General features: G+C 64.6%; 52 protein-coding genes and 1 tRNA gene (1 of these 53 cut by a window edge). 38 read left to right on the plus strand and 15 right to left on the minus strand.

The annotated features are described in order from the left end of the window. Positions 1 to 585, plus strand: a 585-nt coding sequence (locus BKM74_RS18815) for a hypothetical protein (protein ID WP_176342600.1), incomplete at its 5' end; no start/stop codon positions are given. A 719-nt stretch (positions 586 to 1,304) separates the two neighbouring features. Further along, positions 1,305 to 2,714: an ABC transporter ATP-binding protein gene (locus BKM74_RS17310; RefSeq protein WP_086466970.1), complete on the plus strand. Its 1,410-nt coding sequence runs from the start codon at positions 1,305 to 1,307 to the stop codon at positions 2,712 to 2,714. A gap of 5 nt (positions 2,715 to 2,719) precedes the next feature. Here BKM74_RS17310 and BKM74_RS17315 read toward each other — a convergent pair. Then, a tRNA-Leu gene (locus tag BKM74_RS17315) sits at positions 2,720 to 2,804 on the minus strand. A 75-nt stretch (positions 2,805 to 2,879) separates the two neighbouring features. Here BKM74_RS17315 and BKM74_RS17320 point away from each other — a divergent pair. The 3 genes from BKM74_RS17320 to BKM74_RS17330 are packed head-to-tail and all read left to right on the plus strand — an operon-like array spanning position 2,880 to position 4,587. After that, positions 2,880 to 3,491 (plus strand): YqaA family protein, encoded by a 612-nt coding sequence (locus BKM74_RS17320; protein WP_086466971.1) that lies wholly within the window; start codon positions 2,880 to 2,882, stop codon positions 3,489 to 3,491. Positions 3,492 to 3,508: 17 nt separating this feature from the next. Further along, a complete protein-coding gene (locus BKM74_RS17325; RefSeq protein WP_086467017.1) occupies positions 3,509 to 4,015 on the plus strand; it encodes a disulfide bond formation protein B in 507 nt (168 codons plus the stop codon). Next, the gene (locus BKM74_RS17330) at positions 4,012 to 4,587 is read left to right on the plus strand and encodes a demethoxyubiquinone hydroxylase family protein (protein ID WP_086466972.1); all 576 of its coding nucleotides are present in this window, start codon (positions 4,012 to 4,014) and stop codon (positions 4,585 to 4,587) included. Before BKM74_RS17325 ends, BKM74_RS17330 begins: the two co-directional genes overlap by 4 nt. A 3-nt stretch (positions 4,588 to 4,590) precedes the next feature. On the opposite strand, the gene BKM74_RS17335 is transcribed toward BKM74_RS17330, so the two are convergent. From BKM74_RS17335 to BKM74_RS17345, 3 genes are read right to left on the minus strand one after another with little or no spacing between them, the layout of a single operon-like run. Then, positions 4,591 to 5,220, minus strand: a complete 630-nt coding sequence (locus BKM74_RS17335; protein ID WP_086466973.1) for an FMN-binding negative transcriptional regulator — start codon at positions 5,218 to 5,220, stop codon at positions 4,591 to 4,593. 29 nt (positions 5,221 to 5,249) lie between these two features. Further along, entirely contained in the window at positions 5,250 to 6,173 is a 924-nt protein-coding gene (locus BKM74_RS17340) for a cobalamin-binding protein (RefSeq protein ID WP_086466974.1), read from the minus strand. A 10-nt stretch (positions 6,174 to 6,183) separates the two neighbouring features. Next, positions 6,184 to 6,843, minus strand: coding sequence for a LysE family translocator (locus BKM74_RS17345; RefSeq protein WP_086466975.1), 660 nt, complete (start codon positions 6,841 to 6,843; stop codon positions 6,184 to 6,186). 265 nt (positions 6,844 to 7,108) lie between these two features. Between BKM74_RS17345 and BKM74_RS17350 the strand changes: the two genes are divergently transcribed. After that, a complete protein-coding gene (locus tag BKM74_RS17350) occupies positions 7,109 to 7,786 on the plus strand; it encodes a sulfite oxidase-like oxidoreductase (protein ID WP_086466976.1) in 678 nt (225 codons plus the stop codon). Continuing rightward, a complete protein-coding gene (locus tag BKM74_RS17355) occupies positions 7,779 to 8,354 on the plus strand; it encodes a glutathione peroxidase (RefSeq protein WP_086466977.1) in 576 nt (191 codons plus the stop codon). Before BKM74_RS17350 ends, BKM74_RS17355 begins: the two co-directional genes overlap by 8 nt. A gap of 1 nt (position 8,355) precedes the next feature. On the opposite strand, the gene BKM74_RS17360 is transcribed toward BKM74_RS17355, so the two are convergent. Continuing rightward, positions 8,356 to 10,065 carry an adenylate/guanylate cyclase domain-containing protein gene (locus BKM74_RS17360; RefSeq protein ID WP_086466978.1) on the minus strand — a complete coding sequence of 570 codons (1,710 nt, stop codon included), beginning with the start codon at positions 10,063 to 10,065 and terminating at the stop codon, positions 8,356 to 8,358. A 204-nt stretch (positions 10,066 to 10,269) separates the two neighbouring features. Between BKM74_RS17360 and BKM74_RS17365 the strand changes: the two genes are divergently transcribed. From BKM74_RS17365 to BKM74_RS17420, 12 genes are all read left to right on the plus strand, one after another. Next, a complete protein-coding gene (locus BKM74_RS17365) occupies positions 10,270 to 11,208 on the plus strand; it encodes an ABC transporter ATP-binding protein (protein ID WP_086466979.1) in 939 nt (312 codons plus the stop codon). A gap of 4 nt (positions 11,209 to 11,212) precedes the next feature. Beyond that, positions 11,213 to 11,944, plus strand: coding sequence for an ABC transporter permease (locus BKM74_RS17370; protein WP_086466980.1), 732 nt, complete (start codon positions 11,213 to 11,215; stop codon positions 11,942 to 11,944). A 3-nt stretch (positions 11,945 to 11,947) separates the two neighbouring features. After that, positions 11,948 to 13,897, plus strand: a complete 1,950-nt coding sequence (locus BKM74_RS17375) for a Gldg family protein (RefSeq protein ID WP_086466981.1) — start codon at positions 11,948 to 11,950, stop codon at positions 13,895 to 13,897. After that, positions 13,894 to 14,928, plus strand: a complete 1,035-nt coding sequence (locus BKM74_RS17380) for a DUF4340 domain-containing protein (RefSeq protein ID WP_086466982.1) — start codon at positions 13,894 to 13,896, stop codon at positions 14,926 to 14,928. Before BKM74_RS17375 ends, BKM74_RS17380 begins: the two co-directional genes overlap by 4 nt. Continuing rightward, on the plus strand, positions 14,925 to 15,590 hold the full coding sequence (locus BKM74_RS17385) for a glutathione S-transferase family protein (RefSeq protein ID WP_086466983.1): 666 nt from the start codon (positions 14,925 to 14,927) through the stop codon (positions 15,588 to 15,590). The genes BKM74_RS17380 and BKM74_RS17385 overlap by 4 nt, the downstream gene beginning before the upstream one ends. Positions 15,591 to 15,711: 121 nt before the next feature. Then, positions 15,712 to 16,485, plus strand: a complete 774-nt coding sequence (locus BKM74_RS17390; RefSeq protein WP_086466984.1) for a hypothetical protein — start codon at positions 15,712 to 15,714, stop codon at positions 16,483 to 16,485. Positions 16,486 to 16,588: 103 nt separating this feature from the next. Next, positions 16,589 to 17,692, plus strand: coding sequence for an efflux RND transporter periplasmic adaptor subunit (locus BKM74_RS17395; protein ID WP_086466985.1), 1,104 nt, complete (start codon positions 16,589 to 16,591; stop codon positions 17,690 to 17,692). Between the two features lie 12 nt (positions 17,693 to 17,704). Then, positions 17,705 to 20,788, plus strand: a complete 3,084-nt coding sequence (locus BKM74_RS17400; protein WP_086466986.1) for an efflux RND transporter permease subunit — start codon at positions 17,705 to 17,707, stop codon at positions 20,786 to 20,788. 118 nt (positions 20,789 to 20,906) lie between these two features. Beyond that, positions 20,907 to 22,037, plus strand: coding sequence for an ABC transporter permease (locus BKM74_RS17405; protein ID WP_086466987.1), 1,131 nt, complete (start codon positions 20,907 to 20,909; stop codon positions 22,035 to 22,037). Then, positions 22,021 to 22,788, plus strand: coding sequence for an ABC transporter ATP-binding protein (locus BKM74_RS17410; protein ID WP_086466988.1), 768 nt, complete (start codon positions 22,021 to 22,023; stop codon positions 22,786 to 22,788). Before BKM74_RS17405 ends, BKM74_RS17410 begins: the two co-directional genes overlap by 17 nt. A 12-nt stretch (positions 22,789 to 22,800) precedes the next feature. Next, positions 22,801 to 23,787 (plus strand): MlaD family protein, encoded by a 987-nt coding sequence (locus tag BKM74_RS17415; protein WP_086466989.1) that lies wholly within the window; start codon positions 22,801 to 22,803, stop codon positions 23,785 to 23,787. A 20-nt stretch (positions 23,788 to 23,807) separates the two neighbouring features. Beyond that, entirely contained in the window at positions 23,808 to 24,407 is a 600-nt protein-coding gene (locus tag BKM74_RS17420; protein WP_176342601.1) for an ABC-type transport auxiliary lipoprotein family protein, read from the plus strand. 69 nt (positions 24,408 to 24,476) lie between these two features. On the opposite strand, the gene BKM74_RS17425 is transcribed toward BKM74_RS17420, so the two are convergent. After that, a complete protein-coding gene (locus tag BKM74_RS17425; protein ID WP_086466991.1) occupies positions 24,477 to 26,528 on the minus strand; it encodes a TRAP transporter large permease subunit in 2,052 nt (683 codons plus the stop codon). A 307-nt stretch (positions 26,529 to 26,835) separates the two neighbouring features. On the opposite strand from BKM74_RS17425, the gene dctP reads away from it, so the two are divergent. From dctP to BKM74_RS17440, 3 genes are all read left to right on the plus strand, one after another. Then, positions 26,836 to 27,879: a TRAP transporter substrate-binding protein DctP gene (dctP, locus tag BKM74_RS17430; RefSeq protein ID WP_176342602.1), complete on the plus strand. Its 1,044-nt coding sequence runs from the start codon at positions 26,836 to 26,838 to the stop codon at positions 27,877 to 27,879. Between the two features lie 84 nt (positions 27,880 to 27,963). After that, positions 27,964 to 28,344 carry a carboxymuconolactone decarboxylase family protein gene (locus tag BKM74_RS17435; protein WP_086466993.1) on the plus strand — a complete coding sequence of 127 codons (381 nt, stop codon included), beginning with the start codon at positions 27,964 to 27,966 and terminating at the stop codon, positions 28,342 to 28,344. 34 nt (positions 28,345 to 28,378) lie between these two features. Continuing rightward, positions 28,379 to 29,746 carry an MmgE/PrpD family protein gene (locus BKM74_RS17440; protein ID WP_086466994.1) on the plus strand — a complete coding sequence of 456 codons (1,368 nt, stop codon included), beginning with the start codon at positions 28,379 to 28,381 and terminating at the stop codon, positions 29,744 to 29,746. A 6-nt stretch (positions 29,747 to 29,752) separates the two neighbouring features. On the opposite strand, the gene BKM74_RS17445 is transcribed toward BKM74_RS17440, so the two are convergent. Both BKM74_RS17445 and BKM74_RS17450 read right to left on the minus strand, forming a co-directional pair. Continuing rightward, the gene (locus tag BKM74_RS17445; RefSeq protein ID WP_086467018.1) at positions 29,753 to 30,532 is read right to left on the minus strand and encodes an SDR family oxidoreductase; all 780 of its coding nucleotides are present in this window, start codon (positions 30,530 to 30,532) and stop codon (positions 29,753 to 29,755) included. Between the two features lie 128 nt (positions 30,533 to 30,660). Further along, a complete protein-coding gene (locus BKM74_RS17450) occupies positions 30,661 to 31,644 on the minus strand; it encodes a LacI family DNA-binding transcriptional regulator (RefSeq protein ID WP_176342603.1) in 984 nt (327 codons plus the stop codon). A 179-nt stretch (positions 31,645 to 31,823) separates the two neighbouring features. Here BKM74_RS17450 and BKM74_RS17455 point away from each other — a divergent pair, with 179 nt between their 5' ends. The 4 genes from BKM74_RS17455 (at position 31,824) to BKM74_RS17470 (ending at position 35,806) form a co-directional block, all read left to right on the plus strand. Further along, positions 31,824 to 32,789, plus strand: coding sequence for an NAD(P)-dependent oxidoreductase (locus BKM74_RS17455; RefSeq protein ID WP_407668715.1), 966 nt, complete (start codon positions 31,824 to 31,826; stop codon positions 32,787 to 32,789). Then, positions 32,786 to 33,577 carry an N-acyl homoserine lactonase family protein gene (locus tag BKM74_RS17460; RefSeq protein WP_086466997.1) on the plus strand — a complete coding sequence of 264 codons (792 nt, stop codon included), beginning with the start codon at positions 32,786 to 32,788 and terminating at the stop codon, positions 33,575 to 33,577. The genes BKM74_RS17455 and BKM74_RS17460 overlap by 4 nt, the downstream gene beginning before the upstream one ends. Positions 33,578 to 33,818: 241 nt before the next feature. Then, a complete protein-coding gene (locus BKM74_RS17465; RefSeq protein WP_086466998.1) occupies positions 33,819 to 34,967 on the plus strand; it encodes a mandelate racemase/muconate lactonizing enzyme family protein in 1,149 nt (382 codons plus the stop codon). A gap of 26 nt (positions 34,968 to 34,993) precedes the next feature. Further along, the gene (locus BKM74_RS17470; RefSeq protein ID WP_086466999.1) at positions 34,994 to 35,806 is read left to right on the plus strand and encodes an NAD-dependent epimerase/dehydratase family protein; all 813 of its coding nucleotides are present in this window, start codon (positions 34,994 to 34,996) and stop codon (positions 35,804 to 35,806) included. A 5-nt stretch (positions 35,807 to 35,811) separates the two neighbouring features. Here the strand turns inward: BKM74_RS17470 and BKM74_RS17475 are convergent, their stop codons facing one another. After that, the gene (locus BKM74_RS17475) at positions 35,812 to 36,846 is read right to left on the minus strand and encodes a LacI family DNA-binding transcriptional regulator (protein WP_086467000.1); all 1,035 of its coding nucleotides are present in this window, start codon (positions 36,844 to 36,846) and stop codon (positions 35,812 to 35,814) included. 380 nt (positions 36,847 to 37,226) lie between these two features. Between BKM74_RS17475 and BKM74_RS17480 the strand changes: the two genes are divergently transcribed. From BKM74_RS17480 to BKM74_RS17500, 5 genes are read left to right on the plus strand one after another with little or no spacing between them, the layout of a single operon-like run. Next, entirely contained in the window at positions 37,227 to 38,537 is a 1,311-nt protein-coding gene (locus BKM74_RS17480; RefSeq protein ID WP_245825989.1) for an ABC transporter substrate-binding protein, read from the plus strand. Between the two features lie 28 nt (positions 38,538 to 38,565). After that, the gene (locus BKM74_RS17485) at positions 38,566 to 39,510 is read left to right on the plus strand and encodes a carbohydrate ABC transporter permease (protein ID WP_245825990.1); all 945 of its coding nucleotides are present in this window, start codon (positions 38,566 to 38,568) and stop codon (positions 39,508 to 39,510) included. Continuing rightward, positions 39,507 to 40,367, plus strand: a complete 861-nt coding sequence (locus tag BKM74_RS17490) for a carbohydrate ABC transporter permease (protein WP_086467003.1) — start codon at positions 39,507 to 39,509, stop codon at positions 40,365 to 40,367. The genes BKM74_RS17485 and BKM74_RS17490 overlap by 4 nt, the downstream gene beginning before the upstream one ends. A 38-nt stretch (positions 40,368 to 40,405) precedes the next feature. Further along, on the plus strand, positions 40,406 to 41,551 hold the full coding sequence (locus tag BKM74_RS17495; RefSeq protein WP_086467004.1) for an ABC transporter ATP-binding protein: 1,146 nt from the start codon (positions 40,406 to 40,408) through the stop codon (positions 41,549 to 41,551). A 12-nt stretch (positions 41,552 to 41,563) separates the two neighbouring features. Next, positions 41,564 to 42,016: a MaoC/PaaZ C-terminal domain-containing protein gene (locus tag BKM74_RS17500; RefSeq protein WP_086467005.1), complete on the plus strand. Its 453-nt coding sequence runs from the start codon at positions 41,564 to 41,566 to the stop codon at positions 42,014 to 42,016. A gap of 152 nt (positions 42,017 to 42,168) precedes the next feature. Here the strand turns inward: BKM74_RS17500 and BKM74_RS17505 are convergent, their stop codons facing one another. Both BKM74_RS17505 and BKM74_RS17510 read right to left on the minus strand, forming a co-directional pair. Next, positions 42,169 to 42,948, minus strand: a complete 780-nt coding sequence (locus tag BKM74_RS17505; protein WP_245825991.1) for an enoyl-CoA hydratase-related protein — start codon at positions 42,946 to 42,948, stop codon at positions 42,169 to 42,171. A 3-nt stretch (positions 42,949 to 42,951) separates the two neighbouring features. Beyond that, a complete protein-coding gene (locus BKM74_RS17510) occupies positions 42,952 to 43,704 on the minus strand; it encodes an SDR family oxidoreductase (RefSeq protein ID WP_086467006.1) in 753 nt (250 codons plus the stop codon). An 89-nt stretch (positions 43,705 to 43,793) separates the two neighbouring features. Between BKM74_RS17510 and BKM74_RS17515 the strand changes: the two genes are divergently transcribed. From BKM74_RS17515 to BKM74_RS17525, 3 genes are read left to right on the plus strand one after another with little or no spacing between them, the layout of a single operon-like run. Next, entirely contained in the window at positions 43,794 to 45,002 is a 1,209-nt protein-coding gene (locus BKM74_RS17515; protein ID WP_176342604.1) for a CaiB/BaiF CoA transferase family protein, read from the plus strand. A gap of 14 nt (positions 45,003 to 45,016) precedes the next feature. After that, positions 45,017 to 46,216: a CaiB/BaiF CoA transferase family protein gene (locus BKM74_RS17520; protein ID WP_086467007.1), complete on the plus strand. Its 1,200-nt coding sequence runs from the start codon at positions 45,017 to 45,019 to the stop codon at positions 46,214 to 46,216. Positions 46,217 to 46,228: 12 nt separating this feature from the next. Further along, on the plus strand, positions 46,229 to 47,014 hold the full coding sequence (locus BKM74_RS17525) for an alpha/beta fold hydrolase (RefSeq protein ID WP_086467008.1): 786 nt from the start codon (positions 46,229 to 46,231) through the stop codon (positions 47,012 to 47,014). Positions 47,015 to 47,042: 28 nt separating this feature from the next. On the opposite strand, the gene BKM74_RS17530 is transcribed toward BKM74_RS17525, so the two are convergent. From BKM74_RS17530 to BKM74_RS17545, 4 genes are all read right to left on the minus strand, one after another. Continuing rightward, a complete protein-coding gene (locus BKM74_RS17530) occupies positions 47,043 to 49,727 on the minus strand; it encodes a sodium:solute symporter family transporter (protein ID WP_086467009.1) in 2,685 nt (894 codons plus the stop codon). Next, the gene (locus BKM74_RS17535; protein ID WP_140056119.1) at positions 49,728 to 49,976 is read right to left on the minus strand and encodes a hypothetical protein; all 249 of its coding nucleotides are present in this window, start codon (positions 49,974 to 49,976) and stop codon (positions 49,728 to 49,730) included. It abuts the gene before it with no gap. Between the two features lie 5 nt (positions 49,977 to 49,981). Beyond that, positions 49,982 to 50,356, minus strand: coding sequence for a response regulator (locus BKM74_RS17540; RefSeq protein ID WP_086467011.1), 375 nt, complete (start codon positions 50,354 to 50,356; stop codon positions 49,982 to 49,984). Between the two features lie 161 nt (positions 50,357 to 50,517). After that, positions 50,518 to 51,993: an XRE family transcriptional regulator gene (locus BKM74_RS17545; RefSeq protein WP_086467012.1), complete on the minus strand. Its 1,476-nt coding sequence runs from the start codon at positions 51,991 to 51,993 to the stop codon at positions 50,518 to 50,520. A 252-nt stretch (positions 51,994 to 52,245) separates the two neighbouring features. On the opposite strand from BKM74_RS17545, the gene BKM74_RS17550 reads away from it, so the two are divergent. The 4 genes from BKM74_RS17550 to BKM74_RS17565 all read left to right on the plus strand — a co-directional run. Beyond that, positions 52,246 to 53,517, plus strand: a complete 1,272-nt coding sequence (locus tag BKM74_RS17550; RefSeq protein WP_281251468.1) for a substrate-binding protein — start codon at positions 52,246 to 52,248, stop codon at positions 53,515 to 53,517. Positions 53,518 to 53,603: 86 nt separating this feature from the next. Further along, a complete protein-coding gene (locus BKM74_RS17555; RefSeq protein ID WP_086467022.1) occupies positions 53,604 to 54,626 on the plus strand; it encodes a branched-chain amino acid ABC transporter permease in 1,023 nt (340 codons plus the stop codon). A 1-nt stretch (position 54,627) separates the two neighbouring features. Next, complete coding sequence (locus BKM74_RS17560; RefSeq protein WP_086467013.1) at positions 54,628 to 55,767, plus strand: branched-chain amino acid ABC transporter permease; 1,140 nt, start codon at positions 54,628 to 54,630, stop codon at positions 55,765 to 55,767. A gap of 10 nt (positions 55,768 to 55,777) precedes the next feature. Continuing rightward, positions 55,778 to 56,026: the beginning of an ABC transporter ATP-binding protein gene (locus BKM74_RS17565; protein WP_086467014.1), read on the plus strand. Its footprint extends 513 nt past the window's final position; the window shows 249 of its 762 coding nt (coding positions 1-249); its start codon is at positions 55,778 to 55,780; its stop codon lies off the right edge, out of view.

The following is a 56,026-nucleotide window of genomic DNA, read 5'->3' on the forward strand; positions in this document are numbered from 1 at the left end:
TATTTTGCCGATACAATGGGCCTTGTGCATAATTTTACAGCTGTTCTAGATTGGCGGCGGCGTGGGGAAATAATAAAAATTGTCCAAGATTCTTATTTTACGGGTGGCATAGGAAAGGTTCCCGACGAGGTTGGAAATTTCGTAAGAAAAAGATTTTTAAACTCTCTTCAGTATACTCAAATTATGCGGAGGTTGGACAGTCGGCGTACTGAGGGTGTGGGCAGACTTGTCAAAGAAGATGCTACACAGGACCAGATATTTGGTCAATTTCAATATTTGTATAGAGATGTATTATTTAGGGACTTAAGACATAAAATTTGGAATGGCACTCAGGTGAAGACGATATCAGCCATGACAACGCGCGCGGGGTTTTCTTTGGATAATGGCGTTCCTTATCCTACTTTTCAGGAAGACTATGGCCTTGTGCTTGTTGATAATTTTAAGGACCATCGCGGTGATCCTGAGAAGCTGTTGAGAGCCGCCGCATTTGCCGGTTGGGGGGTTGTTCCTGAAAGCCAAAAACATCGGATTCGGGAAGTTGCTCAACATATAGAAGAGCGTAGGTCCAAGAGGTATCAAGCGTGAGTTCAAATTCTCGGAGATTGCAAACTTTGAGAGCATTGACCGCAGCAGCAAAATCTCGCTCGGGATTGGCGGCGTTTAACCATGTAGATCATGAACTTCAAGAGATCGGTACCGCCACACGAGTTTCCCCGCAAAGGCGTAGCCATTTGCTACAAGTTTTCCATGGTATGCGAGCGCTTGAAAGCGCGCTTAAAGAGGTGGCTAGAAGCCATGGTCTTCCAACAAGAAATACTCTTGGAGGCGTTTTTTATGAGCTGAGCAATGTTCCGGCAAACCATCCGGCCCATTTAAGCGCACGAGATCGAAGTCGATTTCTGAGAAATGTTGCGTCCACACGTAATTCAATTATGCATCAGGCGAATAAATTTCCAAGGAGTGAAAGAGAGGTTAGTGTCACTATGGGTGAAATCGCCGCATGCTTTTCCTTATTAGTGAGATAACGCTTGATGTTATAGTTATCGTTGTAGGTGTGAGCGCCTTAAAGGGTTTCTAATGCCGTAATGCGCTTCGCAGTGTTCCTTTTCTGCATCCGTGCAGTGATGTTTGCCTTTCATTTTCTTCCCGCCCACCTCCCCCACACCCCCACTCCGGGATGGATTTCCGGGGCGGATCGTACTAGAGGTCAGGGCCGCGCGCTCCGGTGAGGGGCGCGGCTGTTGCCCGCCCGCCAGGCAGGACCTTTAGCCAGTCCCTCGGGGCCGGTCCCTTATGGGAGTCGCATGACCCAGACCCGCATCGCCGTCTCGCACATCACCAAGCGGTATTTCCTGTACCGCACGGCGCTGGAGCGTCTGCTGCATGCCGGTTTCGGCGTGAAGGCCAAGCCGGTGCGTGCCTTCGAGGCGCTGAACGATGTCTCCTTCTCGGTCAAGGCCGGGGAATGCGTCGGGCTGGTCGGGCGCAACGGCTCGGGCAAATCGACGCTGCTCTACATCATCGCCAACACGCTGGCGCCGACTTTCGGCAGCGTCGCGGTGACCGGCCGGCTGGCGGCGCTGCTGGAGCTGGGATCGGGCTTCAACCCGGAATTCACCGGCCGCGAAAACATCTTCTTTTATGCCGCCATGCTGGGGCTGAAGCGCGAGGAGATCGCCGCCCGCTTCGAGGAGATCGTAGAGTTCGCCGGCATCCGCGATTTCATCGACCAGCCGGTGAAGACCTATTCCTCGGGCATGACTGTGCGGCTGGCCTTCTCCGTCACCACCTGCATCGAGCCGGAAATCCTGATCGTGGACGAGGCGCTGGCGGTCGGCGACGAGGCGTTCCAGCGCAAATGCATCGCCCGCATGGCCGATCTCCGGTCGCGCGGCACCACCATCCTGTTCGTCAGCCACAATGCGCGCAGCGTCATCGAACTGTGCGACCGCGCCATCCTGCTCGACCGCGGCGAGATGCTGGTGGATGGCAAGCCGGACGAGGTGATCGTCGCCTATCGCCGCATGCTCTACATGGAAGGCGAGCGCTACGAGGCCTACCGGCAGGAGCTGAAGGCGCATAATGGCGACCCGAAGCCGCTGCTGCTGGCGCGCGAGACCGAGAACGGTTCAAACGGCAATGGTGCGGCTGAACCGCAGATAGAGTCGGAGCCCGGCGCCGCCTATTACGACGAGTCCCTGAAGCCGGAAAGCATGCTGATGCATGAACCGGCCGGCGCGGTGATCTCGGAGCCGGCAGTGTGCCTGGTTGGGGCCGATGGCGCGCCCGCCGCGCGGGTGAACATGCTGAAGCGCGGCGAGGAATATGTGATCCGCTACCGCGTGCGCTTCGAGGAGGATGCCCGCGATGTCGGCTTCTCCACCAGCGTGCAGTCGATGAACGGCGTCATGCTGGGCGGCGGCTCGCTGGTGCTGGCCGACGAGACCATCCCCCTCGTGCCGGCCGGCAGCGTGATCGAGGCGCGGCACGTGTTTTCCTGCCGGCTGCTGGCCGGCACCTATTTCGCCAGCCTCGGCTGTTCCGCCGTGAAGGATGGCGCGCGCCAGCCGCTGCACCGCATCGCCGATGCGCTGATGTTCTCGGTGCTGCCGGAGAAATCCTACAATGGGCGCGGCATGGTGGATTTCGCCTTCCGCAGCGGCCATGCCGTGATCGCGGGTGGCGCGGAACAGGACCGAAAAGCTGGAGAATAGAATGATGGTGCGGGCGGTCGGACTCGAACCGACACTCCTCTCGGAACCGGATTTTGAGTCCGGCGCGTCTACCAATTCCACCACGCCCGCACGGCAGAGGCGTCCTTCGACGGATCGGCATATTAGTCGCGGACGGCCTGCCGTCAATCGCGGTGTGGAGAGCCTATGACAAGTTCTGCTTCCGAGCGGCCCTCGCCGCTGCGCCGGCTGTATGACTGGACGCTGCGCTGGTCCGCCCATCGCCATGCGGAAAAGGCGCTGTTCGGCATTTCCTTCGCCGAGAGCAGCTTCTTCCCGATCCCGCCCGATGTGATGCTGATCCCGATGGTGCTGGCCGACCGTGCCCGTGCCTTCCGCTTCGCCGCGATCTGCACGCTGGCCTCGGTGCTGGGCGGCGCGCTGGGCTATGCCATCGGCCTGTTCCTGTTCGAGAGCGTCGGCCGCGCAGTGCTGGATTTCTACGGCTATGCCGCCAAGTTCGCGGAATTCTCGGCGCTCTATAACGAACAGGGCTGGCTGATCGTCGCCGGGGCCGGCTTCACACCCTTTCCCTACAAGGTCATCACCATCGCCAGCGGCGTGACCAGCATGGATTTCCTTGTCTTCATGCTGGCCTCGGCGGTGTCGCGCGGCGCACGCTTCTTCCTGGTGGCGGCCCTGCTGTGGCGCTTCGGCCCGCCGATCCGGGTTTTCATCGAGGCGCATCTCGGCAAGCTGACCGCCGCCTTCTTCATCCTGCTGGTGGGCGGATTCGTCGCCTTGAAATATCTGCTGTGAGCGCGGATTTTCCCCTGATGAACCGCATCGACACCCGCCTCGCCACGCTTGCCACCGCCCTGCTCAGCGCCGCGATTCTGGGTGCCGCGCTGCTGTCGCAGTTTGCCGGCGGGCTGCAGCCCTGCGTGCTGTGCGTCTATCAGCGGTGGCCCTATGTGGCGACGATCCTGCTCGGTCTGGCTGGTTTCGCGCTGGCACGGCGGCATCCGGGCGCGGCGCGGATCACCCTGGCGCTGGCCGGGCTGGTATTCTTCGTGGGTGGCGGCATCGCCGGTTTCCATGTCGGGGTGGAGCAGGGCTGGTGGCAGGGCACTTCGGGCTGCGGCGCGCCGACCGGCGGCGCGATGACGCTGGAAGATTTGCGCGCGCAGGTGCTGGCCGCCCCCGTGGTGCGCTGCGACGAGGTGCCATGGTCCCTGCTTGGCATTTCCATGGCAGGCTATAATTTCATTATCTCGCTGGCGCTGGCTGGTGCTGCCCTCTGGGCCGCTGCGCGCCGCACGGAAGATGGAGACGAGGCATGAGCAAGGCACAAGCCGCACATCCGCGCGTGACAGCAGAAGACCGGCTGCCCGGCGACCTGACGCGTGAGGAACTGATCGCCCGCATGATCCGCGTCGATCAGGCCGGCGAATATGGCGCGCGCCGCATCTATGAGGGCCAGCTCGCGGTGCTGGGGAAATCTCCCTCCGCCGCCACCATCCGCCACATGCACGAGCAGGAGCTGGAACATCTCGACACTTTCAGCCGGATGCTGGTGGAGCGCCGCGTGCGCCCGACCGCCTTGCAGCCGCTCTGGCATGTCGCCGGCTTCGCGCTGGGCGCGGCGACCGCGCTGATGGGCGAGAAGGCGGCGATGGCGTGTACCGTCGCGGTCGAGGAGACCATCGATGAGCATTACCGCCAGCAGGCCGAGACGCTGGGCGAGGACGAGGCACCGCTGCGCGAGACCATCGAACGCTTCCGCGCCGAGGAGCTGGAGCACCGCGACATCGGCTATGAGCACGGCGCCGAACAGACGCCGGGCTTCGAGCTGATGCGCGGCGCGATCAAGGCTGGCTCCCGCCTCGCCATCTGGCTGTCGGAACGGGTGTAGCCTCTACCCCCGCTTCGCGGCGCGCATCATCGCGGCGATGGCGAGGTTGGACTCGCCGCCCAGCGCTTCCAGTGCGCCGGCAGCCCCTTCCACATCCTCCGGTTTCTTGTTCTGCGACAGCTTCCATTTGCCGGTCAGGTTCTCGATGCCGATTTCCAGCCCGACGATGGCCTTGCGCATCCCGGTATAGAGTTTTTCCGGCATCTTACCGGTGGTCCAGGGCCTCTTCGGCAGCAGCTTTTCCTCGAACTGCGCCGACAGATCGTCCAGCATCTGCATCACCGCGATATCGTCGGTCACGCGCGGCTTCCCGGTGGCATGCACGGCGGCATAGTTCCAGGTCGGCACCTGGTGTTCGCTGGCGTACCAGTCCGGCGAGATATAGGCGTTCTGCCCGCCAAACACGATGAGCGCCGAGGCCGTGCCGTCGCAGGCTTTCCAGATCGGGTTGGCGTGCGCCACATGGCAGCGCAGCGTGCCGTGCGGCCCCGCCTTGCGGTCCAGCAGGAAAGGCAGATGCGCCGCCTGCATGCCGGTTTCCGTGTTGATGACCATCAGGGCGAAGGGGTGCGCCTCGATCAGGCCGAACAGCGCGTCAGGATCGTCGGTCGCGAAATGGCGGGGCACATACATGGCCTGGCTTTCCGGTCGCAGGAGAAAGATCAGAGGCGAACCCAGCCGGTGCCTTCATGGGTGAAGGCGAAGCGACCGGGGTGCAGGATTTCCGCCAGGATTTCCAGCGTCTCCAGAATACGCGGTCCGGGCCGGTTGAAAAAGTGATGACCGTCGGCAACATAGACACGGCCGTCCCGCGCCGCGCGCATGTCGGCCCAGCCGGGCTGGCCGGTCAGGGCCGATATCTCCGACAGGGTGCGTGGTATCTCGAAGCCGCAGGGGGCGATCACCACCACATCCGGATCGATGCGCAGCAAGGCCTCCAGCTCCAGCCAGGGCGAATGCTTCCCGGCCTCGCCGAACAGGCTGACGCCGCCGGCCCGCGCGATCAGTTCCGGCACCCAGTTGCCCGCCGCCATCGGCGGGTCCAGCCATTCGATGCAGGCGACGGTCGGCTTCGGCTCGATCAGACGTGTCTGCGATTCGATGCCCTCGATGGCGAGCGTCAGCCGGTCGATCAGCGCCTTGCCCTGGCGCACCGCACCCAGCGCGCGGGCGACGCGGCGGATGTCGGTCCAGATGCCGGCAAGGCTGGCCGGGCTGCAGGAGACGAGACGTACCGGGCGGCCGGTCAGCTCGCAGGCCGCCTGCTCCACCTCGCCCAGGCTGACGGCGCAGACCCGGCACAGATCCTGGGTGACGATGATGTCCGGCTGCAATTCGGCCAGCATCGCCTCATCCACCTCGAAGACCGACAATGCGTTGCGTGCCGCCTGCTTCACCTGGCGGTCGATCTCTGCCGAGGGGACGGTGATATCGATGCGCGGGCGGCTGACGATGGGCAGGTCGCCGATGGCGGCGGGGAAGTCGCATTCGTGGCTGCGCCCGACCAGATTGCCGGCATGGCCCAGCTCGGCCACGATCTCGGTGGCGCTGGGCAGCAGGCTGACGATGCGGGGCGGGCGGGTCATGGCGCGCTTCCTAAAGGGCGAGGTCGATCAGTGCGGCGGCGCCGAAGATAAAGATCAGCGCACCGGAAATCCTGTTCATCCATTCCAGATGGTGGATGTCCAGCCGGCCGCGCAGCAGCCCGGCGCCCAGCGCGATGCCGAACCACCACAGGCACGATCCGATGAACACCCCCAGCACCACCAGGATCGGGTCCAGCAGCGCCCTGTCGGCATCGATGAACACGCCCAGCGCGACGAAGATGCCGGCGAAGGCCAGGATGGTGATCGGGTTGATCAGGGTCAGCACGAAGGTGGTGAAAAAATCCCCCAGCAGAGAATGCATGCGCAAGGGCTCCTCCCCCTTGGGCAGCGCAGCGGTCTTCTTGTGGTAGGTATGGATACCCATGCCGAGCAGCAGGATGCCGCCGGCCAGCTGCATCTCCGACGTATGGTCGAGCAGCAGATGCGCCAGCGCCGCCAGCCCGAAGGCGGCGATGCAGCCATACAGCGCGTCCGCAACCGCTGCCCCCAGGCCGGAGACCAGCCCGTGCAGCCGGCTTTCCAGCACAGTGCGGTGCACGCACAGCACGCCGACAGGCCCGACCGGCGCCGCGATGGCGAGGCCGGCGAGTATCGATTTCAGGAACAGCCAGTCATGCATCGCGAGGACCGGCATCGCGAGGACCGGCATCGCCTAGGCGGGCATCGCCTGGACGGGCATCGCATGGGCAGGACGGGGCGGCTTGCGGAAGGAGGGAAAAGGGCATGCCTTGATTCTTGTTTCTGGGTTCTTGCTTCCGGTGTGACTTGAGACCGTGGATCATGAATACACGATGCGGCAAGGGCCTTCCACCGCGCGTCAAGCCGCGGCCTCGCGGAAGCGTGATTGTGCGGGGCTTCGTTTCGCAGGGTGGCGGTCCTATGTTTAGACTTGGTGTGTGACGAAAGAGGCGGCGATGCCCCAGGACGGCGAGACCGACGGCGATATTTTCGGACCGATCAAGCGCAAGCTGGTCGAGACCAAGCAGAAATGGGCGCGTGACGGCAGGCTGCTGACCGGCGAGCAGTCGAGTCCGGCGCAGCGCAGGCTACCGCCCGGCCAGCGCGAGGTGAAGAATTGGCCGGTACTGGATCTCGGCACCCATCCGGTGGTGACGCAGAAAGAATGGAAGCTCTCCGTCACCGGGCTGGTCGAGAATCCGGTCAGCTGGGACTGGGCAGCGCTGATGGCGCAGCCGGTGTTCCAGGATACCTCCGACATGCATTGCGTGACCGCCTGGTCGCGCTTCGAGAATCGCTGGGAAGGCGTGTCGGCGCGGCATCTCCTGTCTGTCGTGAAGCCGAAGCCGGAGGCGAAGTTCGTCATCCTGAAAAGCTATGACGGGTACGCCACCAACATCCCGCTGTCGGCCTTCGATGATGCGGATGTGCTGCTGGCGACCAAATGGGAAGGCAAGGCGATCCCCCGCGAACATGGCGGGCCGGTTCGACTTATCCTGCCGAAGCTCTATCTCTGGAAGAGCGCGAAATGGCTGCGCGATATCCGCTTCGTGGATCGCGATGCGCCCGGTTTCTGGGAAGTGCGCGGCTATCACAACAATGGCGATCCCTGGAAGGAAGAACGTTATGGCTAAGAAAGGCCTCGCCAGCTTTGCCGGCATGCTGGTCGCCGCCGCCGTCAGCACGGTGCTGCCGCAGGCCGCGCCGGCCAAGACCGGCGACGGCAGCGGTTTCGATTTCAGCTTCGAATCCATCGATGGCGGCGCGCTGCCGCTGGACCAGTATCGCGGCCGCCCGGTGCTGGTGGTGAACACTGCCTCACGCTGCGGCTTCACGCCCCAATATGAAGGTCTGCAGGCGCTGTGGGAGAAATACCGCGATCAGGGACTGGTCGTGCTGGGCGTGCCGTCGAACGATTTCGGCGGGCAGGAGCCGGGCAGCACCGAGGAGATCAAGCAATTCTGCGAAGTGAATTTCGGGATCGATTTCCCGATGACCGCGAAATATCCGGTGACCGGAGCGGACGCCCATCCATTCTACCGCTGGATCGCCGAAACGCTGGGCGAGTCCAAGGCACCGCGCTGGAATTTCTATAAATATCTGCTGGCGCCTGACGGCACTATCGCCGCCGCCTGGCCCTCCACGGTTAAGCCGGACAGTCGCACCGTCACCGACACGGTCGATACCCTGCTGGCGAAGTAGTTTATCCCGGCAGGTCGGCGGCGCGGGCGACGAGGCGTACCGGCATCGGCTCGCGCTTGCCGCGGATCGCCACTTCCTCGTGCGGATAGACCTCCAGCCCGGCGCCAGCGAGCCTAACCAGCGCTTCCGACACGGCAAGCTGGGCATCGCGCTCCTTGGCGATGCTTTCCAGCCGGCTGGCGGTGTTCACCGCATCGCCGATGGCGGTCAGCGCCATCGCCGTGCCATAGCCCATCACGCCGACGATGGCCGGCCCGACATGCAGCCCCATGGCCAGGCGCAGCGGCTCCTTCAGCTCATGCGCCAGTGTCTGGTTCAGCCGGTCCAGCCCCTCGCCGATGGCGCGCGCGGCGGTGAGCGCCTGTCGGCAGGCCTGGGCGGGATCGGCGTTTTCTTCCGCGCCGAACAGCGCCATGACGCCATCGCCGATGAATTTGTCGATGCGCCCGCCGGCGCCGGTGATGGCCTGGCCGGTCTCGGCGAAATAGCGGTTCAGCAGGAACACCGTGTCGAAGGGCAGCCGGTCTTCCGACAATTTGGTGTAGCCGCGCAGATCGGCGAACAGGATCGCCACCTGCTGCTCGCGTCCGCCGGACTCGCGCCCGGCGCGCAACGCGTCGCGGGCACTGGCGGCAGCCGGCAGCAGCGGCGTCACCTGCACGTCGCCGGTGGGCCGCGCCTGGCAGGCGAGGCGCACTTTCGGCGGGGCGGCGATCCGGCGCAGCACGCGCGTCTCCTCGGCTTCCGGCGGCGGCAGATATTCCGCGCCGGCATCGATCCGCACCCGGCAGGTCGAGCAGCGCCCGCGCCCGCCGCAGACCGAGGCATGCGGCCGCCCGGCGATGCGGCTGGCCTCCAGGATGCTGGTGCCGATGGCGACCCGGCAGGCGCTGCCGTCGGGATAGCGCACGGTCGCCCCCTTGCGGCGCAGCCCTGCCAGCCGGCGCGCGCCGCGTGCCAGAAGCGCCAGCGCGATGCCGCCCAGGAACAGCTGCTGGCCGGTCTCCGTCGCGCTGCGAATCCGCGCCCAGCCTGCCGCGTCGGGATAGTCGATGGTCTGTTTGTAGCTTTCCAGCCACATCGGCGTTTCCGCCAGTGCGATCACCTGCAGCCCGCCCTGCACGAAGCCCAGCAGTGCCAGCACCGGCAACAGCAGGGCTATCGTATAGAGTGCCGGGACGGCCCTGTGGTACCAGGGCCGGATACGCAGCCAGTAATGCAGGCCGATGCAGGCATGCAGCCAGGCGGTCAGCAGCAGGGCGATCTGCAGCACCGCGCCATAGGGCCGCTCCACCCAAAGCAGCAGCAGGACATAGGCGTAGGTATCGTCCACCCCGGCCAGGGTGAAGCCGAAATGCGTGTCGAAGATATGGCCGACCAGGATCGGCGGGATGGCCAGCCCGAGCGCCAGCTGCGCCAGCTCCCAGGGCGGCACGCGCAGGATCGGCCGGCGCTTGTACAGCGACCAGAGGCCGAGGCAGAGATGCGTCAGCAGCGCGCCATACAGCACATACATCGCGGTCTTGGCGCGCCAGAACGCCATGAAGTAGAGCCTTCCCTGCTCCATCGCCTCCAGCGAGATCAGCCCGAGGGAATGATTGAGGAAATGCGTGGTGACGAAGAATACCAGGACGAGGCCGCTGGCCAGCCGGGCCTGCCGGATCAGGGCGGCGCTGTCGATGGCTTTCTTTGTGGCCTCGGCCGCCGCCATGTCTTAGGGTCTCCGGCTTGAAGCGCCGCCGGTTGCGGGGCTGTCGCCACGATTTTGCCACAACCTCTTGAAAAATAGCGCGGCATTCGTAAATCAGCCGGTCGAAAAGTGAAGGCCACCGTCCCGCCGGGGAAACCAGTCGGGGAATAAGGCACGGCCAGCAACGGAACGCAGAAGGCACAGGGGGAGCGGTCAGTGACCGAGATGATCAAAGTCAGTGGATTGGCGAAGCATTTCGGGCCGATCCGCGCCGTTGACGGGATTTCCTTCGCGGTCGCCAGGGGCGAGGTGCTGGGGTTCCTCGGGCCCAATGGCGCCGGCAAATCCACCACCATGAAGATGATCACCGGCTTCCTGGAGCCGACGGCGGGCAGCGCCGAGGTGTGTGGCTTCGATGTCAGCCGCCACCCGATCCAGGTGAAGCGGCGCATCGGCTATCTGCCGGAAGGCGCGCCAGCCTATGGCGATATGACGCCGCTGGGCTTCCTCGGATTCTGCGCCGATGTGCGCGGGCTGAAGGGGGCGGACCGCAAGGCGAAGATCGAGGCCGCCATCGCCCGCACCACGCTGGGCGGCGTGCTGTACCAGCCGATCGACACGCTGTCCAAGGGCTTCAAGCGCCGCGTCGGGCTGGCGCAGGCGCTGCTGCACGATCCCGAGGTGCTGGTGCTGGACGAGCCGACCGATGGTCTCGACCCGAACCAGAAGCATGAGGTGCGCACGCTGATCGAGAGCATGGCGAAGGACAAGGCCATCATCATCTCGACCCACATCCTGGAAGAGGTGGACGCGCTGTGCAGCCGTGCCATCGTGATCGCTGGTGGCCAGATCGTCGCCGACGGCACCCCGGCGGAGCTGGAGGCGCGCTCCCGCCTGCATAATGCTGTGACGGTGCGGCTGAAGAAGAGCGCCGTGCCCGCCGCCCGCAAGGCGCTGGCGGATATTCCCGGTGCTGCCGGCATCGAGGAGGCTGACGGCACGCTGACCGTGCTGGCGCAGCGCCGCAAGGCGATCCTGCCGGCGGTCAGCCAGGCACTGCGCGACGCCAATATCGCGGCGGACGAAATCAGGCTGGAACGCGGCCGCCTCGACGAGGTGTTCCGCGACGTCACCGATCCGAAAAAGACTGGAAAACAGGGCTAGAACGATGGGTGTGTGGGCGATTCTCAAGCGCGAGCTGGCGAGCTATTTCCTGACGCCGCTCGCCTATATCTTCATCATCATCTTCCTGGTGCTGACGGCGACCTTCACCTTCTTCGTCGGCGGTTTCTTCGAGGGCGGGCAGGCCAGCCTGCAGGGCTTTTTCGGTTTCCATCCCTGGCTCTATCTGGTGCTCACGCCGGCGGTCGCGATGCGGCTGTGGGCGGAGGAGCGCAAGAGCGGCACGCTGGAACTGCTGCTGACCCTGCCGGTCTCCATCGGCAGCGCCGTCGCCGGCAAGTTCCTCGCCGCCTGGGCCTTCACCACCATCGCGCTGGCGCTGACCTTCCCGCTGTGGATCACGGTCAATTATCTGGGTGATCCGGATAATGGCGTCATCCTCGCCTCCTATATCGGCAGCGCGCTGCTGGCCGGGGCCTATCTGGCGCTGGGCTCGGCGCTGTCGGCGCTGACCCGCAACCAGATCATCGCCTTCGTGCTGACGGCGGCGGTCGGCGTGATCTTCGTGTCCGCCGGTTCCTCGCTGGTGCTGTCCTTCTTCACCGGCTGGGCGCCGGCGCCGATGCTGGAGGCGCTGCGCTCCTTCAGCTTCCTGGCGCATTTCCAGGACATCACGCGCGGCGTCATCGATCTGCGCGATGTCATTTTCTATCTCTCGGCGATCCTGGCCTTCCTTTGGGCCACGGCGCTGCTGGTCGATCTGAAGAAGGGGCGCTGAATCATGGCCAAGACCCCGCGCACTCATTCCTCCCTTGTCCGGCCATCCTACGCCTGGCTGTCGCTGGCGCTGGTCGCGCTGCTGTTCGTCGCGGTCAATGTCTATTCCAGCGTGTCCTTCACTTCGGCCCGGCTCGACCTGACCGAGGACCGGATCTACACATTGTCGCCGGGCACGCGCGACACGCTGGCGAAGGTGCAGGAACCGATCACCCTGCGCTTCTTTTTCTCCGAGCGGCTGGGGCGCGAGCTGCCGGCCTATGCCGCCTATGGCCAGCGCGTGCGCAATCTGCTGCAGGAATACGCCAATCTGTCGAATGGCAAGATCCGGCTGGAGATTTTCGACCCCGAGCCGTTCTCGACCGTCGAGGACCGCGCCGTCAGCTACGGGCTGCAGGGCGTGCCCATCGACCAGTCGGGCGAGCAGGTCTATTTCGGCCTGGTCGGCACCAACATGACCGATGACGAGCAGGTCATCCCCTTCTTCCAGCCGGAGCGTGAGCGCTTCCTGGAATATGATCTGACGCGCATCGTCAACAACCTGGCCAATCCGGAGCGTAAGGTCGTCGGTATGCTCTCCGGGCTGCCGCTGGAAGGGCGTTTCATGCCCGGCGGGCAGGTGGCGCCGCCCTGGACGATCCTGCAGCAGATGCGCCAGGTCTTCCTGGTGCGCACCATCGGTGCCGCGATCGACCGGATCGAGCCGGATGTCGATGTGCTGTTCGTCGTGCATCCGAAGAACCTGCCGGAAAAGACGCTCTACGCCATCGACCAGTTCATGATGGCCGGCGGCCGGGCAATCTTCTTCGTCGATCCCTATTCCGAGGCCGACGCGACCATTCCCGATCCGTCCGGCCAGCCGAAGTTGGACACCTCCAGCGCGCTGCCCGGCCTGTTCGACAAATGGGGCATCGCGGTCTCCTCGGATGAGGTGGTCGGCGACCGCCGCGCCGCGCGCCGGGTCAATGCCGGCGCTGGCAACCAGGTCGTGGCGGTGGATTTCGTGGTCTGGCTGAATTTGCAGCGCCAGAACCTGAATCAGGAACTGCCGGTTACCGGCGAGTTGCAGCAGATTTCCATGGCCAGCGCCGGCGCGGTCAGCCTGAAGGAGGGCGCCAGCCTGTCCATGACCCCGCTGATCAGCACCAGCGCCGAGGCGCAGATGATCGCGGTGGACAAGCTGCGGCCGCGGCCCGATCCGCAGCGCCTGCTGCGCGAGTACCAGCCGGGGAACGAGGCGAAGGTGCTGGCGGCGCGCTTCCAGGGGGCGCTGGACAGCGCCTTTCCCGAAGGCCGCCCTACGGTTGAGGGTGAAACCGAGACACCGAAGGATCTGCCGGAACACCGGGCGCGCTCGGACGGCGAGGCGATGTTCGCGGTGATCGCCGATACCGACCTGCTGGACGACCGGTTCTGGGTCCGGGTGCAGGATTTCTTCGGCCAGCAGGTGGCCGCGCCCTTCGCCAATAATGGCGATTTCGTCATGAACCTGCTGGAAAGCCTGTCAGGCAGTTCGGCGCTGGTCGATCTGCGCGGGCGCGGCATGATCGCGCGGCCCTTCACGGTGATCGAGGAGATGCGCCGCGAGGCCGATCAGCGCTTCCGCGCGCAGGAGCAGGCGCTGCAGGAACGGCTGCAGGAATCGCTGGCGCGGCTGGAGGAGTTGCGCTCCAAGGAGGCGCCGGGCGGCGGCGCCATCCTGACCAACGCGCAGCGCGCCGAGATCGCCAAGATCCAGGAGGATATCCTGGAGGCGCGGCGGGAGTTGCGCACCGTGCAGCGGTCGCTGCGGGAGGATATCGACGCGTTGCAGACGCGGCTGCTGTTCCTCAATATCGGTCTGGTGCCGCTGCTCGTGGTGCTGGCGGCGATCCTTGTCGGCCTCGCCCGTGCCGCCCGCCGACGGCGCGGCGCACCTTCTGCAACGCTTTCGGGGAAAGGAGCATCCGCATGACCGCCCGCGGCTTCTGGTTCCTGTTCGTCGTCACATTGCTGGCGGTTGGCGCCGCCGGCCATGCCGTCTGGCAGCGCCATGCCGGCACCATTGGCAGCGTCAGCGCCGAGCCGGTGTTCCCCGACCTGTCCGACCGGCTGAACGAGGTCGCCGCCATCCAGTTGGAGGACAGCCAGGACAGCGTCACGCTGGTGCGGGCCGGTGAGGGCTGGGTGGTCGAGAACGCGCACAACTACCCGGCGCGCGGCGAGGCGGCGCGGGCGCTGCTGCTGGCGCTTGCCGACCTGCAGATCATCGAGGCCAAGACCGAACGGCCGGAGATGTTCGCCCGGCTGGAGGTCGAACCGCTGGATGCGGAGAAGTCGCGCTCCCGGCGCATCACCGTGCTGGACGGTGCAGGCAAGGTGCTGGCCGAGTTGATCGTCGGCAAGAAACGCTTCGGGCAGGGCGGCCAGGCCGATGCGCATTATGTGCGCCGCCCGGAGGGCGGGCGGGCTTTCCTGGCGGAAAGCCGGCTCGATCCGCGTGTTGAGCCCATCGACTGGCTCGACCGCCGTATCGCCGATGTGGCGCGCGGCCGGGTGAAGCAGGTGGTCATCGATCACCCCGATGGCGGCAGCCTGACGGTCGCCAAGGACAGCCGCGAGGGCAATGATTTCCGGATCGTCGATCTGCCGGAGACCATGAAGGTGGAGAACCAGTTCACCCTGAACGCCACCGCCGGCACGCTGGACAAGCTGGTGTTCGACGCGGTGATGCCGGCCGAGGGGCTGACGCTGCAGGAGAGTGTGACGCGCTACACCACCTTCGACGGGCTGGCCGTGACCATCGGCTTCGCCGAGCATGACGGCAAGCTGTGGACCCGCTATACCGCCGCCGCGCTGCCGGATGCCTCGGACGACGTAAAGGCGGAGGCGGCCGAGATCAACGCGCGCGCCGGGGATTGGGCCTACCGGCTGGCCGATTTCAAGAATGAGCAGCTGCGCCGCACGCTGGAGGATATCGCCAAGAAGCAGGAAGGCTCCTCGTGAGCACGGCTTCCGGGCTCACCATCTGGGGCCGGCGCAACTCCTTCAACGTGCAGAAGGTGATATGGCTGGTCGGCGAGCTGGATATCCCGCACACCCATATCGATGCCGGGGGCGATGCCGGCGGTCTGGACACGCCGGACTTCCGGGCCATGAACCCGCACGGCAAGGTGCCGGTCATCCGCGATGTTGATGGCACCGTGGTCTGGGAATCCCACACCATCCTGCGCTATCTGGCGGCGGTCTATGGCAAGGGGGCGTTCCTGCGGGAGACGCCTGCCGCCCGCGCGCAGGATGAACGCTGGATGGACTGGTCGGCCACCGCCTTCCAGCCGGCTTTCCTCTCCGGCCTGTTCTGGGGCTATTACCGCACGCCGGAGGACCGGCGCGACTGGACCGCGATCCGCGCGAAGCAGGAGGCCTGCGCGCAGTATGTCCGGCTGCTCGATGCCGAGCTGGCCGGCAGGCCCTTCCTGTCCGGTGCGGCGCTGGGGCTGGCGGACATTCCCGCCGGCGCCTGCCTCTATCGCTATTTCGGCATGGGACTGGAGCATCCCGAGGTGCCGAACGTGCAGGCCTGGTACGCCCGGCTGCAGGAACGCCCGGCCTATCGGGCGCATGTCATGCTGCCCTTCGATAACCTCTACGGACGTCTGGCGTTCTAGAAGGTCGTGCCACCATAGGTGGTGGAGTAGCCGCGTATGACCGCAAAATACCGCTGGATTGCGTGAAGGGCTGCTGGCATTCTCTTGCCCGCCCCTCCGGGCGCTGCGCAAAGGGTTCTGCATGCCACCCTATAACAGTGTGATCGCCGCACTTTCCGCGTTCTACATGACTGTGCTGGCCCTGGCCTTCTGGAATCTGGGCCTGCATGTCTATGCCACGCTGTCCGGTTATGACGCGCTGTTCGATGGCGATGCGCCTTTCATCCTGTTGTTCGGGCGCTATCTGCGCCCCTTCGATCTGGAAGGCATGGCGATCCGCGATGCGGTGATCGCCACCACCGGTTTCGTGATTGCGATTACCGCCTTGTTCATCGTCGTCATGGTGATGCTGGCGCAGGTGGCCCACCGCCGCCGCCGGCTGATGGTGCTGGGGGCGCTGAACATCGTGCGGCCGGCAAGTCCGCTGATCGTGCCGCTGGGCGACGAGGCCGAACCGGACCGGGTCTATCAGCTGGAGATCGATCTGGAAGTGCCACGCCCCGGCCATACGCAGATGGTGCGCGACCTGTTGCCCGATCTGCGACCGGCCCTGGAAAGCGAATTGTCCGCCCTGGCGCAGGGCAGGCTGGTTCAGCTTACCAAGGGCGAGATGGAAGTCTTCCTGACGGCATCGGCGCAGGAAATATCGGACGGCATGATCAACCGGGTGCGCGTGCGCCGGGCGAATTTCGTGATCGCGCCGGAACTGCTGGCCAGCCGGGCGATGGCGCAGGAGAACGCAGCGGGCGCGCTGCCGCCCGAGGCGGTGGTGGTGCCGATTCCCGGGATGCCGATTCCCGGGGTACCGATTCCGGGCGCGACGACAGCTGAGAGCCCATCGAGCGCTGCCGCCTAGGGCCTTTTCCGCTTGTAAGCCGCCTTGACTCTTTACGGCCCGGCTTCATTATCAAGGCATGCGGATTTACTAGATTTGCCCTTCGACACGGATACGGAAAGCAATGAGCGCAGGCTGGAAGATTCTGGCGGGGCTGGTGGTTCTTGCTGCCGCGGGTGGCGGGGTTGCCTATCATCTGAAGGATGAGGGTTCCGCCGCCGTCGCGCAGACCGAGAACAAGGCATCGCAACAGAATGCCGGCCCGGCGGTCGAGGTCGCTGAAGTGACCATCGACACGGTGCGCTCCGAGATCACCGCCATCGGCTCGTTGCTGCCGAACGAGGCGGTGTCGATCCAGCCGGAAATCGCCGGACGCATCTCGCGCATCCTGTTCGAGGATGTGCAGCAGGTGGAACGCGGCGCGCCGCTGGTCGAACTGGACAAGGAAATTCTCCAGGCCGAACTGGCGCAGGCGCAGTCCAACCTGTCGCTGTCCCGGGCGAATTTCGACCGTGCCGACACGCTGCTGAAGCAGGGCACCGGCACGGCGCGGGCACGCGACGAGGCGTGGGCCCGGCTGCGTTCCGACGAGGCCGGCCTCGATCTTGCCAAGGCGCGTCTGGAAAAGACCACGATCCGCGCGCCCTTCTCCGGCGTGCTGGGGCTGCGCAGCGTCAGCCTGGGCCGCTATGTGACGCCGGCGGACATCATCGTCACCTTGCAGCAGATCGATCCGCTGAAGGCGGAGTTCCGCGTGCCGGAAATCTATCTGACCTCGATCCGCGTCGGCCAGAAGATCGAGATGACCGCCGATGCGTTGAGCGGCCAGACCTTCACGGGCGAAATATACGCCATCGACCCGCAGATCGATGTGAATGGCCGGTCGCTGCGTATCCGCGCGCTGGTGCCCAATCCGGAGCGTTCCCTGTTTCCGGGCCTGTTCATCAGGCTGACCATTATCGCCGACACCCGGCTGAACGCCGTCCTGGTGCCCGAATCCGCGATCACGCCGGTCGGCCAGGAGCGCTTCGTCTATCGGCTGGTCGGCGACAAGGTGGCGCTGACCAAGGTCGAGCTGGGCGCGCGCCGGCCCGGCATGGTCGAGGTGCTGAGCGGGCTGAATCCGAAGGATGTCGTGGTCGTTGCCGGCCAGTTGCGTCTGCGCGACGGCATTGCCGTCGATGTGGTCGGCCGCGATGCGCCGGCCGTGACGGCGCCCGGAAGCTGATCGGAGCCACCCTTGAATATTTTCGAGCTCTGCGTCAGGCGGCCGGTCTTCGCGACGGTGATGAGCCTGATGATCCTGCTGATCGGCCTGGTCAGCTACGAGCGGCTGCCGGTCCGCGAATACCCCAACATCGACGAGCCGATCGTCTCCGTGCGCACCGACTATCTCGGCGCCAGCGCGGAAATCGTCGAATCCCAGGTGACGCAGGTTCTGGAAAGCTCGATCTCCGGCATTGAAGGCATCGAGACGATCATCTCGCAGAGCCGGCAGGAGCGCGCCAACATCACCATCCGCTTCCGTCTGGGCACCGATCCCGACGTGGCGGCCAGCGATGTGCGCGACCGCGTCAGCCGGGTGCGCGGCCGCCTGCCGGAGGAGATCGAGGAACCGGTCATTGCCAAGGTCGAGGCCGATGCCTCGCCGATCCTGTTCATCGGCTTCTCCGCCCCCGGCCGCTCCTCCATGGAGCTGACGGATTATGCCGACCGGTTCTTCGTTGACCGGCTGCAGACCCTGCCGGGCCTTGCCGAGGTGCGGATCTATGGCGAGCGGCGCTTCTCCATGCGCATCTGGATCGACCGGGCGAAGCTGGCCGGCTACAACCTGACTGTCCAGGATGTCGAGAACGCGCTGCGCCAGCAGAATGTGGAAATTCCGTCCGGCCGCATCGAGAGTCTCAGCCGCGAATTCACTGTACTGTCGCGCACCAATCTGGTGACGCCCGAGCAGTTCGAAAACGTCGTGCTGAAGGACGTCGATGGCTTCCAGGTGAAGCTGCGCGATGTCGGCCGGGCCGAACTGGGGCCATCGGACAACCGCCGTGTCTCGCGCTATAACGGCGTCAATTCGCTGACGCTGGGCGTGGTGAAGCAGGCGACCGCCAACCCGCTGGAAGTCTCCAAGGCCGTGCGGGCCGAACTGCCCAACATTCTGCGCGACCTGCCTGCGGACATGAATGCCGAGGTCGCCTTCGACACCTCGGTCTTCATCGAACGGTCCATCGACAATGTGTTCACCACGATCCTTGAGGCGGTGATCCTCGTCATCCTGGTGATCTTCTTCTTCCTGCGCAGCCTGCGCGCGACGATTATCCCGATGGTCACCATCCCGGTTTCGCTGATCGGCGCCTTCATCTTCATGTATGCGATGGGTTTCAGCATCAACACGCTGACCCTGCTGGCGATGGTGCTGGCCATCGGCCTGGTGGTCGATGATGCCATCGTCGTGCTGGAGAACGTCCATCGCCATCTGGAGATGGGCAAGACGCCCTTTGGCGCTGCCATCGTCGGCACCAAGGAAATCTCCTTCGCCGTCATCGCCATGACGATGACGCTGGCTGCCGTGTTCGCGCCGGTGGCGTTCGCCGAGGGGCGCACCGGGCGGCTGTTCATCGAATTCGCGCTGGCGCTGGCGGGTGCGGTTGTCGTGTCGGGCTTCGTCGCGCTGACGCTGACGCCGATGATGTGCTCCAAGATGCTGCAGGCGCACGAATCGCACGGCCGCCTCTACAATATGATGGAAGGCGCGTTCAACAGCTTCGCCAATGGCTATCGCCGCATCCTGCTGGCCAGCCTGAATGTGCGCTTCCTGGTGGTGCTGATCGGTGTTGGCGTCGCCGGCGCCAGCTACTTCCTGTATATGGGGCTGAAATCGGAACTGGCGCCGACCGAGGACCGCGGCACCATCAACGTGTTCTCCACCGCGCCGGAAGGCGCGACGCTGGAATTCGCCGATCATTATGCCCAGAAGTTCGAGAAGATGCTGCTGGAGACGCCGGAGGTCGAGGGCGCCATCGTCATCACCGGCTTCCCCGATGTGACGCAGTCGGTCTCCTTCGCCCGGCTGAAGAACTGGGAGGACCGGGATCGCAAGCAGCAGACCGTGGTGAATGAGCTGCAGAAGAAGCTGGTGAAGATCGCCGGCATCCGCGCCTTCGCGATCAACCGTCCCGCCTTCGGACAAAACTCGCGCGACCGGCCGATCCAGTTCGTGCTGCAGACCACCGCCAGCTATCAGGAACTGGAAACCTATCTCCAGCTGATGATGGAAGAGGCGCGGGACTATCCGGGCTTCGTCAATCTCGACGACGACCTGAAGCTGAACAAGCCGCAGCTCGACATCGACGTGAACCGCGAGAAGGCGGCCGATCTCGGCATCCCGATCTCGGTCATCGGGCGGACGCTGGAAACCCTGCTGGGCGGCCGCCAGGTGACCCGCTTCAACATGAATGGCGAGCAGTATGACGTGATCGTGCAGGTTGAAGATGCCGACCGCCGCACGCCGGGCGATCTGTCGGGTATCTATCTGCGCACGCCGCGCGGCGAGATGGTGCAGTTCTCCAACCTGGCCAGCGTGCGGGAGGTGGTCGCCCCGCGCGAGCTGAACCGCTTCAACCAGCTGCGTTCCGCCACCATCACGGCCAATCTGGCGCCGGGCTACGCGCTGGGCGAGGGGCTTGTGTTTCTGGAGGAGGCGGCCGGGCGTGTGCTGCCGGCAAATGTGCAGACCGACCTGAACGGCCAGTCGCGCGAATTCCGCCAGGCCGGGCAGGCGCTCTATGTCATCTTCCTGCTGGCGCTGGCCTTCATCTATCTGGTGCTGGCCGCGCAGTTCGAGAGCTTCACCGATCCGCTCATCATCATCCTGACCGTGCCGTTGTCGATGACCGGGGCGCTGGCCGCGCTGTATTTTACCGGCAACACGATCAACATCTACAGCCAGATTGGATTGATCACGCTGGTCGGGCTGATCACCAAGCACGGCATCCTGATCGTGGAATTCGCCAACCAGCTGCAGGAGCGCGGCATGAAGCTGCGCGAGGCGGTGGTGGAATCCGCGGTGCTGCGCCTGCGCCCGATCCTGATGACCACCGGCGCCATGGTGCTGGGCGCGGTGCCTCTGGCGCTGGCCACCGGGGCGGGTGCGGAAAGCCGGCAGGCCATTGGCTGGGTGATCGTCGGCGGCATGATCTGTGGCACCATCCTGACGCTGTTCGTGGTGCCGACCACCTATACGCTGCTGACCCGTCAGCGCGGCGGGGAGGCGCCGGAAATCATGGCCGATCCGCAGAAGCCGGTTTCCAGCCCGGCGGAGTGACCGGGGCAGCTTTCATCCCGCCATGGTTGATCCCCGCCCATTCGCATTGTAGCACTGATGCCATGGCGTGCCGCGCCGGTCGCGTGGCCGCGCTTCCTTGAGGAGGGCTTTCCAGTCCATGCCCGGTAGGGACGAGCGCATCGCCGTGTCGCGCGACGGCAACAATGTCGTGCTGACCTTGTCCGGCGAGTGGATCATGACGCGGCAGCCGCCGCGCCTGAAGGATTTGCTGTCGCCTGTCCTGCCGAAGGAGGGAGTGGGCGTAACCGTCCGGGTGCACGATCTGGGGCGCTGGGACGCGACCCTGCCGGCCTTCCTGTTCGCCTTGCAAGTGGAGGCGGCCCGGCGCGATCTGGTGCTCCGTCTGGACGGCTTGCCGGCGGCGCTGCGGGACACGCTCGATCTCGCCGGCAAGTCCGACCGGCCCGGCCTGTCCGGTCCAGTGGCGGCGGATGGTTTCGTCAGCCGGGTTGGCCTTTGGGCATTGGCCGAAATCCGGCAGCTGGGCGTCGTGCTGGGATTCCTCGGCGATGTGCTGCTGGAGCTGTTTGCTCCCCGGCGCGGCGTGCGCCAGCGTCCGCGCGCCTCGGAGACGCTGTCCCTGTTCCGCGACGCCGGTGCCGGTACGCTGGGCATCGTTTCCATCGTCACCTTGCTGGTCGGTGCCATCCTTGCCTTCGTCGGCGCGGTGCAGCTGCGTAATTTCGGCGCCGGCATCCTGGTCGCCGATCTGGTCGGCATCGCCATGGCGCGCGAGCTGGCCGCGGTGATGACCGCCATCGTGGTGGCCGGGCGCACCGGGGCCTCCTATGCCGCGCGCCTTGCCGCCATGCAGGGCAATGAGGAGATCGACGCGCTGAAGACGCTGGGCATCTCGCCGATCGCGTATCTGGTGGTGCCGCGCGTGCTGGCGCTCTCCTTCATGATGCCGCTGCTTTACATCTACGGCACTGCGATGGGGCTGCTGGGCGGACTGCTGATTGGCATCGGCCTGCTCGACCTCAGCGTCGTCGCCTATCTGGAACAGACGCGTGGCGCCATCGGGACGGCCAATTTCGCCCTTGGCTTCGTGAAGAGCATCACCTTCGGGCTGCTGGTCGCCGCCGTGGGCTGCCGCTGCGGTCTGGCGGCGGGGCGCAGCGCCGCCGATGTCGGCAAGGCGGCGACTGATGCCGTGGTCATCTCCATCGTCGGCATCATCCTGCTCGATGCCATCTTCGCGGTGTGCGCCAATGCCCTCGATATCTGAAACCGGGGCCAAAAGTGGGGCGAAGCCTTCCCTCTCGGTGCGCGGCCTGACCATGGCCTATGGCGATGTGCTGGTGCAACGCGCAGTGGAGTTCGACGTCGCGCGTGGCGAGATCTTCGTCATCATGGGCGGCAGCGGCTGCGGCAAGAGCACGTTGCTGAAGCATCTGATCGGGCTTCATCATCCCGCCGCCGGCGAAATCCTGTATGATGGCGATACCCCGCTGGAGGGGCTGGGCGATATCGCCCGGCGTTTCGGGGTGTTGTTCCAGGGCGGCGCGCTCTGGTCGTCGATGACGGTGGGCGAGAATGTCTCCCTGCCGCTGGAGCTCTTCACCAGGCTGGGGAGGGAAGAGATCGCTGCCATTGTCGCCTTCAAGCTGGCGCTTGTCGGGCTCGCCGGGCGCGAGCATCTTTATCCTGCCTCGCTCAGCGGCGGCATGCGCAAGCGCGCCGGTCTCGCGCGGGCGCTGGCGCTGGACCCGGAAATCCTGTTTCTCGACGAGCCCTCGGCCGGCCTCGATCCGATCAGCTCGCGCCGGCTCGACGACCTCATCCTGCAAATCCGCGACATGCTGGGCACCACCATCGTCATGGTGACGCATGAGCTGGCCAGCATCTTCGCCATTGCCGACAAGGCGATCTTCCTGGATGCGGACACCAAAGTGCCGGCGGCGCTCGGCAGTCCGAAGGCGATGCTCGACACTTCCGATAACAAGACGGTGCAGGCCTTCCTGCGCCGCGAAGCCTGAGCGGGAGCGGCCATGGCAGGACCCGGTGGGACGGAACGCAAGGGGGCGGTGCTGGTCGGCGGCTTCGTGATCGCCGCCCTCATCCTCGCGGTCGCGGCGGCGCTGTTCTTCGGCGCCGGGCGGCTGTTCGAGCAGCGGCTTGTTGTCGTCAGCTATTTCGACGGGTCGGTCGGCGGCCTCAGCATCGGCGCGCCGGTCAGCTTCCGCGGCGTGCCGGTTGGCCGGGTCGAGCGCATCCAGCTGCAGATCATGCCGAAAGAAGTATCGGCCCAGATCGCTGTCTATATGTCGCTGGAGCCCGGCGTGGTGCGGTTGCCGGACGGCCAGCAGACGGTGCTGCAGGTCCCCGATTTCGACAGGCTGAATGAGATCGGCCTGCGCGCCCAGCTTGTCACCTTGAGTCTGATTACCGGTCAGCTCGGCATCCAGCTCGATTTCCGCCCGGAGACGCCGGCCCGGCTGCTGGCGCTGGACAATACCGTGCCGGAGATCGCTTCGATCCGATCGGAAATTCAGGCGGTGAAGGACACCATCGCCGAACTGCCGCTGCGCGATGCGGTGGATAAGCTGATCGGCACGCTGACCGCCGTGCAGAGCCTTGCCGATGTTGCCTCGAAGGAGCTGGGCGGCATGTCCGACCGGGTCGGCACGACGATGGACCGGCTGGATGACAGCCTCGACATGGCGACGGTGGTGCTGTTGGGGCTGGAAGAAGAAGTGCGCACCGCGCTGCGCTCGGTCACCGCGCTCAGCGACGGGGCGGGGGCGGAGGTCGGCACGACGGCGGCGGATGTCCGCAAGGTGCTGGAAAATGCCGACCGTACACTGGCGCAGCTTTCCGCCCTGACCGAGACGCTGAACCAGACCATCGATGGCCGCTCTGTGCTGCGTCAGGATGCCGAATCGGCGATCCGCGACCTGGCAGTGGCGACGCGGGCGCTGCGCAGCTTCGCTGAAGCCATCGAGCGTGAACCCAACCTCCTGATCCTTGGCCGGTGAGCATGATGCGGAAATCCCTGTTGGCCCAGCCTGCCCCTCTCTTCCTACTGCTGTTGTCGGCGATCCTGCTGCTGGCTGGCTGTACGAACGGGCCGCGCGCCGATCCGCGCGTCATCGTGCTGCACAGCGCGGCTGCCGCCGTGCCGGCGGCCGAGAACCGGATGGGCCGCATCGAGGTCGCAGAATATCTGCAACGCCGCCATCTGATCTGGCGGATGTCGGAAACGCAGCTGGTGGAGCGCCGCGACCAGTTCTGGGGCGAACGAATCGAGGCGGGTATCCGCCGCGTGCTGGAGGCGGAACTGGCCGTCCTGTCGCCGTCGCTGCCGGCGGGTGCGCGCTACGATGTCAGGATAGACCGGTTCGAGCCGGGGCCGGATGGCCGGGTCGCGTTGTGGGCCGGCTGGCAGCTTGCGGCGGGCGAGGACAATGTCCTGCGCAGCGGTCAGTTCCAGGGTATGGAAGCGGTGGCAGTTCTGCCCGGCAGTGTCGGGGGCAATGCCGGGGGCAATGCCGGGGGCAACGCCGGTGTCAGCCCGGAGGCCGGGGATGCGGCCAGCGTCGCGGCAGCGATGAGCCGGCTGCTCGGCCAGCTCGCGCGGGAGATGGCGGCACGCTAGGGCCGGATCGCTTCAGCTTGAATCAGATGTCTGATGCAAGCTGAAGCGTGAATCCGCCTGGTCGATTGCTCACTTCACCTGCGATGGCAGCCAGAGAACGATTTCCGGGTAGAAATAGGTCAGCGTCAGGAAGGCCAGCATGATCGCCACGAACGGCAGCACGCCATAGACGATCTCCTTCAGCGGCACATCCCCGCCGACGCCGCGCAGGATGAACAGCACGATGCCGACCGGCGGCGTCACCAGCCCGACCTCGATCATCACCACCAGGAAAACGCCGAACCATAGCGGGTCTAGCCCGAGCGACAGGATGATCGGGAAAACCACCGGCAGCGTCATCAGCATCATCGAGATGGATTCGATGAACATGCCGAGCACGATATACAGGCAGGCGATGATGATGAGCACCATCCAGGGCGCCATCTCCGCCGCCTCGACGACGCTGACCAGGGTGCGCGGAATGCGCAGATAGTCGAACACCCAGCTCATGATCGAGGCGCCGACGACGATGAGCAGCAGGAACGAGGTGACGCGCACGGTCTCCATCGCCGTCTCGTAGATCAGCTTCCAGGTCAGGATGCCGCGGAACAGGCAGACCACGAGCGACGCGACGGCGCCAATGCCGCCCGCCTCGCTGGGTGTCGCCACACCGGCATAGAGCGATCCCAGAACCACCAGGATGATGAACAGGAAGGGAAAGACCGAGGCCGAGCCGCGAATCTTCTGCTTGAAGGTGAAGGACTCGCCACGCGGCGTCGCACCGGGACGCAGCGCCGACCAGAGGGCAACCCCGCCCATGAAGCACAGGCTGAGCAGGATGCCGGGGATCACCCCGGCCATGAACAGCTTGGTGACCGGCACACCAACCGTCGTGCCATAGATGATCATGGCGATGCTGGGCGGGATCAGGATGCCCAGCGTGGCGCCGGCAGCGACCACCCCATAGGTCAGGCGCTGGCTGTAGCCGCGCGAAATCATCTCCGGGCAGGCAACCTTGCCCATGGTCGCGGCGGTGGCGAGGCTGGAGCCGGAGACTGCCGCGAACACCGCGGAAGCGCCCACGGCGGCATGCGCGACGCCGCCCGGCGTGCGGCCGAACCAGCAGGTCAGCGCGTCGAACATCTCCCGCGCGACGCCGCTGCGGATCAGCACCGCCCCCATCAGCACGAACATCGGTACGGCGGTCAGGGTGAAGGTGTTCACGCTGTTCCACGACCGTTCGGCCAGCAGCGACAGCTGCGGCATCGGCAGCAGGAACATCAGCCCCAGCAGGCCAACGCTGCCAAGGGTCAGCGCCACGCGGACGCCCAGCACCAGAAACAGGAACAGGGTCGCCACCAGCAAAACGCCCAGCAGCAGCAGCGGGGTTCCCTTGGCCAGCCAGAAGACCATGCCGGTGCCGCCGATAACCAGCACCAGCATCAGCGCAACACGCCAACCGCTGACGACAAGGCAGCCCAGCAGCAGCGTGGCGATGATGGCAAGTGAGCCGGCATCCAGCCGGAGCCCGTCCAGATACACGGGCCGCGGGCCAAGCCAGAGCAGGAAGCCGGCAAGCAATGCGAGTCCGATCAGCAGCCCGGCCTCGATACGCCAGCCTGGCCGGGCGGCGCGCAGCAGATCGCCGAGGATGGCCAGCGCGAAAGCGGCGTAGCCGAGCGACACCGCCAGTTCGGGAATCCATTGTGGCGTCCCCAGCAAGCCCCAGTCGCGGGTGCCGTTGACATATTCCTGATAATTGAAGCTGATCATCTGCCAGCCGGTGAACAGCACGAACAGCAACCCGGCCCAGTTGGCGAAGAGATTCAGGAATGCCTGGATGTTTTCGCTAACATTGGCGAGCAGCAGCTCGACCTGCACATGATCGTCGGAACGCTGTGCCTGGGCGAGCCCCAGAAAGGTCATTCCGACCAGAAGATATGTCGCGACATCGCTGCCCCAGTAGGTCGGCTCGTTCAGGAAATATCGGGAAAACACCTCGAAACACACGATCAGCGTCATCGCGATGAGGGCGACCGCACTGAGCCCTCCCGTGAAGCGGGACACGCTGTCGATGGCACGGACGGTCTGGGACCGCGCCTTGTCGTTCGAAGCCGGGAAACTCCCGGTTCCTATGGTCATGGAATGTCTCCTGAGATGGCAATCGGCGTTGAATCGGAACGGCGGGGGGCGGTCCCTGCGCCGCCGCCGCACAAGAAAATCCACCCCCGGACTCGGGCGTCGAGGAACGCTAGCCCGGGGATTATGTCGTTGCAATGAAGGCGCATGATCGTATTATCTTGCTGCTTGTGGCCTTGTTTTTCGGCCTCCAAAAAAGGCAATGGCGTTGAGCCGGCGCCATAACCATCGGAAATTCCCCACTGTCGTTTCGAAGTATGCAGACAACAACGGGAGGAGCGCAATGTTAATGTTATCGATAACGTCTCGAATGAGGCTTCTGACAAAATCCACTGGCGGCACGGCGTTTTCGGCGCTGATGGCGCCGGTTCTGGCGATCGCCATCGCCCTTGGCGCGTCATCCACCGCCAAGGCGCAGGATTTCGACCTGACCATGGGCATCCTGCCCGCACCGAACTCGCTTTACCTGAAGATGATGCAGCAGGTGCCCGAACGCTTCGAGCGGGCGACCGGCGGCAAGGTGAAGGTGACGCTGAACGATTCGCTCGTCGGCGGCACGCAGATCACGGCCTCGGTCCGCGATGGCCGGGTGCCGATGTCGGGGGCGCTACACACCTATCTGGCGGCGGAAGAGCCGCGCATGGGCGTGTTCAACCTGCCCGGCCTGGTCAACGGCATGCCGGAATACGCCTATCTGTGCAAATCCTTCTGGTGCAAGGATGTCGAAAAGCTCTGGGCGGAGAAATGGAACTCCGTCGTCCTCGCCGAGGGCGCATGGTGCAGCCAGGCCCTGTTCTCCAAGGAGCCGATCCGCACGCTGGAGGACTTCAAGGGCAAGAAGCTGCGCGTCCATAACCCGCAGACCGCCTCGCTGATGGAAGCGGTCGGCGCCAAGCCGACGCCGCTGCCGCTGTCCGAGATTCCGCCGGCCCTCGAACGCGGCGTCATCGACGGTGTCTTCACCTCGACCTGCTATGGCAATGGCCAGGAATACTGGCGTCTTGCCCCGAACGTGCAGAACTGGAAGGTCGGCCCGATCACCGGCTGGGTCGTCATCGTCAACAAGGACATCTGGGAGAAGATCCCGGCTGATCTGCGCACCGCGATCCGCAAGGAGATGCAGGCGCTGGAGGACGAGGCGCTCTACAATTTCTACGCCCATGTCAACGAGGCCGTGGCCAACATGAAGAAGAACGGCATCGAACTGTGGACCGCGCCGCAGTCCGAGGTCGATCGCCTGACCGCCGATCAGTACTCGCAGGCGGCCTACAAGTCGTTCTACGAGCGGGCCAAGGCCGTCGGTTTCGACGGCGAGGCCTATGTGCAGAAAGCGCGCGAGGCGCTCGGCAAGTAACGCCTGGAACAAGAGACGGCACGCCTTACCGCTGTAAGGTGTGCCGTCTTTCTTTTTGCCCGAAACCATCAGGAGAATACGCATATGGACAAGGATCTGTTCGAGAAGGGCCTGGCCAAGCGCAAGGCGACGCTGGGTGCCGCCTATGTGGAAAAGAACCTCGCCGCCGCCGACGATTTCACGCGCCCCTTCCAGGAAGCCATGACCGAATGGTGCTGGGGTTTCGGCTGGGGCGACGAGGCCCTCGACCCCAAGACCCGCAGCCTGATGAACCTGACCATGCTGGGGGCGCTCGGGCGCCTGCACGAATGGGAGACGCATTGCCGCGGTGCGCTCAACAATGGCGTGACCAAGGACGAGATTCGCGCCGCTGTCCACGTCATCGCCATCTATTGCGGCGTGCCGATGGGCCTGGAATGCTTCCGCGTGGCGCGCAAGGTTCTGGAAGAAGCGGGCGAGCTGTAAAACCGCCTGCCCTCACGTAAAGGATACCGGAATCATGTCCGCGCACATCGCCGCCGATGACAGGGTGTCGGCCGTTCTGGCCGATTTCGTCGCCAACTCCCGCTGGGAAGACCTGCCGGAAACTGTCCGGCATGCCGCCCGGCGGTCGCTGCTGAACGGCCTGGCGACTGCCTTCGCCGGCAGTGGCGACAGCGCCATCGATATCGCCGCCAGGACGATGCTGCCCTTCGCAGGCACGGCGGAGGCGACGCTGATTGGCCGCGCCGAGAAGGCCGACGCGATGACCGCCGCCTTCCTGAACGCGGCGGCGATGAACGTGCATGATTTCGACGACACGCATATCCGTACCGTCATCCACCCCGCCGCCCCGGTGGCGCCGGCGCTGCTGGCGCTGGCCGAGCGGCAGCGTATATCCGGCGCGGCGCTGCTGCACGGGCTGGCGCTCGGCATCGAGGCGGCGTGCCGGATCGGCAATGCGGTCTCGCCCGGCCATTACGCGCGCGGCTGGCACATCACCGCGACCTGCGGCGTGTTCGGCGCCGCCGTGGCGGTCGGCAAGGTGCTCGGTCAGGACAGTCGGACGCTGGTGCATGCCCTGGGCGCCGCCTCGGCGCAATCCTCCGGGCTCGTGGAAACCCTCGGCTTTATGGCCAAGAGCATCGGCGTCGGCAGCGCCTGCCGCGGCGGCCTGCTGGCAGCACTGCTGGCGGAGAACGGCTTGGGCGGCCCCGAAAGGCCGCTGGAAGGGCCGCGCGGCTTCCTGACCGTCACCGGCGACAAGCCGGATTTCGGGCAGGTGACGGGTGATCTCGGGACACGGTGGGAGGTGCTGCGTAATATCCACAAGCCCTATCCCTGCGGCGTGGTGCTGTTCCCGGTGATCGACGCCTGCCTGGCGCTGAAGAATGAGCACGGCATTCAGACGGATGAGATCGAGGCGGTGACGCTGTACGGCCACCCGCTGCTGCGCCAGCGCACCGACCGTCCCAATGTCGAAACCGGTCGGGAGGCGCAGGTCAGCGCCCAGCACGCGGTTGCCGTCTGCTTCCTGACTGGCAAGGCCGGGCTGGAACAGTTCAGCGATGCGGCGGTCGCCGATCCCGAAGTGCTGGCGCTGCGGGCGCGGGTGCGGATGGAGGATGAGGCCGGCCGCGACTTCACCGGCGTGCGCGCGGTCGTCAGCCTGAAGGACGGGCGGTCCGAGGAAATCACCATTACCGACGCGAAGGGGACCGATAACGGCCCCTTGAGCGATGGCGAGATCGAGGCGAAGTTCCGCACGCTCGCCGCTTACGGCGCGCCGCACTGCCGCGATGCGGAGAAGCTGATCGACGCCGTATGGTCGCTGGATACGAGCGCAGATGCCGGCGCGATCATGGCGCTGGCGCGGCCCGCTCCTTAAATAGCCTCAGCTCGCCGACCAGGCGAGATCGACCGGCAGCACCGCGCCGTTGATATCCCGGCCGGCCGGACCGCACAGGAAGGCGACGAATTCGGCGACGCTCTCCGGCGCGATAAAGCGGCCGGACGGCTGCTTGCCGGCAAGGAAGCGGCCCACCGCCTCCTGCTCGGAGAGGCCCTGCTCCGCCATCGTGGCCTTGATGACGCGGCTGCTGTGCGTCGTGTTCACCGAGCCGGGGCAGATCGCGTTGCAGGTAATCTCGTGTTCAAGGGTTTCCATGGCGACGGCGCGGGTCAGGCCGATCAGCGCGGTCTTGGCAACGACGTAGCTGGCGCGGTTGGCGGCACCGATCATCCCGTAGATCGACGACATGTTGACGATACGGCCCCAGTTGCGGGCCTTCATGCCGGGCATGGTGCAGCGGATCGTGTTGAAGGCGGAATTCAGGTTCACCGCCATGGCACGGTCCCAGTCGGCCGGTTTGGTATCTTCGATCAGCCCGAAAAGCCGCGTCACCGCGTTATTGACCAGGATATCGACGCCGCCGAAACGCGCGTTCGCCGCCGCGACCATCGCCTCCACCTGGGCGGCATCGCCGACATCGGCGCCATCATAGATCACATCGACATCGTGCGCCTTCAGGGCCGCGATCTTGTCCGCGACCTCTGCCTCGCGCTCGATGCCGTTCAGGACGATGTTGCAGCCGCTTGCCGCCAGCCGCTCCGCGACGGCATAGCCGATCCCCGCCGTCGAACCGGTGATGAGTGCACTCCTACCCTTGAGCATGCGTGGCTTAACCTCGTTCATATCGTCAGGACACCCGCACCAGCCCAGGCTTTGCGTGTGGGCACGTATCTGTTATCGATAACATCTATTTATGCCAAGTCAAGCGGGCTGACGATGGCATTCGCCCGTCACGTGCTCTCGCGCTGGATGATGTCGAATCCCAGATCCTTGGCGATAACGCCGCCACCAAGCTTGAGGATGCGTTGCAGGAGGATGTTCGCTGAGAACATGCCGATTTCGCGGCGCGGCAGGCGCAGGGCCGTGATCCTGGGGACCAGATGATCGAGAATGTCGAGATCGTCGAAGCTGGCGATGGCGATATCCTCCGGCAGGCGGAGGTTCCGGCGCTGGCATTCCAGCGCCGCGCCGACCGCCAGTACGTCTCCGGAACAGAACACGGCGTCCGGCCGCTTCTTCAGGTCGAGCAGCCGGATCAGCGCGTCCCGGCCACCGGACAGCCCTTCCGGCGTTTCCAGGATCAGCTGCCGGTCCGGTTTGAGGTCCAGTTCCTCCAGCGCGGCCAGGTAGCCGCTGCGGCGCTGGCGCATGCGGTCATTGGTTTCCGTTGCCAGCGACACGAAGGCGATGCGGCGGTAACCCCGGCGGTGCAGATGGTGGGTCATCGCCTTCGCCGCCTCGAAATTGGAATAGCTGACCACGATGTCGATCGGATCGCGGGTCAGGTCGCCGGTTTCAATGACCGGAATGTCGGCCTTCGTCAGGATGCCGCGAATCCGGGGCGTATGGGCCGTGTTGTGCAGGATGATGCCGCTGACCTGCTGGCTGAGGAAAGCCAGCACCAGCTTTTCCTCCACTTCCAGCGAATGGCCGCTCTCGGCGATCAGCACATGGAACCCGGCCTTGCCGAGATTATCGGCGATCGCCTGGATGGTCTCGGCGAACAGCGAGTTGCGCAGGCTGGGGACAATCAGCCCGATGACATCGGAATGCCGCGAGGACAGGTTGCCGGCCAGGCGGTTGGGGATATAGCCGGTCTTCTCGATGGCGTCGCGGATGCGCTCGCGGGTCTCCTCCGACACGGTATCCGGCGCCCGCAACGCGCGCGACACGGTCATCGCCGACACCCTGGCGAGGCGCGCGACGTCGCTCATGCGCACGGATTTCGCCTGACCTGTAGAATGGGGGCCCGTAAGAACTGTGCCCGCAGGGATTTTCTTGGACATGGCCCGTGCTTCACCGCTTTGCCGAGTGACAGCGCAACTTTGCCCTTTCCAGCCGGCAGTTCCAACGGTAATGTTCCGCTTTGAATGATATCGATAACATATATTGAATGTCGATCCGCCAAGGTGTCCGCGCCGGCTGGCGGGATCGTGGCATGCCATCAGGAGACTACATGACCCAGGGCAAGGAAATCGGTTTCATCGGCATTGGCCGCATGGGGGCGCCGATGACGAAGCGGCTGCTGGATGCCGGTTACGCCGTCACCCTCTTCGACAAGAACACCGAGGCGCTGAAAGCGCTTGAGGCGGCAGGCGCCAGCATAGCGTCCTCGCCGCGCGCCATCGCCGACAAGGTCGATACCGTGCTGCTGTCGCTGCCGACACCAGCCATTGTCGAGGCCGTCGGGCGCGAACTGGCGGAAGGCAAGGCGCTGCGCACCGTCATCGATCTTTCCACCACCGGGCCGAAAGGCTCCGAGGTGCTGGCCGGCATCCTCGCCCCGGCGGGGATCGCGCTGGTCGATGCGCCGGTCAGCGGCGGCGTCGCCGGTGCCGCCAAGGGCAGCCTCGCCATCATGGCGGCGGGCGATCCTGAGCGGCTGGCCGAGACGAGGGCGATCCTCGACTGTTTCGGTAAGGTGTTCATCGCCGGCGACAAGCCGGGCATGGGCCAGACCATCAAGGTCATCAATAATCTGATGTCGGTGACGGCGCTGGCCATCGCGTCCGAGGCGCTGGTGCTTGGCAAGGCGTCGGGCCTCGACCCGGACCGGATGATCGAGATCATCAACGCCTCCAGCGGCCGTACCAACGCGACCGAGGACAAGATTCCCCGCTTCGTGCTGCCGCGCACCTTCGATTTCGGCTTCGCGCTGGAACTGTCCGACAAGGATACGCGGCTCTGTGTCGAGCATGCGGACGCGCTGGGCATGCCGATGATCGTCGGCAGCGCGGTGCGGCAGATGCTGAAGATCGCCATGGCGACACAAGGGCGGCAGGGTGACCTGACGTCGATTATCCGTCCCATCGAGGACTGGATGGGCGTCGAGGTGAAAGGCGGCGGCGCTAAATCATGAGCGACGACAGCTACGAGGTCTATGCCGTCAAATACGCGCATTTCGACCGGCCGGCCTATGAGAATTTCCTGGGCGGCGATCCGCATGATCACAACATGCCGCTGGATTATTTCGTCTGGGCCATCGTCGGCAAGCACCGCACCTTCGTGGTCGATAGCGGCTTCGAGGAAAAGACCGGCCTGGCGCGTGGCCGGATGACGACGGCGGCCCCGGCGGCCGGGCTGAAGGCCATCGGCATCGAGCCCGATGCCGTCGAGGACGTGATCATCACGCATATGCATTACGACCATGCCGGCAATCACGACCTGTTCCCCAGGGCGCGCTATCATGTGCAGGACCGGGAGATGAAGTTCTGCACCGGGCGCTGCATGTGCCATTCGACGCTGACTCATGCCTTCGAGGCCGAGGATGTGGTCGCCATGGTGCGCCGGCTGTACCAGGGCCGGGTGCAGTTCCATGACGGCTCGTCCGACATCGCGCCCGGCATTTCCGTGCATTGGGTCGGCGGCCATACCGACGGGCTGCAGGTGGTGCGTGTGAAGACAAGGCGCGGATGGGTGGTGCTGGCGTCCGATGCGTCGCATTTCTACGCCAACATGGACCAGCAGCGCCCCTTCCCGGTGGTCTGTAATGTCGGCGACATGCTGGAGGGCTACCGCACGCTCGATGCGCTGGCGGACAGCCATGCGCATATCATTCCCGGCCATGACCCGGACGTGCTGAAGCGCTACCCGGCGGCCCGGCCCGGCCTGGAGGGCTGGGTGGTGCGGCTCGACGCCGATATGTGATCCGTTTGCGCCGCAGTTGCGGAGTGTCCTGAAGCGGGGCTGGCCATCGGCCGGACACCGACCATGGACACACGCCCCATGAAATCTCCTGGTTTCCGGTCCGGTGAAAGCGGTATAGAGCCGCCCGGTCTTTTGGCGTGCGACGCCCCTCGGTTGACAAGCCAGCGCCCTATGGCGTAGCGATGTAAGCGTTTACAAATTCGGTCCCCATAAGGCCGGACCGCTATCCGAGGGAGGTCCCATGAGCAAGATTGAGCAGGTTTCCTGCACCGTTGCGCGCGTCCCGCTGGACACGGCGACGGCGTTTTCCACCCGCATGGTCCATGACCGGCATTACCTGCTGGTGAAGGTGCGCACCGATGACGGAATCGAGGGTATCGGCTTCTGCTATGTCGGCAGCGCGGCGGGCCGGCTGGGGCAGATCGCGGTGGAAGATCTGCTGGGGCCCATCGTGGTCGGCAAGGACCCGCTGACGGTCGAGAAGATCTGGAAGGACATGTACCAGGAATCGCTGCTGCAGGGCCGTATGGGCACGGTCATGCGCGCGCTCTCGGCGATTGACGTGGCGATCTGGGACCGCAACGCGCGGGCCGCCGGCCTGCCACTCTGGCAGTATCTCGGCGGATCGGCCGACAAGACTGTGCCGGCCTATGCCAGCGGCGGCTATTACCTGGAGGGCAAGACCCCCGCCATGCTGGGCGAGGAGGTGGCGGGCTATGTCGCCAAGGGCTTCAAGGCGGTGAAGATCAAGGTCGGCCGGCTCGATCCGAGGGGCGAAGAGGAGCGTATTGCCGCCGCGCGCTCTGCCATCGGCGACGATGTGCTGCTGATGCTCGACGCCAACAACGCCTGGGAAGATCTGCCGACCGCGCTGGAGTATATGCGCCGCTACGAGCCCTACGATCCGTACTGGATCGAGGAGCCGTTCAGCCCGGACGACATCGACAATCATGCAAGGCTCGCGGCGCGCACGCCGGTGACCGTGGCGACCGGCGAGATCGAATATGGCCGCTGGCGGCACAAGGAGCTGCTGGAGAAGGGCGCCGCCGGCATCCTGCAGACCGATGCGCTGGTCTGCGGCGGCATCAGCGAGTTCCGCCGCATCGCGGCGCTTGCCGCCGGCTATGGCGTGAAGATCTGCCCGCACTGGTTCCACGATCTGCATATCCATCTGGTGGCCTCCTCGTCGAACGGGCAGTTCGTGGAGTTCTTCCTCGATGACAAGGTGCTGAACTTCCGCCGTCTGGTCGGCCGCCAGCTGGAATTCGACAAGGGCAATCTGAAACTGCCGACGGAACCGGGTATCGGCTTTGACTTTGATGAACAGGCTGTCGCCAAATATGGCAGCGGCTGGGTGGGCGTCGGCCATAACAGCGCCCGGGCCGCTTAAGGAACAAGCTACCGAAGGAGGACGATATGCACCGCATCCTGATCACCGGCGCCGCCGGTTCTATCGGAACCGTGCTGCGCGAGGGGCTGCGCGGGCGCTATCCGGTTGTCCGGGTGACGGACCGCGCGGCGCTGGGGGCGGCGCAGCCGGGCGAGGAAGTGATGGAAGGCCTCGACCTCGCCGACCTCGATGGCCTGGAAGCGGCGATGCAGGGTGTCGATGCGGTCGTCCACCTGGCCGGTACGCCGGTTGAGCAGCCCTGGGAGCCGATCCTCGCCAACAACATCATCGGTCTCCACAACACCTATGAGGCGGCGCGGCGGCAGGGCGTGAAGCGCATCGTCTTCGCCAGCTCCAACCACACGATCGGCTTTCATCCGCGCGGCCGGCATATCGACGAGACCGTGCCGCCGCGACCGGATGGGCGTTATGGCGTCTCCAAGGTGTTTGGCGAGGCGATGGGGCGGCTCTATGCCGACAAGCACGGGATGGAGATCATCAATCTGCGCATCGGTTCCTTCCAGCCGAAGCCGAAGAATGTGCGCATGCTGAACACCTGGCTCAGCCATCGCGACTGCGTGCATCTGGTCGATGTCTGCCTGCGGGCGGCGGGCATCCATTTCGAAATCATCTATGGCGTGTCCGCCAACAGCCGCAACAAGTGGCATGACAGCCTCGCCGCGCGCATCGGCTACAGGCCACAGGACAATGCGGAGGAGTATGCGGCGGAAATCCTGGCGGCGATGAAGCCGGAGGATGAGAAGCTGACCGAGCGGATGTTCCATGGCGGCGAATATTGCGCCATGGAATTCGACGGCGATCTGGCGAAGATCGGGTAGGCTGCCTAGGACTGCCCTGCCGCCATCCGTGCCGGGACGGTCCTGACACGCGCCGTTGAATCGCGCAGCACCAGATTGGCCTCCAGCTCGGTCTTCATCGGCATGGCGCGGCCCTCGATGCAGCCCAACAGATAATCGGCAACGCGCACGCCGATCTCCTCCACCGGCACATGCACGGTGGTGAGTGTGGGGTCGAGATGGCGGACGATCTCCAGATCGTCATAGCCGGCGACCGAGACCTCGCCCGGCACGGCGATGCCCATGGTGCGCAGTTCGAACAATGCACCGATGGCCAAAGCATCGGCGGTGCCACAGATCGCCGTTATCTGCGGGTGGGCGCGCATCAGCGCGCGGGCGGCGCTGCGCCCGTCAGCCAGCCTGTGCGGCACCTCGATGATGCGGCTCTTCGGCTGGTCGACGCCATAGGATTTCAGGCAGGCCAGCATGCCCCGCAGGCGCGCGGCAATGCGGTCATTCAGCCGGGTCGGGCTGGTGACGATGCCGACATCGCGGTGCCCCAGCTCCATCAGATGGCGCATCAGCTCCCAGGCGCTGCGGTAATTGTCGAAACCGATGCAGGGATGTTCGTTGTCGGGGTCGTACTGATAGCTGTTCACATAGGGGATGCCGCGCCCCTGCAGCAGCGCATAGATGCGCGGATCATGCTGCTGGCCGACCAGTTGCACCCCGTCCACGCCACGTTCGATCAGCGACCGCACGGCTTCGATCTCCTTGCTCGCATCATATTGCGTGGTGGCGATCAGCAGCTGGTAGCCATATTCCTGCAGCCGCTGCTGCAGCCGCTCGACACCGCTGGCGAAGATGCCGATGCCGATGGTCGGCACCACAGATCCGATGGAGTAGGAGCGCCGAGAGGCCAGCGCCCGGGCGGCGCCGTCGCGCACATAGCCCAGCTCCTCCATCGCCAGTGTTACCTTCTCGCGGATGCGGGCACTCACCTTATCCGGGTGGTTCAGCACGCGGGAAACGGAGGCAGTCGAAACGCCTGCACGTTTCGCAACATCGCTAAGCTGGGCCATGCAATCCGTAAGCGCTTTCCATGCCTAAAACACTGTCATCAATCTATCGCAAGGGATTGGACAAGGCGACTTTTTTGTGCGCTGCGATAAGGGACGGCCTCTGAATTCGGCGGCTGGCAGCGGTTCCCGGCACATCGGTGTCGGATCGAATGTTGCTTATTTAGAAAAATAAGGCCCATCGTCTTGACAGTGCGCTCTGTCATCTTCTAGCGTCACTGTAAGCGCTTACAAAAAATAACAGTCAGCCATCTTGGCTGGCCATAGCGAAAAGCGCCCCCGAAGCGACGGCGTCCCAAAAATCAGAACAGGCGGGCGTCGCAGGTGCGGAACCGCAGAAGGCGGAACGGGCCGCATATAACGGATCCTTAGGGAGGAACCACATGTCGGTAGGAAAGATGCTGAAAGGCACGCTGTCCGCAATTGCGGTTAGCGCGGTTGCCTTGGCCATCTCGGCCGTAACCCCGGCGCAGGCCGAGGTCAAGGAACTGAAGATCGGTTACATGAAGAACCCGATCCTCGAAGCCAGTGTCGATATCATGGACAAATGGGCCAAGAAGAACGGGGTCAAGCTGGTCAAGATCCCGATGGCCTATTCGATCTTCCAGGAGAAGGTGACCGCCACGCTCACCTCTGGAAACGACCAGTTCGATATCATCTGGCACAATGACGATTGGGGCCAGCTCTGGATCAAGTGGATGGCCCGCATGGACGATGTGAAGGGCATGGACCGGGTCTCCAAGCACCCGCTCGATGCCTTTTATGATGAAGATGGCAAGGTCAGCGCCGTTCCGGCCGCGCATACCGTGGGCACCTTCTTCTACCGCACCGATCTGGTGAAGCCGGAAGAAGTTCCGACCACCTGGGCCGAGCTGGTTTCCGTCAGCCAGCGTCTGCAGAAGGAAGGCAAGGTGAAGTGGGGCTATGTCGGTGGCATGGCCATGAACAACACCTGGTTCTCGCTGTGGTGGACCATGTGGGGCAACAAGTGCGACATCTTCCTGCCGCTCTGGGAACGCGACAACAAGAAGCTGAACGCGGCGGGCTGGAAACCGGCCCTGACCGAGCCCTGCACCAAGGAATATGTCGAATTCTGGTGGGATGCTCTCTACACCCACAAGATCAGCCCGGAGGCGATGACCTCCTATACACGTGACGAGGCGAACGCCATCTTTATGGCCGGCGACGCCGCCTTCACGCTGGTTGATTCGACGCATTTCGGCGATTTCAACAGCCCCAAGAAGTCACGGATCGCCGGCAAGGTCGGCATGGCCCCGCAGCCGATGGGGCCGCGCGCCGACAAGCCGTTTGCCTGGAATGAAATCTGGGGCTGGGGCATTCCCAAGGGCGTGCCGGCGGACCGCCAGAAGCTGGCCAAGGAGATGCTTGGCGCCATGCTGACCGATATGGAAGGCCAGAAGGCGATGTGGGACGCGACCGGCGGCCCGCCCCCGAGCATGGATGCCTGGGAGATCCTGTCCAAGGATGACAAGGTGTTCGCCGATCTGAAGAATGCCGTGTTTGACCAGAATATCGGGACGCATTCGGCCTATTACTTCCCGGCCTGGCCGGCGGTTCACAAGGCCTATTCCGATGTCATGATCGGTGCCTTGAAGGGCAAGCGCGAGGATATCCCGAAGGCGATGGAAGCCGGGATGGATGCCGTCCACAAAGCCGCCAACAGCGGTCAGTAAGTCAATGTCGACGGATGTTAAATCCGCCATGGGATCCCCGGGGCCAGACAAGGCCCCGGGGAAACCCGGCAAAAGCTTCGCCTTGCGCTGGCTGGCGCTGAACGAAAAGACCCGTTTCAGCCTGCTGCTGCTGGCACCGTCCGGGATCATGCTGGTCCTGTTCCAGATCGTGCCGATCCTGATCGGCGCCAATGCCAGCTTTCGCGACTGGTCGCTGTACGATCCGCAGCGCACCTGGGTCGGGCTGCAGCATTACATCTACATCCTGACCGACCCCAATTTCCTGTATCTGGTGCTGCCCAATACGCTGCTGCTGATGTTCAGTTCTGTCAGCATCGGCCTAGTCCTGGGGCTGGCACTGGCGCATATGCTGAACAAGCATTTCTTCGGCCATGCCATCGTGCAGACCGTGATCCTGCTGCCGCTGATGGTGGCGCCGGTCATCGCCTCAATGATGATGCGCTGGATTTTCAACGATCAGTTCGGCGTGGTCGCTGCCGTCATAGACGCGCTCGGCTTCGGGCAGATCGCCTGGCTGTCGGACCGCTGGCCCAGCTTCGCCATCATCGTCTTCACCGATGTCTGGCTGTGGACGCCGTGGTTCACCATCCTGCTGCTGGCCGGGCTGCGCAGCCTGCCGAAGGAGCCCTACGAGGCGGCCGCCATCGATGCCGCCAGCAAATGGCGCGTCTTCACCCATGTCACCCTGCCGATGATGCGTCCCATCATGGCGGTGTGCATCGTCATCCGCTCGATCGACTGTTTCCGGACCTTCGACCAGGTCTGGGTGATCAGCGGCGGCGGGCCGGCGCGTCAGACCGAGGTGTTCAGCATCTACGCCTATACCGAGGCCTTCGTGTACCTGAATTTCGGGCGCGGCACGGCCGCGGCGATCATCGGTGCCATCATCATCGGTACGCTGGGCTGGGGGCTTTACAAACTTCTCAACCGTTTCATGGAGGTGTCGCGATGAGCGTCGCCACCGATACCGGCTACACCCCGCCAAAGCGCGGCAGTTTCCTGGACGCGCTGGCGCCGGGTGGCAAGCGGGCCTTCTTCCTGCTCAGCGTGCTGGGTGTGCTGCTGATCTTCGCCTTTCCGGTGTTCTGGCTGGTGCTGACCTCGATGCGGCCTGCCTGGGGCGTCTATTACGTGCATCGCGGGCTGGAATTCACGCTGGGCAACTATCTGGAGGTGCTGGAGCAGGAGGTGGTGGTCCATGCCTTCTTCAACAGCTTCGTCATCGCCACGCTGTCCACCTTCTTCTCGCTGACGGTGACGGTGACCAGCGGCTACATGCTGTCGCGTTTCACCGGCAAGCTGGCGAATGCCTGGTTCGGCACGATCTACATCTTCCGCACCATCCCCTACATCACCTGGGTGCTGCCGCTGTATTTCGTCACCCAGTGGTGGGGCATCTTCGATACCTATCTCGGCCTGCTGCTGCCGCATATCGCGGTGCATATCTGTTTCTTCTCCTGGCTGATGAAGGGCTTTTTCGACGGCATCGACCCGTCGATGGAATCGGCGGCGCTGATCGATGGCTGCACCCGCTGGGGCGCCTTCCTGCGCGTTGCCCTGCCCTCGGCGCTGCCGGGCATCGCGGCGCTCAGCATCCTGTGCTGGCTGTGGACCTGGAACGAATTCCTGTTCGCGCTGATCCTGACCAGCCACAACACGCCGATGATCACCGTGGTGATGGCGCAGTTCGTCAGCGAGCTGGGCACCGAGTGGAACCTGATGAGCGCCACCGCCGTGATGGCGATGGTGCCGGCGCTGATCGTTGCGATCTTCGGACAGAAATACGTGGTGCGCGGCCTGAAGGTCTGACGCGCTCTCAAAACAACTTCGAAAGCGGATAACGCGATATGGCTGAAGTGAAGCTTACCCAGGTGAACAAGCGATACGGCAACATCCATGCCGTGCACGATGTCGATCTCACCGTCGCCGACGAGGAATTCGTGGTGCTGGTCGGGCCGTCCGGCTGCGGCAAATCCACCACCCTGCGCATGGTTGCCGGGCTGGAGGAGATCAGCGGCGGCACCATCGATATCGGCGGCCGGGTGGTCAATGATCTGCCGCCGCGCGACCGGGACATCGCCATGGTGTTCCAGAACTACGCGCTCTACCAGCATATGACGGTGTACGACAATCTGGCCTTCGGGCTGCGCAACCGGAAGGTGCCGGAGGCCGATATCCGCAAGGAGATCGACCGGGCGGCATCGATCCTCGGCATCCAGCCACTGATGGCCCGCAAGCCCAAGCAGCTGTCGGGCGGCCAGCAGCAGCGCGTCGCCCTGGGCCGCTGCATCGTGCGCAACCCGGCGGTGTTCCTGTTCGACGAGCCGCTGTCCAACCTCGACGCCAAGCTGCGCGCGCAGATGCGCATCGAGCTGAAGGAACTACGCACCCGCGTCGCCACCACCTCGATCTACGTCACCCATGACCAGGTCGAGGCGATGACGCTGGGCGACCGCATCGTCGTTATGAAGGACGGGCTGGTGCAGCAGATCGGCACGCCGCTGCAGCTGTACCGCACGCCGGCCAACCGATTCGTCGCCGGTTTCCTCGGCTCGCCGGCGATGAATTTCGTCGAGGTGACGGTGGCGGAGGCCAAGGGCAGTCTCGTCCTCTCCGGCTTTGGCCCGGATATCAGCCTGCCCGACGCGATGTCGGCATCCCTAGCGGGTCAGAAGGGCCAGAAACTTGTGATGGGCATGCGCCCCGAACATCTGGTGCTGGGCGAGGAAAGCGGCGAGTCGAGCATCCGGCTGGATGGCCGCATCGTGCTGACCGAGCAACTGGGCGCGCAGCAGCTGGTCGAGGTGAAAATCGGCGAGCATTCGGTCATGGCTGCCGGTGTCGATCCCGACCTGCATCTTCGCGGCGGCGATGCCGGGCGGTTCTCCATCGCCATCGACCGCGTGCACCTGTTCGCGGCGGGCGACAATGGGGCGGTGCTGTGGTCGGCGGGCAATGGCGCCGTCGCCTCCCCCCTGCGGCACGTTTCCTGAAGGAGGCCGGCAATGGGCGATTTCTACGTAAAGCCGGGCGACGAGGTCTGCTTCTCCAAGACGGTGGGGGAGAGTGACGTCTATCTGTTCGCCGGCATCACCGGCGATCTTTCCGGCAATCATGTGAATGAGGAACTGATGCGCAAGTCGAGCTATGGGCGGCGTATCGCCCATGGCGCGCTGATGGTGGGGTTCATGTCCACCGCCTCGACGATGATGATCGATCTGGCCGGCAGCACCGGCGGCGACGAGACGGCAGTGTCGCTGGGCTATGACCGTATCCGCTTCCTGGCGCCGGTGTTCATCGGCGACACGATCACGGTCACTTACCGCATTGCGGCCGTGGATGCAGCGCGCCGCCGCTCCACCTCCGACATCTCGATCACCAACCAGCAGGGCGAGCTGGTGGCGGTCGGCAACCACATCCTGAAATGGGTCGCCAACGCCGTTAAGGCCGCGGAGTGACCCTGCGAAGCTGCCGTATCATGACCGGGTCCATGTCTGCGAACGTCGCTACTGCATATCCCACGGTCACCAACCCTGGCGGCAGCCTTGCCTCCCTGCTCTCCCTGTCCGGGGCTTCGGCGCCGGGCGGGGAGAGGTTTCTTTTCAGAGTTTCAGCGTCCCTTAAAGACCGGCGGCCGCTTTTCCTTGAAGGCGGTGACGCCCTCCATCCTGTCCTCGGTGGCGAAGGCGCGGGCGATCAGCTGGCGTTCCTGCAGCAGCCCGGCAGCCATCGGCACCTCGAACGCCGCCAGCACCGCCGCCTTGGCGAGGCGCAGCGCAATCGGCGGCTTGGCGGCAATCAGGGCGGCCAGTGCGCCGGCGCGCACCTCGGCATCGCCGGCGGGAACCAGCTCCGTGACCAGCCCGGCATCCAGCGCGGTCGCCGCGTCGATCGGCTCTCCGGTCAGGATCAGCTTCATGGCCAGCGCCTTGCCGGCGGTGCGCGCCGCGCGCTGCGTGCCGCCATCGCCGGGGAACAGGCCGAGATTGATCTCCGGAAAGCCGAAGCGGGCGTTCTCCGCGGCGATGACGATGTCGGCCAGCAGTGCCAGCTCGAAGCCGCCGCCGAAGGCATAGCCCTCGACCGCCGCGATCATCGGTTTGGGGAAACTCTCGATGGCGGCCCAGTTCTCGATACGCTGGCGGTCCTCCAGCACCGCGCCGCCCTCGGCCACGAATTCCTTGATATCGGCACCGGCGCAGAACTGCTTGTCGCCACCGGACAGCAGCACAACGCGCACCGCTTCGTCACTGGCGGCAGCTCGCAGCGCGCCGGCCAGCGCCGATATCAGCGGGCGGCTCAGCGCGTTGCGCGCCTCGGGCCGGTTCAGCCGCAGGTGCAGCACATTGTTCGAATCGAAGGTGGAGAGGACGAGATCGGTCATGGTCATGCCTCAGGGTTCCCGGGTCGGGGTGATGACGAGCTGCGAGATCGTGCAGTGCGGCGGCTGGTCCAGCGCGTAGAGAATGCCGCGCGCGATATCGTCCGGGTCCAGCGTCATCGGGGCGGCATCGTAATAGGCTTTGCCCTTGGCCGGATCGCCGCCCACACGCGCGGCAGCGAAATCGGTGCGGGTCAGGCCGGGCAAGATCTCGGTGATGCGGATATCGCTGTCGCGGTAATCCTGCCGCAGCCCTTCGCAGAACATATGCACGGCGGCCTTGGAGGTGGTGTAGGCGCTGCCGCCGGGATAGGAGCGGAAGGCCGAGACCGAGCCAAGATTCACCACATGGCCGCCGCCGCGCTGCACCATGCCGGGCAGGATGGCGTGGCACACCCGCATCATGCCGGTGACGTTGGTGTCGATGATGCTGGCCCAATCCTCGATACGGCCGGCATCAAAGCGCTGGCGTCCACCGCTGTCGTGCCCGGCATTGTTCACCAGGATGTCGATGGCGCGCAGCCCCTCGGGCAGCCGGTCAAGCAGACCGGCCACGCTGGCCGGGTCACCGACATCCAGTGTCAGCACATGCGCCGTACTGCCGCAGGCGTCGGCAACCTTGCGCAGGCTGGCCTCGGTGCGGCCGGCGCAGATCACCCGAACGCCGCGACCGGCCAGCGCCAGGGCGGTGGCCCTGCCGATGCCGGCGCCCGCGCCGGTGATCAGGGCGACCTTGCCGTCGAGATGGGATGCTGTGGCGGTCATCGCGTCCTCCCCGTTGGATTTTCGGGCAGTCTAGCAATGGCTGACTTTCATGTAAGCGTTTTCTTCCAGGAATCGGAAAGGTCTGAACAGTGCTTCTGAACGGCATGAAAATTGTCAGCTTCTGTCACTTCCTGCAGGGGCCGGCGGCGACGCAATATCTGTCCGACATGGGCGCGGAGGTGGTGAAGATCGAGCCGCCGCACGGTGCCTACGAACGCCACTGGGCCGGTGCCGACCGTGCCAAGGCCGGCGGTGTCAGCGCCTTCTTCCTGTCGGCCAACCGCGATGCCCGCAGCCTCGCCATCGACCTGAAGCATCCGCAGGCGAAGGAGGTGGTCTATCGGCTGATCCGGCAGAGCCATGCGGTGGTGGAGAATTTCCGCCCCGGCACGCTCGACCGGCTGGGCTTCGGCTATGCGGCGGTGAAGGCGGAGAAGCCGGACATCATCTATGCCTCGGCGTCAGGCTTCGGCACGACCGGTCCCTATGCCAGCCGGCCGGGGCAGGATCTGCTGATCCAGGCGATGAGCGGCCTGGTCGCCGGCACCGGCGGGCGGCGCGGCCCGACGGCGGTGGGCTGTGCGGCGGCCGACCAGCATGGCGCGGCGCTGCTGGCGCTGGGCATCACCGGTGCCTACGCGAAATGGCTGCGTACCGGCGAGGGCACGCATGTCGAGGCCAATCTGCTGGCCGCCGGCGTCGATCTGCAAACCGAATCGCTGGTGACCTATTACGCCAGCCAGCGGGGGCGCGCGGCGCTGGACCGCGACGAACGGCTGGCCACCTGGTTCCATGAGGCGCCCTACGGCGTCTATGCGATTGCCGATGGCCACATGGTGCTGTCGCTGAACCCGCCCGACAAGCTGGCCGAGGCGCTGGACAGCGCCGAATTGCGCGCCTTCATCGGCCGCAATGCCTATGACGAGCGCGACGCCTATATCGCGGCGGTGGCCGAGGTGCTGGCGCCGCTGACCTATGCCGAGATCGCGGCGAAGCTGGAGGCGCACCGGCTGTGGTTCGCCCGCGTCGAGGATTTCGATGATCTGCGCCGCAACCCGCAGCTCCTCCATAACGAGACCTTCCGCGAGGTCGATGTGAACGGCGTCCCGGTCACGCTGGTCAATCACCCGCTGCGCTATGACGGCAAGCTGCCCGGCTTCACGGGGTTTGCCCTGCAGCCGGGCGCGCACAGCCGGTCCGTGCTGGAAGAAGCGGGTTTCGCGGCGGATGAGGTGGCGGCGCTGTTGGAGGCGGGGGCCGTTTTCGCGCCCGCGCCGGACAGTCAGGCCGCGGAATAAGGGAGGAACAGAAGATGCTCGATCTGCTGGACGGTGTGAAGATCGTCAGCTTCAACCATTTCCTGCTGGGGCCGGTTTCCATGCAGGCGCTGGCTGACATGGGCGCCGATGTAATCTCGGTGGAACCGCTGGAAGGTGCCTTCCAGCGCCAGTTCGGCGGCGGGGTCGGGGTGTTCGTCGATGGCCAGGCTTCGCTGTTCCTGACCGGCAACCGCAACAAGCGCTCCATCGCCCTCGACCTGAAGTCGGAGAAGGGCCGGGAAGCGGCGCGCAAGCTGGCCGAGAGCGCCGATGTGGTGTGTGAGAATTTCCGTCCCGGCGTGATGGAGAAGCTGGGGCTGGGCTATGAGGCGCTGAAAAAGGCCAATCCGGGGCTGATCTATGCCGCCGCTTCCGGTTACGGGCCGGATGGTCCCTATGCGGAGAAGCCGGGCCAGGATCTGCTGATTCAGGCGATGAGCGGGCTGGCGGCGATCACCGGCGAGGCGTCGACCGGCCCGCGCGCGGTTGGTGTGTCGGTCGCCGATCATCATGGGGCGGCCCTGCTGGCGATGGGCATATTGGGGGCGCTGCTGCGCCGCACGCGCACCGGCAAGGGTTGCCGAGTCGATGTGAATCTGTTGTCGGCGGCCATCGATCTGCAGATGGAATCCTTCATCAACTTCCTCAATGCGGACCGCCATCACGACGTCACGCCGCCGCACCGCATTGGCGGCTGGTACTATGCAGCACCCTACGGCATCTACCCGGTGCAGGACGGACACATCGCCATTTCGCTGGCCGGCCTGAAGGGACTGGGCGAGGCGATGGACAGTGCCGAGATCGCCGCCATACCGGACGCGGAAGCCTTCGAACGGCGGGAGGAGGTGGCCGCCCTGCTGGACCGTATCTTCCCGACGCGCCCCTATGCGGAATGGGCGGCGCTGCTGGAACCGAAGAAGATTTGGTTCTCCCGTGTGAACGACTATGCGGACGTCGCTGCCGACCCGCAGGTGAAGCACAATGGCAGCTTCGTCACCGTGGCAGGGGCGACCGGTAGCCCGGTCACGCTGGTCAACCATCCGGTACGCTATGATGGCGAGACGGCGGAGGTGCGCCTGCCGCCGCAGAAGCTGGGTGCGCAGAGCGCCGAAATCCTGGAAGAGCTCGGCTATTCGGCGGATGATATCCGCGCGATGGCCGCCGAGGGGGCAGCACTTCTGGGCGAGGGGTGATGGCAGGGCCTGATGAATGACGGCGCATCCGAATATCTGATTGCCGGCGGTCACCGGCTGCGCCTGCGCCGGCTGGGCGAGGCCACGCCGGACAAGCCGACCCTGGTGTTCCTGCATGAGGGGCTGGGCAGCATCACGCAATGGCGCGGCTTTCCGGCCGATCTGTGCGCCGCGACCGGACTGCCGGGGCTGGTCTATGATCGTTATGGCCATGGCGGTTCCGACCCGGTGGACCTGCCGCGCCCTGACGATTTCCTGGAAATCGAGGCGCAATGGGCGCTGCCGGCGCTGCTCAGCGCCTGCGGAATCGCGCGGCCGGTCCTGGTCGGCCACAGCGATGGCGGCACCATCGCACTGCATTTCGCGGCGTTCTTTCCCGGCCGTCCCGTCGCCTGCGTCACCCTGGCCGCCCATGTCATGCTGGAACCGGCGACCGAGGCCGGCCTCGCCGGGCTGAAGGCACGTTGGCAGGACGACCCGGAATTCGCCATGAAACTGGCCCGGCATCATGGCGACCGCACCGAACGGCTGGTGCGCGGCTGGCTGGATGTCTGGACCCGGCCTTCGATGCGCGGCTGGTCCATGCGGCACACGCTGCCAAGCATCCGCTGCCCGGTGCTGGCAATGCAGGGCGCTGAGGATTTACACGGCAGCCCGGCCCAGCTGGAGGCAATCCGGAACGGTGTCTCCGGACCGGTCGAGACGCAGCTGCTGCCCGGCTGCGGCCATGTTCCGCATCTGGAGGCGCCGGAGGCCACGCTGTCTGCAATTTGCGATTTCTTGCCACGCAGGATCTGAAGATCGCGGCATTAGGATCGGTTGCCGGTCAGGCTTCCGTGCCCGAAATCGGGATCTGCAGAACGAAGCAGGCGCCCGTCTTGCCATTTTCATCGAGGAACAGTTTGCCGTCGAACTGCCCTGCAATCTGGCGTGAAATGGCCAGTCCCAGCCCAGCCCCCTGATGGCCCGCGATAGGGCCGCGTTCGAATTTCAAGAAGATGCGTTCCTGATCCTGAGCGGGAATGCCGCTTCCATTGTCCTCGACCCGCACCTCATACACCCCGCCATTTATACTGCTGGAAACGCGCACCTCAGGGCTCGGCGCGTCGTTGTATTTGATGGCGTTGGAGAGCAGGTTGATGAATATCTGCGCCAGTTTGTCGGGTTCGCCCGACAAGGTTACGGAACCCGCATGCCGAAGCCGCACCAGATTGGTGCCGGCGGTGTGGGCAAGGGCCTCGCAGCTTTCCATGGCGGAGGTCAGGATCTCCTCCGGATCGAACTCGGTCGGCGGGGGCCGGGTGAAGACGGCCCGTAACTGATCGAGTTCGAGAATGCTGTCGAGCAGCCTGGTAAGCCGGATGCTCTCATTCTGAATGATGTTGAGGAAGCGCAGCTTGCGTTCCTCCTGCATGGCCGGTTCCGCGAGCAGGATATCGCTGAACGACCGGATCGAGGTCATCGGGGTGCGCACTTCATGGCTGATCTGGCTGAGGAATTCGTCCTTCTGCGCATCCACCTCGCGCAGGCGCTGGTTGGCGGCGGCAAGGGCCGCCGCTGTGGCCTCGATCTGGCGCGACTTGCGCTCAAGTTCCTCGGAATAGGCGCGGATCTGCTCGGCCTCGCCGGCGAGGCGTTTCAACTCCTGCACGCTGATAGTCTCGTCGCTGACCACCCGTGAGATCAGCGAGCGGGCCGATGCTGCGCCAACATTCGCCGCCAGTCGTTGCTCGACACGGGAGATCGTCTCATCGCCGGCAAGGACCGAACGGTGGACGTCGCGATCCGCGAACATTGCGATTGCCTCGGTGGGGCCGAGGATCCGCTCGGCGATCTGGCGCAGGTCGGCGACCCGTGCTGTGCGGCGGATGATGCGCTGCTCGGTCTCGGTCTGGCGGCGGAAGACATCGACGAAGAGCATCGACTGGAAGCGTGCGAGCGGTGTCGGCTCGCTCATCAGCGATACCAGCACGAACATCGAGACATTCGCGGCCATGCTCCAGAAGACCGCATGGACGAGCGGATCGTAGCCGATGAGCCCGAACAGGGCGTGCGGCCGCAGCCACAGGATTCCAAAGGGGCCGTCGGTGATGGTCGAAGCCGACATCAGGGCGGTTCCGCCGAAGCTCGGGAGCACAAGCGTGTACCCCCACAGGACGAGCCCGCACACCAGCCCCACCAGTGCGCCGGCTGCCGTTGCCCGGCTCCAATAGAGCCCGCCGACGAGGCTGGGGAGGAACTGCGCCACGCCACAGAACGAGATAAGACCGATGGCCGCCAGCGCGTCGGAATTGCTCACCCGTAAGTAGATCAGGCCGAGCAACACGACGAAGATGACGGCACCTCTCCGCGCGGTCAGGATGAAATGGCGCATCGCCTCGGCGCCGGCTTGGGGCAGCAGCGAAAGGCGCAGCGCCAGCGGCATGACGATGTGGTTCGAGATCATGGTCGATAGCGCGATCGAGGAAACGATGACCATCGAGGTCGCGGAGGAGAAGCCACCCAGAAAGGCAAGCAAAGTCAGCGTATTGTAATTTTCCTGCATGGGCAGGGTCAGCACGAAGAGATCGGGGTTGGAGCCGGCGGGAAGCCGTTCCATTCCGGCGATGGCGATCGGAATCACGAAAAGGCACAGCAGCAGCAAATAGAGCGGAAACAACCAGGACGCGGTCTGGATCTGGCGGTTGTTGGAATTCTCCACCACCGTCACCTGGAATTGGCGCGGAAGGCAGATGACGGCCGCCGCCGCGAGAAACAGCAGTGTCAGCCAGCGTGGACCGAAGGTTTCAGCCGGATCAATGATGCTTGCCGGCGCGCCGGCGAAGACCAGGGCCGGGTCCCAGTCAGACAGGCCGACCACCCATAGGCCCACGGCCAGGAGCGCGACCAGCTTCACGACCGCTTCCACGGCGATGGCGGCGACGACGCCGTGATGCCGTTCGTTCACATCGATGTTGCGCACGCCGAACATGATCGAGAAGACGCACATGCCAGCCGCAATCCAGAAGGCAAGCGCATAGTCGGGCTCGATCGTCGAACTTGCCGCGGTTATCGCCCCGCGCGGATATGTCAGCACCTGGAAGCTGTCGGTCAGGGCCTTGAGCTGCAGCGAAATGTAGGGTGCTGTTGCGATGACCGCGATCAGCGTCACCACCGCGCCAAGCATCGGGTTCTTGCCGAAGCGCGCGGAAATGAAGTCGGCAATCGACGTCGTATTATGGACGCGGCCGACCGTGACCAGCTTGCGCAGGAATATCCACCATCCGACAAAAACGATGGTCGGACCGAGGTAGATGGTGATGAATTCCAGCCCGTTCCGTGCAGCAGAGCCGACGGCGCCAAAGAACGTCCAGGACGAGCAGTAGATGGAAATCGACAGGGTATAGACCAGCGGCGACGAAAGCCAGCCGCCGGAGTCGCGCCGGGCGCGCCGGTCGCCGGCGAAAGCCACCGCAAACAGAATGGTAACATAGGCGAGGCAGATCGCGATGACGAGATCGGGGTGCAGCATTCACGCCCCGTCCGGCTTGTTCTTGCCGTCCCCGTCGGCGTCCTCGACCCGCAGGGCCACCAGCAATGCGACCAGGATCAGGCAGGCCCACACGCCGTAAACATAGAGGACGATCAGCGGGATGCCGGCAATCAGGACGGGAGCGGAGAAGATGAGGATTACCGGCGGCAGGAGCAGAAAAATGGCTGCCACCGGCAGTATCGCAGCGGCGTCCCGCACATTCCGGGTCCTGCTTTCCCAGTGCTCCATGCGCCTCAGCCTGTGCCGGTGACCTGTCGAAGGCATGCGATGATATCGGCGTTCGAGAACGGCTTGGTGATGAATTCGGTCGCCCCGGCCTCGCTGGCGGTCTGGCGGTCTCGGCTCTGCCCTTTTGCCGTCAGGACAATGACCGGCAGGCCGGACAGGTTCCGGTCGGCGCGCACCTGCCGCAGCACGTCGAAGCCGCTCATCCCCGGCATCATGACATCAAGGATGATGGCCGAGAACTTCGTGCCGCGCAGCCGTTCCAGCGCCTCCAGTCCATTGGCGGCGATGGCGACATCGAAATCCGCTCGTCTGAGAATATAGCTCAACGATTCTATAATGTTCGGCTCATCCTCGACGATGAGTATTCTGGTTCTCCCCAATGTTTTTTCCTTCCCTGCGGCCCGCTCCCACAGCCTTATTGACGGCTATATTGATTCACTTGGGGCCACTAGCACCATAATCGAGCTTGGGCCGCAGCCAAACAAGCCTTTTGGTCCGGCTGGATTTCCTGGCCGGATACGGCCTTCTTGCCGGGGCGGCCTCAGACGACCAGCGGCGGCTCCTGCCGCTGTCTGCACGCCTCGCGGACGCACAACCGGCATGTCGTGCCAACCGGCACCGTTCCGGCCCGCCTCTCGATGCCATCGCCGGCGGCTACGCGGGAGGCGTCATCCGCGGTGCAGGCCAGCATGATCGACATCAGATGCCGCGTGCCCCCGGCGGTTGCCGGCTGCTTCTCGACGGCGCGGGCGAAGAACAGGAAATCATCGCCTGATGTCAGGGCGCCATAGGCGCGCGCGGTCATGCCGGGCGTCTGGAAGGCGCCGTAGATCACCCAGAGCGGGCAGGCGCTGCCGTAGCGGGGCAGCGGCAGGCGAGGCAGCGGCAGGCGCTTGCTGATATAGCCTGACGGGTCAGCCCGCATGAAGGCGAAGCGTACGCCCTCCCGGCCAGGGCGGCGCAGGGTCGTCAGCCGGTGCGCGGCCTGCTCGTAGGAGACACCGAATATTCTGGCCAGCCTGTCAGGATCATAGCGATGCCGTTCCGCGGCGGCGAGGAACGGTTCGTACGGCATCAGCATCGCCGCGGCGGCATAGGCGTACAGCGCCTCCGTGGCCAGCCGGCACGCCGCGTCATCCTGTTCGAACCCCTCATGGCGCGCGAGGATCGCGGCAACCTCGTCCGCCGCGCCCTGGCGCACCTGCGCGCGCAGCCGCTCGAATGGCGATGGCGGATCCTCGCTGCCCGTCGGGTCGCCCGCCGGATCGCCCGCCGCATCGAACACAGGCGGGGAATAAAGCACCCGCCCGGCGTCGCCGGCGGCGCGCGTAGCGTCGGCATAATCCTCCAGTTCGGGGAAATAATTCTGCGACTCCACGATCAGCGCATCGACCTTCTCGGTCGGGGTGGCGGCGCGCACGCGGGTTTGCGCGCTGTCGAAGAACCCGGCCAGTGCCCGCGCCGTTTGGGAAAGGCGGGCGCTGTCGTCAGCAACAATCTTCAGGAAGCGGCGGCTGTCGGCCGCGTCGAGCGTGTCGTCGGCATGGACGATCTCCGCCGCCGAGCGAATCGACGTCACCTGGGTCAGCATCTGGTGCACGCTGTCGCGCAGGAACGGGTCGTGCTCAAGCCGGTCGGCGAGTGCCAGAACGGCCGCGTCACGGTCCTGGTAGGAGCGATAAACCCGCAGGAGGAGAGCCGCCCAACCCGGATGATGGCCGACGAACTGCTCGGCTGGCGCGAGCTCTGGAAGCTTTTCGCTCGCTGCCAGCTCCGCTGAAACCTCGCGCACCTCATCCGCCAGGCGGCGCTCGGCCTCGCCGTCGAGTTGAGCGCGATCAACGGCCAGTTCGGCGGCGATCCGGTCGAGCAATGCCGTTGGTGCAGGGCGGCGGTTGCGCTCAATCAGATTGAGGTAGGACGGCGATATGCCGGTGCGCTGCGCCAGCGTGCCCTGGGCGAGCCCCGCCTGCATGCGCAGATTCCTGATCTTGAGCCCAATCAGCTTCGTCGCCATCGCTCCTCCTGTTTGTAAATTAATGACAATGTTGCTTGAGTGTCAATGAAAGTCTTTACAAAAATATCGTGATTTAACAATTACTTATTGAAACGATGACAAGTCCGCGTAATGATGACGCAGGGTCATCGCGCCCTTGGAACAGCCGGCAGCAAGCCGGGACGCCAACAGGGAGGAAAAACAATGACGATCGCGAAGATTAACCGACGCCTATTTCTGCAAAGCAGCGGCATTGTCGGTGCCGGCCTTGCCATGCCTATGATTCTCTCGGGTGCCGCGCGCGCTCAGAGCTTCTGCAACAGCCCGACCGGTTCAAAGGTCGTGTTCGGCTTCAACTGTCCGCAAACGGGCCCCTATGCCGAGGAAGGCAAGGACCAGCTCAAGGCGTACCAGCTCGCTGTGCAGCATATTAACGGCGAGGGCGATGGCGGCATGCTCAACACCTTCAAGGGAACCGCGCTGAAGGGCAACGGCGTCCTGGGTAAGAAGGTGGAGTACGTCACCGGCGACACGCAGACCAAGAGCGACGCGGCGCGTGCCTCGGCGACGCGCATGATCGAGCGCGACGGCGCGATCATGATCTCGGGCGGCTCCTCGTCTGGCGTTGCCGTTGCCGTGCAGTCGCTGTGCCAGGACATGGGAATCATTTTCATGTCGGGTCTGACGCATTCCAACGACACCACCGGCAAGGACAAGAAGAAGAACGGCTTCCGGCATTTCTTCAACGCCTATATGTCGGGTGTCGCCATCGCGCCGGTTCTCGGTGAGGCCTATGGCAAGGATCGCCGTGCCTATCACCTCACAGCCGACTACACCTGGGGCTGGACCCAGGAAGAATCGATCAAGAACGCAACCGAGGCGCTTGGGTGGGAGACCGTGCAGACGGTGCGCACCCCGGTCGGCGCTGCCGACTTCTCGCAATACATCACGCCGGTCCTGAACTCCGGCGCCGATGTGCTTATCCTGAATCACTACGGCAACGACATGGTGAACTCGCTGCGCCAGGCGGTTCAGTTCGGCCTGCGCGACAAGCAGGTCAACGGCAAGAATTTCGAGATCGTCGTGCCGCTGTTCTCCGAGCTGATGGCGCAGGGTGCGGGCGATGCCATCAAGGGCATCTATGGCACCGCCAACTGGGACTGGAAGCTGCAGAACGAAGGCACCAAGGCGTTCACGAAATCCTTCGGTGCGGCCTATGGCAGCCCGCCCTCGCAGGCCGCGCAGACCGGCTATGTGCAGGCCCTGCTCTATGCCGATGCCTGCGAGCGCGCCGGGACTTTCAATCCGGAGGGCGTCGTCAAGGCGCTGGAGGATTTTGAGTTCGATGGCCTGGGCAATGGACCGACATACTACCGCGGGTCCGATCATCAGTGCTTCAAGCCGGTCCTCGTTGTGCAGGGCAAGGAGCAGCCGAAGGACAAGTATGACCTGCTGGAGGTCGTGAAGGAGGTTCCGACCAAGACTGTTACCTATGACCCATCGATCTTCGGCGGAGAACTGGGGCCGGTCGGCACCAAGTGCTGATCGACTGAGAAGCTGGCGGCCGGCTGTCGCAGGCCGGCCGCCTCTTCGTTTGCCGCATCGTTTCTCTACCGGAGCGTATGGGATTCATGGACCAACTTATACTCCAGCTGCTCAACGGCCTCGACAAGGGCGCGGCCTACGCCTTGATTGCGCTCGGCCTGACACTCGTCTTCGGCACGCTTGGCATTGTCAATTTCGCGCATGGCGCCCTGTTCATGATTGGCGCCTTCTGCGCTGTCGTCTTCAGCCGCCTGCTCCAATTCGAAACCGTGACCATAGACCCCGACCGGCTGACCCCGTGGGGGTCGCCGATGGAGGTGCGTACGCCGCTCGTCCAGGCATGGCTTGGTGATTTCGGCGCTGTCCTGGTGCAGTGGTCGGTACCGCTGTCCGTTCTCTTTGCCATTCCGGTCATGCTCGTCGTGGGCATCGCCATGGAGCGCGGGCTGATCCGGCATTTCTACAAGCGCGCCCATGCGGATCAGATCCTGGTCACTTTCGGACTGGCGATCGTCCTGCAGGAGATCGTGAAGGCGAATTTCGGCGCCAACCCCATACCGACAAGCGCTCCAGCCGCCCTGGCCGGCAGTGTCGATGTCGGCGGATGGATGGGTTTCAGCGGCATCTTCTACCCCTGGTGGCGATTGGTGTATCTGGGCTTCGCGCTGACCGTCATGGGGATGGTGATCGCGTTCCTGCGCTATACGACCTATGGCATGGTGGTGCGCGCGGGCATGGAAGACCGGCAGACCGTCGGGTTCCTTGGCATCGACATCCAGAAGCGCTTCACGGTCGTGTTCGGCATTGCCGCCGTGGTCGCGGGGATCGCCGGGGTCATGTACACGCCGATCGTCTCGCCCAACTACCATATCGGCATGGATTTCCTGGTCCTGTCCTTCGTGGTGGTCGTTGTTGGCGGCATGGGCTCGGTGAGCGGCGCGGTACTTGCCGGCTTCCTGCTCGGAATCCTGCAATCCTTCGCGTCAATGAACGAGGTCAACAACATCCTGCCTGGCATCGACCAGGTCATCATATACCTCGTCGCCGTTGTCGTGCTGCTGGTGATGCCGCGCGGCCTGATGGGGCGCAAGGGCGTAATGGAGAACTGACATGAACGCCTTGCGGAACGATTTCATCTACCTCGTGGTGTTCGCCGCGGCGGTGCTGGCCATGCCGATCTGGCTGGCGCCCTTTGGCGCGGCCTATCCGGACCTGATGCAGAAATTCGCGATCTACGGCATCTTCGCAATCGGCTTCAACATCCTGTTCGGCATGACCGGTTATCTTTCGTTCGGGCATGCCGCTTTCCTCGGTGTCGGCTCCTATGCGGCGGTGTGGTCGTTCAAGCTGCTGAGCATGAACGTCATTCCGGCGCTTGCGCTGGCGATCCTGGTCTCCGGCTTGTTCGCCGCCGCCATCGGTTATATCAGCCTGCGGCGTTCCGGGATCTACTTCTCGATCCTGACGCTTGCCTTCGCGCAGATGTCCTACAACCTCGCCTATTCGGTGTTCACGCCGATCACCAACGGCGAGACGGGGCTGCAGCTCGCCCTCAATGATCCGCGGATCATCGATCGCGCCTTATTCGCCGATACGCCTGGTATTCCCCGCCCCAGCCTGTTCGGGCTCGAACTCGGCGGCTATGAAGCCTTCTACCTATGCGCGGTGGTCCTGATCCTGTGCTTCTTCGTGGCGATGCGGATCGAACGGTCGCCGTTCGGGATGATGCTCAAGGCCATCAAGTCAAACCAGACGCGGATGGCCTATACAGGCTTCAACACCCGCCCCTACACGCTGTCGGCGTTCATCATCTCGGGCATTTATGCCGGTATTGCGGGTGGGCTGCTGGCGGTTTCGGATCCGCTTGCCGGCGCGGAGCGCATGCAGTGGACCGCGTCGGGAGAGGTTGTCCTGATGACCATCCTCGGCGGTGTTGGCACCCTCGTCGGCCCGGTCATCGGCGCGGCGGTGATCAAATATTTCGAGAATATCTTCTCGGCCTTCCACAAGGCGAAGCTGGAGGACATCTTCTCGTTCCTGCCCGATGGTCTGGAGAATGTCGTGGTCTCGACCGTCTCCCCCTTTGTCGGCGAGGGCTGGCATCTCACGCTCGGCATCATCTTCATGCTGATCGTGGTCTTCCTGCCGGGCGGCCTGATGGAGGGCGCGCGCCGGATCAAGGCGCGCTTCGGCACCGGGCGCGGCGGTGGAAATGAGGCACGTTCAAGCAACCCGGCACCGGCGGAATAGGAGTCGCAACATGACAAATGCGGTGCTTCACGTCGCGGACGTGCATAAAAGCTTCGGTGGCCTGCATGCCCTGTCAGACATCGATCTGCAGGTCATGGAGGGCACGATCCACGCGATCATCGGCCCGAACGGCGCCGGCAAGTCGACATTGCTGAATGTGTGCATCGGGCGCCTCGCACCCGATTCTGGGGCGGTGGTTTTCGATGGCCAGGTGATCACGGGCAAGCGCCCGCACGAGATCAACCAGATGGGCATCGTG

The sequence above is a fragment of the Oceanibaculum nanhaiense genome (genome assembly GCF_002148795.1).
GTDB classification, from domain to species: domain Bacteria; phylum Pseudomonadota; class Alphaproteobacteria; order Oceanibaculales; family Oceanibaculaceae; genus Oceanibaculum; species Oceanibaculum nanhaiense.

Excerpts from the sequence above, each read along its gene's own strand:
- BKM74_RS17310 (WP_086466970.1), top strand. The coding sequence starts at position 1,305 with ATGACCCAGACCCGCATCGCCGTCTCGCACATCACCAAGCGGTATTTC.
- BKM74_RS17320 (WP_086466971.1), top strand. The coding sequence starts at position 2,880 with ATGACAAGTTCTGCTTCCGAGCGGCCCTCGCCGCTGCGCCGGCTGTAT.
- BKM74_RS17325 (WP_086467017.1), top strand. The coding sequence starts at position 3,509 with ATGAACCGCATCGACACCCGCCTCGCCACGCTTGCCACCGCCCTGCTC.
- BKM74_RS17330 (WP_086466972.1), top strand. The coding sequence starts at position 4,012 with ATGAGCAAGGCACAAGCCGCACATCCGCGCGTGACAGCAGAAGACCGG.
- BKM74_RS17335 (WP_086466973.1), bottom strand. The coding sequence starts at position 5,220 with ATGTATGTGCCCCGCCATTTCGCGACCGACGATCCTGACGCGCTGTTC.
- BKM74_RS17340 (WP_086466974.1), bottom strand. The coding sequence starts at position 6,173 with ATGACCCGCCCGCCCCGCATCGTCAGCCTGCTGCCCAGCGCCACCGAG.
- BKM74_RS17345 (WP_086466975.1), bottom strand. The coding sequence starts at position 6,843 with ATGCCGGTCCTCGCGATGCCGGTCCTCGCGATGCATGACTGGCTGTTC.
- BKM74_RS17350 (WP_086466976.1), top strand. The coding sequence starts at position 7,109 with ATGCCCCAGGACGGCGAGACCGACGGCGATATTTTCGGACCGATCAAG.
- BKM74_RS17355 (WP_086466977.1), top strand. The coding sequence starts at position 7,779 with ATGGCTAAGAAAGGCCTCGCCAGCTTTGCCGGCATGCTGGTCGCCGCC.
- BKM74_RS17360 (WP_086466978.1), bottom strand. The coding sequence starts at position 10,065 with ATGGCGGCGGCCGAGGCCACAAAGAAAGCCATCGACAGCGCCGCCCTG.
- BKM74_RS17365 (WP_086466979.1), top strand. The coding sequence starts at position 10,270 with ATGATCAAAGTCAGTGGATTGGCGAAGCATTTCGGGCCGATCCGCGCC.
- BKM74_RS17370 (WP_086466980.1), top strand. The coding sequence starts at position 11,213 with ATGGGTGTGTGGGCGATTCTCAAGCGCGAGCTGGCGAGCTATTTCCTG.
- BKM74_RS17375 (WP_086466981.1), top strand. The coding sequence starts at position 11,948 with ATGGCCAAGACCCCGCGCACTCATTCCTCCCTTGTCCGGCCATCCTAC.
- BKM74_RS17380 (WP_086466982.1), top strand. The coding sequence starts at position 13,894 with ATGACCGCCCGCGGCTTCTGGTTCCTGTTCGTCGTCACATTGCTGGCG.
- BKM74_RS17390 (WP_086466984.1), top strand. The coding sequence starts at position 15,712 with ATGCCACCCTATAACAGTGTGATCGCCGCACTTTCCGCGTTCTACATG.
- BKM74_RS17395 (WP_086466985.1), top strand. The coding sequence starts at position 16,589 with ATGAGCGCAGGCTGGAAGATTCTGGCGGGGCTGGTGGTTCTTGCTGCC.
- BKM74_RS17405 (WP_086466987.1), top strand. The coding sequence starts at position 20,907 with ATGCCCGGTAGGGACGAGCGCATCGCCGTGTCGCGCGACGGCAACAAT.
- BKM74_RS17410 (WP_086466988.1), top strand. The coding sequence starts at position 22,021 with ATGCCCTCGATATCTGAAACCGGGGCCAAAAGTGGGGCGAAGCCTTCC.
- BKM74_RS17415 (WP_086466989.1), top strand. The coding sequence starts at position 22,801 with ATGGCAGGACCCGGTGGGACGGAACGCAAGGGGGCGGTGCTGGTCGGC.
- BKM74_RS17425 (WP_086466991.1), bottom strand. The coding sequence starts at position 26,528 with ATGACCATAGGAACCGGGAGTTTCCCGGCTTCGAACGACAAGGCGCGG.
- dctP (WP_176342602.1), top strand. The coding sequence starts at position 26,836 with ATGAGGCTTCTGACAAAATCCACTGGCGGCACGGCGTTTTCGGCGCTG.
- BKM74_RS17435 (WP_086466993.1), top strand. The coding sequence starts at position 27,964 with ATGGACAAGGATCTGTTCGAGAAGGGCCTGGCCAAGCGCAAGGCGACG.
- BKM74_RS17440 (WP_086466994.1), top strand. The coding sequence starts at position 28,379 with ATGTCCGCGCACATCGCCGCCGATGACAGGGTGTCGGCCGTTCTGGCC.
- BKM74_RS17445 (WP_086467018.1), bottom strand. The coding sequence starts at position 30,532 with ATGCTCAAGGGTAGGAGTGCACTCATCACCGGTTCGACGGCGGGGATC.
- BKM74_RS17450 (WP_176342603.1), bottom strand. The coding sequence starts at position 31,644 with ATGAGCGACGTCGCGCGCCTCGCCAGGGTGTCGGCGATGACCGTGTCG.
- BKM74_RS17455 (WP_407668715.1), top strand. The coding sequence starts at position 31,824 with ATGTCGATCCGCCAAGGTGTCCGCGCCGGCTGGCGGGATCGTGGCATG.
- BKM74_RS17460 (WP_086466997.1), top strand. The coding sequence starts at position 32,786 with ATGAGCGACGACAGCTACGAGGTCTATGCCGTCAAATACGCGCATTTC.
- BKM74_RS17465 (WP_086466998.1), top strand. The coding sequence starts at position 33,819 with ATGAGCAAGATTGAGCAGGTTTCCTGCACCGTTGCGCGCGTCCCGCTG.
- BKM74_RS17470 (WP_086466999.1), top strand. The coding sequence starts at position 34,994 with ATGCACCGCATCCTGATCACCGGCGCCGCCGGTTCTATCGGAACCGTG.
- BKM74_RS17475 (WP_086467000.1), bottom strand. The coding sequence starts at position 36,846 with ATGGCCCAGCTTAGCGATGTTGCGAAACGTGCAGGCGTTTCGACTGCC.
- BKM74_RS17480 (WP_245825989.1), top strand. The coding sequence starts at position 37,227 with ATGTCGGTAGGAAAGATGCTGAAAGGCACGCTGTCCGCAATTGCGGTT.
- BKM74_RS17485 (WP_245825990.1), top strand. The coding sequence starts at position 38,566 with ATGGGATCCCCGGGGCCAGACAAGGCCCCGGGGAAACCCGGCAAAAGC.
- BKM74_RS17490 (WP_086467003.1), top strand. The coding sequence starts at position 39,507 with ATGAGCGTCGCCACCGATACCGGCTACACCCCGCCAAAGCGCGGCAGT.
- BKM74_RS17495 (WP_086467004.1), top strand. The coding sequence starts at position 40,406 with ATGGCTGAAGTGAAGCTTACCCAGGTGAACAAGCGATACGGCAACATC.
- BKM74_RS17500 (WP_086467005.1), top strand. The coding sequence starts at position 41,564 with ATGGGCGATTTCTACGTAAAGCCGGGCGACGAGGTCTGCTTCTCCAAG.
- BKM74_RS17505 (WP_245825991.1), bottom strand. The coding sequence starts at position 42,948 with ATGACCATGACCGATCTCGTCCTCTCCACCTTCGATTCGAACAATGTG.
- BKM74_RS17510 (WP_086467006.1), bottom strand. The coding sequence starts at position 43,704 with ATGACCGCCACAGCATCCCATCTCGACGGCAAGGTCGCCCTGATCACC.
- BKM74_RS17520 (WP_086467007.1), top strand. The coding sequence starts at position 45,017 with ATGCTCGATCTGCTGGACGGTGTGAAGATCGTCAGCTTCAACCATTTC.
- BKM74_RS17525 (WP_086467008.1), top strand. The coding sequence starts at position 46,229 with ATGAATGACGGCGCATCCGAATATCTGATTGCCGGCGGTCACCGGCTG.
- BKM74_RS17530 (WP_086467009.1), bottom strand. The coding sequence starts at position 49,727 with ATGCTGCACCCCGATCTCGTCATCGCGATCTGCCTCGCCTATGTTACC.
- BKM74_RS17535 (WP_140056119.1), bottom strand. The coding sequence starts at position 49,976 with ATGGAGCACTGGGAAAGCAGGACCCGGAATGTGCGGGACGCCGCTGCG.
- BKM74_RS17545 (WP_086467012.1), bottom strand. The coding sequence starts at position 51,993 with ATGGCGACGAAGCTGATTGGGCTCAAGATCAGGAATCTGCGCATGCAG.
- BKM74_RS17550 (WP_281251468.1), top strand. The coding sequence starts at position 52,246 with ATGCCTATGATTCTCTCGGGTGCCGCGCGCGCTCAGAGCTTCTGCAAC.
- BKM74_RS17555 (WP_086467022.1), top strand. The coding sequence starts at position 53,604 with ATGGACCAACTTATACTCCAGCTGCTCAACGGCCTCGACAAGGGCGCG.
- BKM74_RS17560 (WP_086467013.1), top strand. The coding sequence starts at position 54,628 with ATGAACGCCTTGCGGAACGATTTCATCTACCTCGTGGTGTTCGCCGCG.